The following is a 56,409-nucleotide window of genomic DNA, read 5'->3' on the forward strand; positions in this document are numbered from 1 at the left end:
TAGGCCTGCCCTTCGATTTCGGTTTCAACGCCTCAACGCCGTCTTTGCGCCATTTCCGCGCCCAGTCTTTGACGAGCAGGTCTGACGACAGTCCAAACTCGCGGGCAAGATCCATTCTTGTCTCGCCGGCAAGGTAGCGCTCGACAACTTCCTTCTTCACCTCGAAGGGGTAATGCTGCTTAGTCGGTTTCTCCACAAGACATAGCCTGCCACGCAGCACAAACCGACGGTAGAGACTCCGCACGGCGTGTCTGGAGACCCCGAGAGCATTGGCAGCTGCTTTACACCCCATGCCCTGCTCGAAACACTCCACCAACTGCTCGCGCTGATATTCGCTCAACGAACTTCGTACTCTCAAAGAAAACTACTCCCCACTAGTCGGTAACTGATTTCTCAGTCCAACTAATGGGGAGCAGTTCATATCCTCTCGGTGGGCTTTTGTGCTGTCTAGGGACACTGGGGAAGCGGCGGCTGCTGGCCTATGGTGCAGTGTGGGGAAGCGGCGGCAGTGTAGGTAAGATGGAAAAGAAATAAAATCAGCCCGCGCAAAAGGAGACGATGAAGGCGTGACTTCTGCAGACGAAAAGCGAACCGGATACAAACGAGTAATGCTGAAACTCGGCGGCGAAATGTTTGGCGGAGGCAAAGTCGGAATTGACCCGGACGTTGTCGAAAATGTAGCTCGCCAAATCGCTGAAGTAGCTGAGCAGGGGATCGAAATCGCCGTGGTGATCGGCGGCGGCAACTTCTTCCGCGGAGCAGAGCTCTCGCAGCGCGGCATGGATCGCGCCCGCTCTGACTACATGGGAATGCTGGGCACAGTCATGAACTCGTTGGCCCTGCAGGACTTCTTGAAGCAAAAGGGCGTTGATTGCCGTGTGCAAACGTCTATCAACATGGCGCAAATCGCCGAGCCGTACCTGCCGCTGCGCGCTGACCGACACCTAGAGAAGGGCCGCGTGGTTATCTTCGGTGCCGGCATGGGCATGCCGTATTTCTCCACGGACACCACGGCCGCGCAGCGCGCCTTGGAAATTGGCGCCGATGTGCTCTTCTTGGCCAAGGGCGTTGATGGCGTGTACTCCGATGACCCACGCACGAACCCGGATGCGGAGCTCTACACCCAAATTACTCCGCGCGAGGTCATTGAAAAGGGTCTCAAGGTTGCCGATGCAACCGCCTTTAGCCTGTGCATGGACAATGACATGCCGATCTTGGTCTTCAACCTCCTAGAAGAGGGAAATATCGCCCGCGCGGCCAGCGGCCAGGTTATCGGCACGCTGGTGCAGTCCTAATTCTAAAACGACACAGAACCTGCTACCTTTTATACAGCTACCCCTCAACGTTGAAGGATGATTCAGCCTCATGATCGATGACATTCAGCTCGAAGCCGAAGAGCACATGACCGCTTCCGTCGAGCACACCCGCGAGCAGCTGGTGACCATTCGTACCGGACGCGCGAACCCGGCGATGTTCAACGGGCTCATCGCGGAGTACTACGGTGCGCCGACGCCGATTACTCAGATGGCTACCATCTCTGTCCCAGAGCCGCGCATGTTGCTCATCAAGCCATACGAGCAGTCCATGATCCAAGAGATTGAAAACTCCATCCGCAACTCGGATTTGGGCGTTAACCCCACCAACGACGGTCACGTACTGCGTGTGACCGTTCCCCAGCTGACCGAGGAACGCCGTAAGGAAATGGTCAAGCTGGCTAAGAGCAAGGGCGAGGACGGCAAGATCGCAATCCGCAATATTCGCCGCAAGGCCATGGAACAGCTGAAGAAGCTCCAAAAGGATGGCGAAGAGGGCGAGGATGAGGTCCTTGCCGCAGAGAAGGAAATGGAAAAGATTACCGCTGGCTACGTCGAGCAGATTGACAAGCTAGTGGAAAACAAGGAATCCGAATTGATGGAGGTCTAGGACTTTTCCGCTGCCGCCGCGCCCAATCGGCCGGCGGCGCTTTTCTATACGTAGTATTTTTGTATAGGAAATAGACAAGCCCCGCGACGCGCATACAACGCCAAGTGAAAGGAGCCGGTCACGGTGAGTGACGCCTTGAACCGCCGATTGCCGCAGCCGAAAAATGGTCCCGGCCGTGACTTGCCGGCGGCTATTGGAGTAGGCGTGGGGCTCGGCGCCCTCGTCGTCCTCGCCGTCTGGGCTGGCCCCTTGGCTTGGTATGCGGTGGTAGCAGTCGCGGTCGGCGGGGCCATGTGGGAAGTTCTTACCCGCTTGCGGGAGAACTCGTACTATATCCCGCGCACCCTGTTAATCATTTTGGGTCAAGCCATGGTGTGGATTTCCTGGCCGCTTGGCGCGCCCGGCCTCGTGGCCGTATATGTCACAGCAGTCCTCATTTTGATGTTCGGCAGGCTTTTTCATAACGGTCGGCATCGCCCACCCATTAATTACCTGCGGGACATGTCCGTCGGTATCTTCGTGCTGACGTGGATTCCGCTTTTCGCGACCTTTGCAGCCATGCTGTCGCTGATTTCTTCCCCAGTGGCCAGCGGCGCCGCTTCCATCGTAGTCTTTATGTTGTGCGTGGTCGCCTCTGATACGGGTGGCTATATCGTTGGTGTGATGTTCGGCTCGCACCCCATGGCACCGGCCGTGAGCCCGAAGAAGTCCTGGGAGGGCTTTTGCGGCTCCATAGCCTTCGGCGTCATCGTTGGGGCGCTTTCCGTCCACTTCCTCTTGCACCACTCGGCGTGGGTAGGTGCTTTGATGGGCCTTGGCCTTGTTATTTGCGCTTCGCTGGGTGACTTGGTGGAATCGCAATTTAAACGAGAGCTGGGCATTAAGGACATGTCCCACATTCTCCCTGGGCACGGCGGCCTTATGGACCGCCTTGATGGCATGCTGCCCTCTGCCATGGTTACTTGGGTGGCCATTAGTTTTATGGCAAACCTTGCGGTCTAATCCGAGCTGAAACCACCGCGTGTCAAAGGGGGCTGAATATAAAACCGCCGCTTCCCACTGCATTGCTGGAATAACGTTCCGAGGCAGGAGAAAGCGGCGGTAGGGCTATTTAGCCTTGGGCCTGCTTGCGCAATTGGCGGCGCAATTCCAGCATGCGCCACACACCTACAAGCGCCATGATGAGCGCGCCGCCGATGGTGAACATCAAGTAGGCAATGCCCGCCGGGAACTGACCCGACCAGCCGAGGAAGTTCATTGGAACTTCTTGCTGGTTTTGCAGAATGAAGATGATTAATACGATCAGCAAGAGGAAGCCCACGATGAGCGCTGCCCAAGTGCTAGCGGCGAATGAGCCTTGGGCTTTTTGTGGGGCGGAAGCAGGCTCAGTGGTGCCGGTGTCGGTGGAGACTTCCTTGCTTCCGGTTTCGGTCAGAGCGGCATTATCTTCTGCCGCGGTGGCCTTATCATCGGAGGTAGAAAAGTCATCTTCAGGGTATTTCGGATTGGTCATATGTCCATTATTTCTGTAAACCCTTCCAAAATTCCACTTGGCTATAAAATGAGGCGTTCACAATTGGAAAAGTTCCGGTAAACCGTGGAATGATGGGCATCATTATGGCTCAACCAGTAAAACTTAACTTCTCCGCGCCGCGGCGCGGACTGCCACCGAAGCACTTTGCGGATCTCTCTGAAAGCGAGCGCATTGATAAGCTCGCAGAAATCGGTCTACCTAAATTCCGCGCTAAGCAAATAGCTAAGCACTACTACGAGCATCTCACGGACGATGTCGAAGAGATGACGGATATCCCCGCCGGCAAGCGCGAGGAGGTCAAAGACGCCTTCTTCCCTGAGCTCATGAAGCCTATTCGTACGACTTCTACGGATGATGGGGAGACCACTAAGTCCTTGTGGCGCTTGCACGATGGCACCCTTTTGGAGTCTGTCTTGATGCGGTACCCCGGCCGCGCTACCTTGTGCATTTCTTCTCAGGCTGGCTGCGGAATGGCCTGCCCGTTTTGCGCCACCGGCCAGGGCGGGCTAGACCGCAACCTTTCTACCGGCGAAATCGTCGAACAGTTCCGTCATGCAGCCGCGGCGATGGCAGCCGAAGGCGGACGCTTATCCAATGTTGTCTTCATGGGGATGGGCGAGCCGCTGGCAAATTACAAGCGTGTGGTTCAGGCGGTGCGCCAGATTACCGGCCAAGATGGGACGGGCTTTGGGCTCTCGCAGCGCAATGTGACCGTATCCACCGTGGGTTTGGCACCTGCCATTCGCAAGCTTGCGGACGAAGACCTTGCCTGCACGCTTGCAGTGTCGCTGCACACTCCGGATGATGAACTGCGCGATAACTTGGTGCCGGTCAATAATCGTTGGTCCGTTGATGAAGTCCTCGATGCCGCACGGTACTACGCCGATAAATCCGCCCGCCGTGTATCTATCGAGTACGCCCTCATCCGGGATAAGAACGATCAGGATTTCCGCGCCGATATGCTGGGCCGGAAGTTGCACCAGAAACTTGGCTCTAAGGTGCACGTCAACGTGATCCCGCTTAACCCGACTCCGGGTTCAGAGTGGGACGCAGCTCCCAAGGCACGCCTCGATGAATTCGTGCGTCGCGTCCAGGCGCAAGGAGTGCCGTGCACTGTGCGCGATACTAAGGGCGATGAAATCGCTGCAGCCTGTGGCCAGCTTGCCGCCGATGAGCGAGAAGACATGTCGGCCTAAGCCAGAACCGGCAGGTCGCCACAGCCACTTAGGCATAGTTTGAAAAGTGCCTAGGTGGCTTTGTCTTTAGTATTTGCGGGTGTTGGCGTATGCGGGGCAGCACAACTACACGCCCGGCAAACCACAAAACCGCCGGGCCTCCTCGCAATGAGGAAGACTCGGCGGTTTTCGTAGCTAGGATTACAGCGCGTGCTTGCCGGTGCTTACCTCGGCAGCATCGGAGGCAGAGTCAACACGCAGGTGGGATACGCGGGAAGGCTCGATATTCAACGCGCGCAGCTGGGAGTCGGTCAACTCGGTGTAGGCACCGGAAACGGTCTTCTGGTCATAAATCCAGTCACGTTCTTGGTGGTCGGCCGGCTTATTATTAGAGGTGATGGTGCGCACCTGGTTGAGCTTTGGCTCGAAGGTGAAGATGAGCAGGCCCACAACCAGAAGGACGGTTAGGGTGACGAGCCAGACGGTCTCCACGTGGCCCTTGTGGTTACCAAAGTTGAAACCAATCATGAAAATCACGGAGATCCAACCCGCGATTTGCACACCAGAGCGGCTGATGCGGGACCAACCGAAGCCTGCGGATGGAACATCTTCGGTAGAAACACCGTCATAAACCTGCGGTACCGGCTTGTGGGAAGACACTTGCTCTCCTTCGCTATCGCGTGTGTCCATTTATCGAGGGGCACACCAATGCCATTTGACTGCCTACTATTTTAAAACATCGTGGCTGCAAAGGCGATTAAACACCCCCGCCTTCTTGCCCGGCTCCACCCCATAGCAGGGCTACATAAATGACCGCTAGGGTAGAGGGGTGACTACTCAGCGAATACTTATTCTCGGCTCCACCGGCTCTATTGGCACGCAAGCATTAGAAGTAATTGCGGATAACCCCGATAAGTTTGAGGTCGTGGGCATTGCTGCGGGCGGTTCTCATCCGCAGCAGATCATTGAGCAGGCCCGCGCCTTCCACCTTTCGTTTGACCACATTGCCGTGGCCCAACCTGCGGCGGCTGCGGAGGTTTCTGCGGCTTTAGGCGGCACAGTACTTTCTGGCGATGGTGCGGCGGAAGAGCTGGTGCGCTCGGTTCCTGCCGATACCGTGCTCAACGCCCTAGTGGGCTCCCTCGGGCTCAAAGCCACCCTGGCAACGGTGGACATGGGCGAGTACCTCGCACTAGCGAATAAGGAGTCCTTGGTTGCCGGCGGCACTTTGGTCACGAAATCCGCGCGGCCAGGTCAAATCATCCCCGTGGATTCGGAGCACTCTGCGATGGCACAATGCCTGCGCGCGGGCGAAAAAGGCGAGCTGGCCAAGCTCGTTCTCACAGCCTCGGGCGGCCCCTTTCGCGGTCAGTCGCGTGAGCAGATGTGGGACGTTACCCCGCAGCAAGCCGCGCAGCACCCCACGTGGTCCATGGGGCAGATGAATACGCTGAATTCCGCCACCTTGATCAATAAGGGGCTCGAGCTCATCGAGGCGACTCTGCTTTTTGATATTGAGCCAGAGCGCATCGAAGTCACGGTTCACCCGCAGTCGGTCATTCACTCGATGGCCACCTTTAAAGACGGCTGCACTATCGCCCAGGCTTCTCCGCCATCGATGAAGCTGCCCATCTCCCTAGCCTTGAATTGGCCCCAGCGTGTACCGGGGGCGCAGCCGGCCCTCGATTTTTCCCAGGCGCATACGTGGCATTTTGAGCCGCTTGATGATGCCGCCTTTCCCGCCGTATCCCTCGCCCGCGAGGCTGCGGCGAAGGGGACGGGAGTGATTTATAACGCTGCCAATGAAGAGGCCGCGGCGGCCTTTTTGGCCGGGCGTATCCACCTCCCAGAGATTGTTGATGTCGTAGGCGAGATCCTCGGGGAATCTTCCCAGTTTGCTGGTGTAGTCTCTACCCTCGATGAAATCCTCGCCGTAGAAGGTGAGGCTCGCAGGCGTGCGAATGCGCGCATTGACCGTTTAGCTGACTAGAAAGCTTTCTTTAATGGCAAATTTGCTGGGCATTGTGTTGTTCGCCCTTGGCATTGGGCTGACCGTGGCACTCCATGAGGCGGGGCATATGTTTACGGCCCGCGCCTTTGGCATGCGGGTGCGGCGGTATTTTATCGGCTTTGGCCCGCGCATTTTCTCCTTCCGTAAGGGGCATACCGAATACGGTCTCGCCGCGTTTCCGGTGGGTGGATTTTGCGATATCGCCGGGATGACCGCGCAGGATGAATTCCTTACGGAGGAAGAAAAGCCCTATGCGATGTATAAAAAGCCATGGTGGCAGCGCATCATCGTCCTTGCAGGCGGTATTGGGGTCAACCTGATCCTCGGTTTTGTCATCTTGTATTTCGTGGCGATGACGGCTGGGCTACCCAATCCCGATGCCGATGTGCGCCCGCGGGTGGGGGACGTAGTCTGCACCGCAGACCAAAAAGAAAACCAGGAGCTGGAATCGTGCACTGGCAACGGGCCCGCTGGTAAGGCCGGTGTCCAGGAAGGCGATATCATTCTCGCGCTTGATGGCCAGCACCTGGATTCCTTTACGCAATTGCGCGATGAGGTAATGCAACGTCCCGGCGAGACCGTGACGCTTACCGTAGAGCGCGACGGCGCGGAAAAAGACTTCTCCATCGAATTGGAAACGGTCAAGCGCCTGAATCAACAGGGCGAATTGGTGGATGCCGGATCGATCGGGCTGAGCAATGAGGTCCTCGACATCGTCGAGAAGTATTCAGCAACACAGGCGGTTCCTGCAACGTGGCATTTCACCACCTATTCGCTCGAGGCCACGGTGGAGGGAATCAAACAATTCCCCGCTAAGGTACCGGGCGTGGTGGCCTCCATCTTTGGTCACGAGAGGGATGTGAACGGGCCGATGTCCGTAGTCGGTGCGTCGCGGGTTGGTGGCGAACTCGTGGAGCGTTCCCTGTGGGCATCGTTCTTCATGATGCTGGCGACGCTGAATTTCTTCCTCGCTATTTTTAACCTCATTCCGCTGCCGCCCTTTGACGGCGGCCACATCGCGATCATCTTGTATGAGAAGATTCGCGATGGCATTCGCAAATTGATGGGCAAGCAGCCGCTGGGTCCTGCCGATTACACCCGGCTTATGCCCATCACCTATGTCATGGCGGCCCTACTTATGGCGCTGGGCGTAGTGATCATCATCGCGGATGTGGTCAATCCGATCAGACTATTTGGCTAGGTTCGTTAGCCGTTGTGCCCGCCGCGCGGCGTGAGTAGAGTGCCCAACGCTTAGCGCACGTGTACAGCGCGAGCGGGCACTTTAGCGCTTAACCATCTAGTGCTAGAGTGGGGACGTTCAACACTTATTGTGCAATAACATTTAGCAACGAGCCACGAGCTAGAAATAAGGAGCATTCATGTCTAGTCCTATCGGTCTAGGAATTCCTGACGGGCCTCCGCCAGTATTGCACCCGCGCCGGAAAACGCGGCAATTGCACGTAGGCCCAGTGGGCGTTGGTTCTGACTACCCAATTTCGGTGCAGTCGATGACTAATACCAAGACCCACGACATCAATGGCACCCTGCAGCAGATCGCACAGCTTACTGCCTCTGGCTGCGATATCGTGCGCGTGGCCTGCCCTAAGCCGGTGGATGCGGAGGCTCTGCCGACCATCGCCAAGAAATCCCCGATCCCGGTCATTGCGGATATCCACTTCCAGCCCAAGTACATCTTCCAGGCCATCGATGCTGGCTGCGCGGCAATCCGCGTCAACCCCGGCAACATCCGTGAATTTGATGGCCGCGTTAAGGAAGTGGCGAAGGCCGCTGGCGATGCGGGAATCCCCATCCGCATTGGCGTCAATGGCGGTTCGCTGGATAAGCGCCTGTTGGAAAAGTACGGCAAAGCCACCCCAGAGGCGCTCGTGGAGTCCGCTATCTGGGAGGCGGGCCTGTTTGAGGAGCACGGCTTTGGCGATATCGCCATCTCAGTTAAGCACTCTGACCCAGTCCTGATGGTGGAGGCCTACCGCCAGCTGGCCGCGCAGACCGATTACCCACTGCACTTGGGTGTGACGGAAGCGGGCCCGAAGTTCATGGGCACCATTAAGTCTTCCGTTGCTTTCGGCGCCCTTTTGGCAGAGGGCATTGGCGATACGATTCGCGTCTCGCTATCAGCTCCGCCTGAAGAAGAGGTCAAGGTGGGCGATCAAATTCTGCAGTCTTTCAACTTGCGCCCGCGCAAGCTGGAAATCGTGTCTTGCCCGTCGTGCGGCCGCGCGCAGGTGGACGTGTACAAGCTGGCGGAAGAAGTTACCGCCGGCCTCGAGGGCATGGAATTTCCCATCCGCGTTGCCGTCATGGGTTGCGTTGTCAACGGACCTGGTGAGGCCCGTGACGCCGACCTAGGCGTGGCGTCCGGTAACGGCAAGGGCCAAATCTTCGTCAAGGGCGAAGTGGTGCGCACCGTGCCGGAAGACAAGATCGTGGAGACCCTCATTGAAGAGGCAATGCGCATTGCAGATGAGCAAGGTATCGAAGCCGTGGATGGCGCCAAGGCCGATGTTCGCGTGACGCAGTAAGCAGCTTCCTTCCACGCGGTAGTTTTTAAGGACTGCCCTGCACTTCGGTGTGGGGCAGTCCTTTTTGCTGCGTGCGCTGCTAATGTGCCAAAGCATGAAGAAGTTATTCGCACTGGTTGCTACAGTCTCGTTTGCTGCAACTGGTGTGGTTGCTTGTACCCCTAAGCCCGTATCTGCAGAGCCGGTGGCAGAAGAGTTCATTGAAGGCATGGAGAGCCGAAATAACGAGGGCTTGGAGGAGCTTACAGATTCCCCCGATGACGCCACACAGGCCCTCGATGCTACGTACTCGGGTTTGCAGGCAGAGGGTCTCGATATTGAGCTCGAGGGGATAAAGCAGAACGAAACCATGGCCACGGCGGATTATAAGGTCAAATGGGATCTGCCCAAGGAACGCAGCCTGAGCTATACCACGCAGATGACCTTGACCAAGGCCGAAGATGAATGGACGGTGCGGTGGAAGCCCAGCATAATTCACCCGGACTTGGGCGCGCACCAGCACTTGGAGCTGCGCGCCTTGGAAGCTACGCGCGCCAGCGTCGTCTCCTCCAATGGGGTGGAGCTGATGAGTCCTGGGCTGAATTACCGCGTCATCGTGGATACTAGCTCGCTTTCCGATGTCCGCCCCACGGCCTCCAAGGTCAGCAGCGCCCTAGCTGCGGCGCACCGCGAGGACGATTCGATCGCGGAGGTAGACGCCAAGGATCTCGCCGAAAAACTAGAAAAGGCAGATTCTGCCTATTCGGTGGGGCTTTATACAGAAGAACAGGAGTCTGTCATCCGCGCCAAGATGGAGGGGATGGACGGCGTTCGCATTAATGAGGAACCCGCGCTGGTGACCCGGGACCGCGGCCTTGCGCCCGATCTCTTATCTCGCGTGCGTTCGGCCGTCAATGACGAGCTCGACGGCGAGACAGGTTGGTCCATCGCCGTCGTCAATGAAAATGGTGCGGCGCTTTCCGATGTCGAAAAGCATGCGCCAGAGGCCGCTCCCTCAATCAAGGTTGGACTCGATTATGACGTCCAACGCGCGGCCCAAGAAGCGGTGGATCAGCGCTCGGACGCCCAGGCCATGCTGGTAGCAATCCGGCCTTCCAATGGCGATATCCTGGCGGTGGCGCAGACCGAAAAGGCGGACGAAGACGGCGACGTCGCCCTGCAAGGCCAATACCCGCCGGGCTCGGTTTTCAAGATCCTTACCGCCGCTGCAGGTGTGGAAAAGCAAGACCTAACCACGGATACCATCGTTCCGTGCCCCGGCACGATGAATATCTATGGCCGCGTGGTGACCAACTACAACGCGTTTTCGCTCGGCAATGTTCCGTTAAGCCAAGCCTTCGCCCAATCGTGCAACACCACCTTCGCCGATATTTCCACCAAGCTGGCACCCGGTGAATTGAAGGAAACTGGCAAAAAGTTTGGCTTCGGGGTGGATTATGAAATCCCCGGGCTGACCACCACGACCGGCTCGATTCCTGAGGGCAAGGAAGTTCTGGAGCGCACCGAGGCAGGCTACGGTCAGGGCTACGACCTTGCCAGCCCGTTCGGCATGGCTATGGTTTCGGCCTCTGTGGCAGCGGGAAAGACCCCAACGCCCACCCTTATTGAGGGCCGCGAGACCAAGGCCTCGGATAAGTCGAGGCCGATTCCAGACCACGTGCTGAATAACGTGCGCGGCATGATGCGCCAGGTGGTCACCAGCGGTACCGCCCGCGGGATGCAGGCGGGCGGAACGATTTACGGCAAGACCGGTGAGGCCGAGATCAATGAAGGCTCGCACGCGTGGTTTACCGGCTACCGGGAAGAAGACGATATCGCCTTTGCCACGCTCATCGTATTGGGCGGCGGCTCCGAATCCTCGGTAGCCATTACCGATAACTTCCTGCGGAAGCTGGATGATTACCGCTCGCGCCCCAATGATGGCCCGGCCCCCAAGGTCGAGTAAGCAGCGGACACTGACTGGCCACCCCGATACTGCGTGAGCCGGTATGAGGACTACCATGGGCAATTATGAGTACTCGTGGAAAATTGAAGCCAGGTAAACCAACCCCCATCCGGCCGGTGCCAGAAGATATCGAGCGCCCGGAATACGTGTGGAAAGACGAGGTACAAGAGGCCATCGGCGAGCCATTTGTACAGTCCCCCGAAGTGATTGAGAAGATGCGGGAGGCCTGCAAGATTGCGGCCAACGCGCTGAAGGAAGCCGGCAAGGCGGTAAAGCCTGGCGTAACGACGGATGAGGTCGACCGCGTGGCGCACGAGTATATGTGTGACCACGGTGCGTACCCGTCCACCCTGGGATACCGGGGATTTACCAAGGGCACCTGTGTATCGCTTAATGAAATCGTCTGCCACGGCATTCCGGATACCACCGTGATTGAAGAGGGCGACATCGTCAATATCGATGTCACTGCTTATAAGAATGGCGTGCACGGCGATAATAACGCTACCTTCTTGGCCGGTGACGTATCTGAGGAGCACCGACTATTAGTAGAGCGCACCAAAGAGGCCACGATGCGCGGCATTAAGGCCGCAAAGCCGGGCCGTGAGATCAACGTTATCGGCCGCGTTATCGAGTCTTATGCCAAGCGCTTTGGCTACAACGTTGTACGTGATTTCACCGGTCACGGCGTAGGGCCCACCTTCCACAATGGGCTGGTGGTCTTGCACCACGATTCCACCACGTACCGCGATATCTTGGAACCGGGCATGACCTTGACGGTAGAGCCGATGATTAACCTGGGTTCGCTGGATTACGATATTTGGGATGATGACTGGACCGTGCAGAACCGAGACGGTAAGTTCACCGCCCAGTTCGAGCACACCTTGGTCATTACAGAGGATGGCAATGAAATCCTGACCATCCCAGATGAGGATTAACCGCTGCGGCCCTTCTTAAAAGGCCCGAGGCACAGCGAAAGCCGCCTCCTTTTTCACTCGCGTGAATTACTGCGCGAGGGTCGGGGAGGCGGCTTTAGCTATGGGGCCTTTGGGGCTTTAGTCCCACTCGAGACCCAAGATGGCGTTTTCTACGACCTCAGGAAGAGCTGGGTGGATCCAGTACTGCTTGCGGGCAAAGTCGCGCAGGTCGATCTCGTAGGTCATTACGGTAATCAGCTGCTGGATCAGGGTGGAGGACTGCGGGCCCATCAAGTGGGCACCGAGGAGCTGGCCCGTCTTGCGGTCCGCAATCAGCTTGCAAATACCCGTGGTATCTTCCATGGCCCAGCCGTAGGCCACATCGCCGAAGTTCTGAATCTTCACGGTGATATCGAAGCCCTGCTCCCGAGCTTCTTCTTCCTTCAAGCCCACAGTAGCGATCTGTGGGTGGGTGAAGATGGCGGCAGGAACGTTGTCGTGCGGAAGCTCCTGCAGATCCTCTGGGTGGAGCAGGTTGTGCTGGATGGTGCGGGCTTCGGCATTGGCAACGTGCTTGAGCATGTAGGGCGAAGAGACATCGCCAAGCGCCCATACGCCCTCTGCATCCGTGAGGCCATGAGCATCGGTGGAAATGCGGCCATTGTCCAGTAGCTTGATGCCGGCGTTGTCCACATCCATGAGATCGCCGTTCGGCTTGCGGCCAGTGGCGACCAGGATCGCATCTGCCTCGAGGGTATCGCCATTATCGAGCTCGAGCTTCACACCCTTGTCGGTTTCTTCCAGCTTGGTGCCATTAGCAATCCGCACATCAAAACGCTCGCGGGCAAGCTCGTTGAAGCGCGAGGAGAGATCGGAATCGAGGTGGCGCAGCAGGGTTTCGCTGCGGTTGACCACGGTGACCTTGGTGCCGAGGCCATCGAAGACGTGGGCAAACTCCATGGCGATATAGCCGCCGCCTACGATGATCAGGCTTTCTGGTTGGCGGTCCATCCGCATGATGTCTTCGTTGGTGTAGTACTTCACGCCGGAATTGGCGTAGACCTCAGGGATTACCGGGCGGGAGCCAGTAGCGACGACGATCTGGTCGGCGCTGATGACGTGATCGCCGGTCTGGATGGTCTTAGGGCCAACGAAGCGAGCGTGCTCATCGTAGACGGTGATATTTGGGGTCTTGTCACCGCGGCGGTAGTCCTCGCCGCTTTGGGCGATCTGGTCAATGCGGTTGTGGAAGACGCGCTCCACGATGGAGCTCCACTCCACGTTGTTGACCTGGGCATCAATGCCGAGGCGCTCGCCTTCGCGGGCGGCGAGGGCGACATCGGCGGCGTAGACGTACATCTTGGTGGGGATGCAGCCGACGTTCAAGCAGGTGCCACCGAAACGGCCCTTTTCGATGATGGCAATCTTCTTATCGTGAAAGTCGCGGTTAGCAATGGAGTTGCCGGAACCGGTGCCGATGATGATGAGGTCGAAGTGTTCCTCTGTGGCAGGAGTATTTGCTGTATCAATTGTGGTCATATTTGTACCTTAATTCATGTGTCCAATTCGGGTATTTATGCTGGTGTAGGGGCTTCCACGATGGTGGGAAGCCACGCATCGCACGCTGCGAAGGCCTCTTCTAGGGGGTGGGGGAGGGATAAAAAGACATCGTGGCGCGCGCCTTCGATGGAATGCAGCGTGTAGTGCGCGTCGAGCTCTTTTGCCCACCGCCGGGTCTGGGCGACATCGATGATGCAATCCGCATGATTGACCGCATCGCAGTACGGAGTTCCCAATAGGGAGCGGGTAGATTGCAGCGTCAATACGGGGACTCCGGTGTTAATACGGCCGCTGTGAATGGCATCGAAACCGTGGAATACGGCGGCCAACCATCCGATATATTTTTTATGCCCGGCTAGGGGTTTCATGCTGAGGTCATAGTCCCACTCGCCGTAGTAATCACTGTGCACCGATTCGCCGTAGGCAGTGAGGTTGCCCCCAAACAAGGCGGTCTTGGGTGCAATTTTGGCGGTGGAATATATGACAGGCTTCAGCGCGGAGACTGCCCAACCGGGAACGCCCATCATGTCGAGCCAAGGGCTATTGAGAATCAGCCCCTTAAGGCGGGAGAACCGCTCCGGATCATGGCGGCGTAAAAAGTCCATCCATAGCGGCGCAATCAGGCCACCGGTGGAGTGGGCCATAACGATTACCTTGTCATTCGCAATGGCATCGAGGGCCACGGAAAGATCCGCGTTGTATAAGAACAAATCTGAAACGTAGTGCCAGGACTGGCCCGGGCGATGCGAGCGGCCGCATTTGCGCAGATCGACCGCATAAAAGTCATAGCCTTGCGCCGCAAAGTGTTCTGCAACGTGTGAGTGAAAGAAGTAGTCAGTCATCCCGTGCAGCCACACCAGGGCCGGGCGGGAAGGCGATGAAGAATCGGCAGAGCCCGCCGCCCCGGAGCCTTCGCTTGATCCTGGTGCGTAATGGACGAGGGTGGTGACAACGTCCCCCTCGCCATCGGGATCGGGGCCAAGGTCGAGGGTGGCTGATTGAAAATCGGGGCCGAGGATATCGGGCCCCCATGACGGAGTTGCTGTAGCCATGACACGAGTCTAGTCAACTCTAGGGGTTCGCTACGGTAGCTGCGTGACCTGCCATTACTTCCACTCAATGTGAAGTGTATTACACGGCGTCCTATAATGTGGCGGCCAGGGTGGGGGAGAAAAACCAATCGAGTGGAGAAAAGCGTAAGGTAAGGCGTTAATGCGTGACACATCGGCAGGTTGGCTGTGCAAAACAGTCGCGGTGTGGGGCGCAAAGCGCTTAAAATATATGGTGCAGAACGCGCCGATGTATATAAATTTTCAATTCGAAGAGGTTATAACACAGTGTCCTCAGCAAAGAAGACAGCACAAGTTGTAGATGAGGTCGATGTCGCACTGGTTGGTGCCGGCATCATGAGCGCCACCCTGGGCGCTATGCTCCGCGAGTTGGAGCCCAGCTGGACCCAGATGATCTTTGAGCGCCTTGATGGCCCCGCCCTGGAATCCTCCTCTCCGTGGAATAACGCTGGTACCGGTCACTCCGCCCTGTGCGAGCTCAACTACACGCCAGAGAAGAACGGCCGCATTGATATCTCTAAGGCCATTGCCACCAACGAGAAGTTCCAGAAGTCGCGCCAGTTCTGGTCCCACCAGCTCAACAACGGCATCCTGACTGAACCTAGCGAGTTCATCAACCCAGTCCCACACGTGTCCTTCGCTCAAGGTGAAATCCAGGCGGACTACCTGAAGCGCCGCTACGAGGTGCTGAGTGAAAAGCACATGTTCCCCGGCATGCAGTTCTCTGATGACGAATCCACCTTCGCGGAGAAGCTGCCGCTCATGGCTGACGGCCGCGACTTTTCCAATAAGGTCGCTATCTCTTGGACCGAAGTCGGAACCGATGTGAACTTCGGCGCCCTGGCCAAGCAATTCCTGACCGCTGCGCGCGCATCTGGTACGGAGATCCGTTACGGCCACGATGTCTTCGATATCGACCGTGATGGAAATGACTGGAAGGTCTATTCCAAAAATAAGCACACCGGCGATATCACCGTGGTGAAGGCGAAGTTCGTCTTCGTCGGTGCCGGCGGCTACGCCCTAGACTTGCTCCGCAAGGCAAAGGTGAAGGAAGTGGCAGGATACGCCGGATTCCCCATTTCCGGTCTCTGGTTGCGTGCCAAGAACCCGGAGCTCATTGAGCAGCACCAGGCCAAGGTCTACGGTAAGGCTGCAGTGGGTGCTCCTCCGATGTCCGTGCCGCACCTGGATACCCGCGTTATCGACGGCGAGAAGGGCCTGCTGTTTGGCCCGTACGGCGGTTGGAGCCCGAAGTTCTTGAAGAAGGGTTCCTACCTGGACCTTTTCAAGTCTATCCGCCCGGATAACATCACCTCCTACCTGGGTGTTGCGGTACAGGAATTCGGCCTGACCAAGTACCTCATTGATGAGGTGCGCAAGGACTTTTCTGACCGCGTCGAGTCCCTTCGCGAATACGTCCCGAATGCGAAGGAAAGCGACTGGGAGACCGTGATTGCCGGTCAGCGCGTACAGGTCATTAAGCCTGCAGGCGCACCGCGTTTCGGTTCCCTCGAGTTCGGAACCGCATTGGTCAATAACCAGGAAGGCAATATTGCCGGCCTGCTCGGCGCTTCCCCGGGTGCTTCCATTGCCCCAGCCGTCATGCTGGAGCTGCTCGAGCGTTGCTTTGGCGAGCGCATGATTGACTGGAGCGATAAGATTCGCGAGATGGTCCCGTCCTACGGCATGAAGCTGGCCAATGATGAGGACTTCTACAACGAGATGTGGGAATACACCCAGAAGACGCTGAAGCTGGAGCGCTAAACGCCTTCGGCTTGGATTAAGTCCCAGCCCGTGCCCTCCGTGCAGAACCTACTGCACGGAGGGCTTTGTGCTGCGCAACCCCGAAATCTGGGGTTGACAGCATATTAGGTACCGCAGTAGGTGAGAAAACCTGCAAGCCCATTCGGGTCGGGCTGTTCGTAGGACGGATGCGGCTCCCACGGGTGGGTCACGGCGTGGAGAAGCTCAGTAAAGGGCTGCATATCGCCTGCCTCGGCGGCGCGCAGCGCGGCTTCGACGGCCATGTTGCGGGGAATGACCCGGGGCATGGCAGCATCCACGGCATCCGGGGCGGGGTGAGTGGCTAGGTAGCTATCTAGGAAGTCTGAATCTGAGAAGAGCTCTCGGGCAGGAAGGGTGTGGCCGCGGGCGGCATCGGCAAGCGCGCGGTGCGCCAGCGTAATATCCGGGCGGGATAGCTGCATGGCGGCAAGGTAGGCCGAGGCTACCTCGGTAGAGGTATCGAGGGCTGCGGCTATATCGCTGCGGCGCTGGGTGGCGAATTTCTCCTGGAACCCATTGATGGTCTCTTGCGCGAAGTCGACCCCGGCATTGATATCGGCATCGAAAAGCGGCACCAGCGATTCCGCGAGCCGGGCGAGGTTCCAGCCCAGGATAGCTGGTTGATTGCCAAAGGCATAGCGTCCCTGCTGGTCAATGCTGGAAAATACCGTATCGGGCGAGTAGGACTCCATAAAGGCACACGGGCCGTAATCAATGGTTTCGCCGGAGATGGTGGTGTTATCCGTATTCATCACCCCGTGGATAAAGCCGAAGCGCATCCACGAAGACACGGTGGCAATCTGGCGGTCCATGACGCCTTGAAAAAACTCCCGATAATCTGCCCCAGGGTAGTGGCGCGCTATGGCATAGTCCGCGAGGTCTTGGAGGTGGCCAGACTGCGCGGCATAGTGAAAAGTTCCGACCCGGATATGGCTTGCCGCCACGCGGACCAGGACGCCAGCCGGCTGCACGTGGCCGCGCTGGATGGGACGGCCGGTAGAAATCACAGCAAGCGAGCGGGTGGTGGGTACGCCGAGGGCGTGCATGGCCTCAGAAATCAGGTATTCGCGCAGCATGGATGAAAGGGTGCCGCGGCCATCAGCACCCAGGCGGGAATAGGGGGGTAAGCCCCGTGCCCTTGGCGTGGAGATCCCACAGTTTTCCGTCTTTTTCCACCTCGCCCAAGAGCATGGCCCGGCCATCGCCCATCTGTGGGTTGAAGGAACCGAATTGGAAGCCGGAATAGGCCATGGCATGCCCGCCGTCGCGGCCTAAAAGGAAATCCAGGCCGTCTGCAGAGCGCAGCCAGTCAGTATCCAAGCCCAGCTGCACTGTCAGCTCTTCATTGAGGACTACGAGCTTAGGATCCGGTTGTTCTTCGCCGTGGGTTGCCGCCACAAATTCCGGCAGGTGATCGGCATAGTCGTGGTGTAGGTGCATTTTAGACCTCCAATTGTCCTTGCACGCGGATGTGGACGCGGCCACCGACCCAAATATCGGTGCCGTCATCGTGGATAAAGACCTCGCCGTTTCTTCCCAGCTGGCTGCCCTGGCAGGCGGTGTAGCGGGCGGGAACCAGCCCGCGCGAGCGCATGAATTGCGCGGCCCCGCCGTTGAAAGAGCCGGTGACGGGATCCTCGAATTCTGCGGTAAACGCGCGCACTTCATAGGCAGCGGAGCCCGCGTCTGCGGCGCTATCACGCATTCCCACCACGCCCACCTTGGGGCGAGTGGCGGCGGGCTGAACCGCGCGCACGGCCGCGGCATCGCGCAGCTGTATAAGCCGCCAGCCGGGCCCATTATCCACCCAGGCGGAATCGATGACATCTGCTTCTGCGATATTCAATCCCGCGCAGGCCTCTGCCAGTTCGGCACTGCTTAATGGCCCGCCCGCGCGCAGGGGCGGGGTGGCAAAAGAATTAATACCCGCGTTCTCGCGCACGGAGACTAACCCCACCCCGCATTCCTGCACTATAGTGCCTTCCTTCTGAGGTTCATTGCCGAGAGCCCGCCAGACGGCGGCGCTACCCAAGGTGGGGTGGCCGGCGAAATCAAACTCCTCGTGCGGGGTAAAAATGCGCACGCGATAGTCCGCCGCGGGTTCGGTGGGCTCGAGCAAAAACGTGGTTTCAGAAAAATTGGTCCAGTGCGCGATGGCCTGCATCTGTTGCGTCGAGAGCCCATCGGCATGGGCCACGACGGCGAGCGGGTTACCGGAAAACGCCGAGGTGGCAAAGACATCGACTTCAAAGAACTGGAGTTGCATGCCAGCCAGTCTAGTCAGCCCTGAGGATGAGGCCGGCGAGTTAGTTTCTGCGTTAGCCTTGCCCTTATGTCTAAGCTTTGGCCGGATCGTCTGCGCGACTGGATTGGCCCGCCGTGGCGAATCCTCATCCCTGTGTTCTTCGGCGTGCTTTTGCCCAACGCCGCGAACTTTTTGCACACCGATTCACCCTTTCAGGCCATCGTGGCGGTCTTGTACACCGTCGGCATTCCGCTCGCGCTGTGGCTGCATCCCAAGCTGCAAGAAAAGTCCATTTTCTTCATCGCCGGCACCATGACGTTGTGCATTTTTACGCCCTTGGCCTCCCTGGCGAACTTCCACGCCCCGATTTTCGCCTACACGGCTTTTCTCATTGGCACGCACTCGCGCAAGCGCTTGCGCTATATCTGGCTTGCATGGATTGCCCTGGGCTCCCTGGCGGGAACCACCGCAAGCCTGTTTGGTGAAAAGGTCTTCGCGGGCAGCGATATCGGCTTGGGCGATGCGACCATGAGCCCGCTGCTTGCCTATGCCGGCACGGTCTTGCTCGGCTGGCCGGTCCTCGGCTTTTTCTACTTGCTCGGCACCAATAACCGGAAGCGCCGGGAGGGCCAACAGCTGCTCATCGAGCGCGCGGAGATGGCCGGCGCCGTGGAGCGCAACCGCATCGCCCGCGAGATGCACGATATCGTCGCCCATAACCTCGCCGGGGTCATTGCGCTTGCCGATGGCGCCCGGTTCGCCGCCGCAAAAGACCCCAAGGTAGCCACGGAGGCGCTCGATACCATCGCCTCCACCTCCCGCGAATCCCTAAAACAGATGCGTAGCCTGCTATCCGTCTTGCGCGAAGAAGACGCGCGCGGGGAAACCAAAGCCCCAGGCACCTCAGACATCGCAGGCCTATTTTCAGAGGCCCGGCGCGCTGGCTTCGATATCACCGTTTACGGCATGGAAAAGCTACCCGCCGATAGCGACGAGCTTTATCAATTCACCATCTACCGCATCGTGCAGGAGATACTGACGAATATGCTGAAATACTCGAGCCAGAACAGGGGAACTCTGCGCTTTCGCAGCGATAAGTCGACGCTCACTATCGAAGGGTACAACCCCATGGCGCAGCCGGACGAGGACCACAGTCCCGGCTATGGGCTCATCGGGATGGAAGAGCGTGTGAAGGCCTATGGTGGCAGTGTGTCCACCAAGGCCGAGGATGAAACGTTTGCAATCACCGTGGAGATACCGCATGTCTAATCCGGAACAGGAACCTGAGCCCATTCGCATTGCGCTTGTCGATGACCAACCGCTCCTGCGCGCCGGGTTCGCCATGCTGATTGGCTCGCAGGAGGATATGAGCGTGGTCTGGCAGGCCTCCGACGGCGATGAGGTACTGGACCTGGCGCGGCAAGAGCCCGTCGATATCATCCTCATGGACGTGCAGATGGCGCGGGTCAATGGCATTGCGGCCACGGAGGAAGTGCTCCCTGAATTCCCAGATACCAAGGTCATCATGCTGACCACCTTCGATGATCACAACTTTGTCCACGGCGCAATCTCTGCCGGGGCATCCGGATTCTTGCTCAAAGACGTCGAACCCGAGGAGCTGCTCTCAGCCATTCGCACCGTGCACTCAGGCGAGGCCGTGCTCTCACCGCGCATTACCGCTCAGGTGCTCCAACAAGTCCGCAGCGAGGAGGGTGGGGACAGCAGGAAGGCGCACTCGGCTGCGCACACCGCTGCGGATGCACAGCCAGGCGCCACCACCGCGACGGCTCCGCCGTCCGCGGAACTTACCCCGCGCGAGATGGATATTTTAAGGCTTATGGCGCTGGGGTATTCCAATACCGAAATCTCTGAAGAGGAGTTTGTCTCTATGGCAACGGTCAAGACCCACGTGCGCCACGTGCTGACCAAGACCGGGTCGCGCGACCGCGTCCAGGCCGTGCTGTATGCCTATACCCATGGGGTGGTCACCGTGGAAGAGCTGCTTTCTCATCCCCAGGGATGAACGGCTAAATCCGCCTCGAGGATGGTTACATCGCGCCGGGAAAACGACACGATAAAACCATGCTCACAGTCACACAGCTTTCCAAGAAGTACGGTTCCTTTACAGCAGTAGACAACCTCTCCTTTGAGGTTCCCGATGGCCAAGTCACCGGGTTCCTAGGACCCAATGGCTCCGGCAAATCCACCACGATGCGCATGTGCGTGGGGCTAGAAAATCCCACCTCCGGCACCGCTACATTCGATGGCACCCCATTTCGCGAACTACCCGATCCCGCCTCCACGGTGGGCACCTTGCTTGATGCCAATTGGTTCCATCCCGGCCGCAGCGCCCGCGCGCACCTACGTTATATGGCGGCGCTGCAGGGGGTATCGATGGATCACGTCGATGACACCCTGGAGCGCGTTGGGCTCGGAAAGGTGGCGAAAAAGCGCATCGGGGGTTATTCGCTTGGCATGAAGCAGCGCCTCGGCCTTGCCTGCGCCATGATGGGAGAACCTAAGCACTTGCTTCTCGATGAACCTGTCAACGGCCTCGACCCCGAGGGCGTTCACTGGATGCGCGACCGCATCCGGGAATTCGCCGCTGGGGGATGCTCCGTGCTGGTTTCTTCCCACCTGTTGTCAGAAATGCAGCTGACGGCGGACCGCCTGGTGGTCATCGGCAAGGGCAAGCTCGTTGGCGAAGGAACAGTAGAAGAATTCGTCAATGCCTCCGGTGCCGCCACCGTGGAGGTCGTGGTGGACCAACCAGAAGAACTGGCCCGCTTGCTGCACGGTTCGCAGGCACAAACCTCCTTCGATGGGGAAGTGCTGCGCATTACCGGCCTAGACCGCGATGAGGTCGGCCAATTGTGCTTTGACCACCGCATCCGCATCAGCAGCCTTGAGGTCAAGCACCCCTCCTTAGAAGACGCCTTCCTTGGCGCTACCGCAGATCACCTGGATTACCGCTCCGCATAACTCGCTTAAGAAAGGCAGATGACGAGCCATGAGTACCATCGTTTCCGAATCCCGCAAGATATTTTCCCTGCGCTCTACGTGGGTCTACCTCGCTATCATCACCGTTGGGCTAACAGCCGCCAACGTGCTGATGGGAGCTCTCCGCACTGACGACAGCGCCCTCCAATCCTCCGATCTAGCCATCGGCGCCATCTTTGCCGTGGTCATCATGATCTTTTCCTCGGCCACGCTAGTCGGCGGAGACCTACAAAAAGGCACCGTAGCCTGGAGCTACCTATCTACCAATCGGCGCCTGCAGGTGCTTTCGAGCCAAATCCTCGTCATTACCGTGGCCAACGTCGCCGCCGCGGGCCTGGCCGGCGTCCTCGGAATGTTGTTTAACGCTGCGCTCGGCAGCTCGTATGACTTCTCCAGCTTCGTGCACTACCCGGATAACGCCGTGTTTCTGTTTACCTTTATGGAATACATCGTCTATACCCTGCTGGCCACCAGCCTGGCTTATATCCTGCGCAGCGGCACCTTTGCGGCCATGCTGCTCATTATCGAATACTTCGTCATCGAAAGCGTGCTGACCTCGATGGACATGGGCTGGGCCAAAATCATCCTGCAGATTTTTCCCGATGCCAACCTGCGCACCTTCTTTCAAGGCCAAGACACCTTCGGGCTCATGGCCCCGCAATGGGCATCCGGAGTCATCGTCTTGGCCATGGTGGTAGCGGTCCTCGGCGGGGCCGCGGCCGTCCAGCGACGCCGCGCCGTGGTCTAGGCTCCCCGCGGACACTCACACCTTATGGGGATACGACGAGGGTAAGCTCCCTTGAGCCGTGCGGTGGTTCTTCTACCGTCATGCCGGCAGCGCGCGCAATAGCGGCGACATCGGCGGCGCTGAAGGCATCGGCAGGCGAAAGCGCCAGCTCCCGGGCCAACAGGCCTTTATAGTGCTTATTAAAGTGGCTGACCACTTTGCGCGAGCCATCCGGCTGCACGCTTTCTACCCGCACCGTCACGGCCGAAGGCAGCCGGCCCAGTTGCTGGTAGGTGCCCGAGCGCAGATCCACAACCAGCTCATCGATGTTTTCTAACGCCTGCGTTACCTGCTTGCCCCAATAAGACTTCATGGTGCGACCGCCCAGCTTGGTACCGCCCGATAAGCGGTAATGGGGGATAGGGTCGTCCGCGCGCAGGAGCCCGAAGAGGGCATCGCCAATAGCAAGGCGTTGCCATGAGGGAAGGGTGGATGCAGAAAGTGCATCAAAAAGCACGCCAGTATAGCGCTCGAGTGCCGGCATGGTGGGGGTGGTAAAAAGCTGATTGTTCGATTCAGCCTCACTGCGTAGCTTCTCCGAGAGCTTAAGCACAACCATCGCCTCATCGATGGGAAGAGACTGCAGCTCAGCAGTGATTTCGCGCCGGGTATCGCTTAGTTCGGGAAAAGATAGGTTGGCAAAATCAAGCGGCTTTCCCGTGCCGCCATGAGCCTTGGTTTCTGAAGGAGGGAGGACAATGAGCATATAGATAGGGTAGCGATGTATATTTTGACCATGATTACCCGCCTTTCTGAACTATTTCTCCGCACCCTTCGTGAGGACCCAGCCGATGCCGAGGTCCCCAGCCACAAGCTGCTGGTGCGTGCCGGTTATGTGCGCCGCGTCGCGCCGGGCATTTATACCTGGCTGCCGTTGGGGCTGCGCACCCTGCGCAAGATTGAAGACGTAGTACGCCAAGAAATGGACGCCATAGGCGGGCAAGAGATGCTGTTCCCGGCGCTGCTACCGCGCGAGCCCTATGAAAAGACCAACCGTTGGGTGGAATACGGTCCCAACCTATTCCGGCTGCAGGACCGCAAGAACGCGGACTTGCTGCTGGGCCCCACGCACGAGGAAATGTTTGCCAATGCCGTTAAGGACATGTACTCCTCGTACAAGGATTTCCCAGTCACGCTGTATCAAATTCAAACCAAGTACCGCGATGAGGAACGTCCCCGCGCCGGGGTGCTGCGCGGGCGCGAGTTCGTGATGAAGGATTCCTACTCCTTCGATATGAACGATGAGGGCCTCGATTCCTCCTACGCCCGCCACCGCAAGGCGTATCAAAATGTTTTTGACCGCTTGGAAATCGATTACGCCATTTGTAAGGCCACTTCTGGGGCGATGGGCGGATCCGCCTCCGAGGAGTTCTTGGCAGTTTCTGAGGTGGGCGAAGACCTTTTTGTTCGCTCTACTGAGGGCGATTATGCAGCCAATGTAGAGGCGGTCGTGACCCAAGCGCCCCCAGAAAAGGACATCGCGGGCCAGCCGGCGGCAAAGGAATACCGGACCCCGGATGCCGCCACCATTGAAGCGCTTGTGCACTGGGCGAAGACCGAGGACATTGCGGTCGACGGTCATGAGGTTCGGGCCACAGATATCCTCAAGTGCGTCATGGTGGAGGTAACCCACCCGGCGCTAGAGGATTATGAAGAGAAGAAGGAATTGGCGGCCGTGCTGATTCCGGGCGACCGCGAACTAGATCCCAAGCGCCTTGAAGCGGCCTTGGAACCGGCAGAGTTCAGCCTGGCAAGCGATAAGATTTACGCGCAATACGATTTCTTGGAGCAGGGCTTTGTGGGCCCTCGCGTGCTGAATTCCAATGGCGTGAAGGTCTTTGCCGATCCCCGCGTGGTCAAGGGATCTTCCTGGATCACCGGCGCCGATGCACAAAGCTGCTACGTCGTGGGCTGCGTGGCAGGCCGCGATTTCCACGTCGATGAGTTTGTGGAAGCGGCCGAGGTTAAAGAGGGCGATCCCGCACCAGATAACCAGGGCACCTTGGCTTTGCAGCGCGGCATCGAGCTGGGCCACATCTTCCAGTTGGGCCGGAAGTACACCGAGGCTTTTGACGTGCAGATTCTTGATGAAAACGGGAAGCGCGCTATTCCCACAATGGGCTCTTATGGTATCGGCATCTCCCGCATGCTGGCCGTGCTGGCAGAGCAGCGCCACGATGATAAGGGCCTGAATTGGCCGGTTGCGGTGGCGCCGTACCAGGTGCACGTGGCGGTGGCGAATAAGGATGCAGCGGCCATGGAGGCCGGCGATAAGTTGGTAGAAGAGCTGTCCCAGGCGGGCCTTGAGGTGCTTTTCGATGACCGCCCTAAGGTCTCTCCAGGCGTGAAGTTCAAGGATGCAGAGCTGCTCGGCATGCCGTTTGTGGCCATCTTGGGACGCGCCTTCAAAGATGGCATCATCGAGCTGCGCATCCGCGGGCAGGAAACGCTGGAGGTCCCAGCGGAGAAAATCGTGGATAAACTCCTCGAGTTGGTGCGGGCTTAGCTCAAAGCACCGCGCCAAGGCCCAGCGCTCATAAGCAGCGGCAAGGTATCGTGGGGAAGCATGAGACTTAATAAGAAGGTGCTTCCCACGGCTCTTATCGCCATGGGAGCGTTGCATTTCCTACGCGCGAAGAATTTCGAATCCATTGTGCCGCCGCAGCTGCCGGGCTCGCCGCGGTTGTATAACTTTGCCTCCGGCGCCTGGGAAATAGCTACGGGCTGTTTGCTTACCGATCGCGCCACCCGCGAATCCGGCGGCGCGTCAGCCGCGGCGCTATTTCTTGCCGTGTGGCCGGCGAATATGTACCACGCCTGGATCGAGCGCGACGCAGGATGGCCGAAGAAGCTTTATCACATCATTCGGCTGCCGCTGCAGATTCCGTTGATTCGCTACGCATGGAAGATTGCGCAGGGTAGGGCATAAAACCAAAAAGAACCGACTCCCCTGTTTTCCCGGGCAATAGGGTCCGAGAAGAATACCGGGGGGGAGTCGGTTGTCTGCGTGATGCCGCGCTGGCGGCGGCATCACGCTACCGCTGTGGGAGGAAGCCGATTAGCCAGCCACGGGGCCGCCGCAATTAGGCCATGCGCCAGCACCCTGGGTGGCAAGAACGTTTTCAGCGATTTCGATCTGCTGTTGCTTGGTGGCTTGATCAGCGGTAGGCGCGTACTGGGTGCCGCCGCTACCGGCCCAGGTTTGCTGCGAGAACTGCAGACCGCCGTGGTAGCCATTGCCGGTGTTGATGTGCCAGTCACCGCCGGACTCGCACGCGGCGACCTGGTCCCACGCGCTTTCCGGGGCGGCGTTGGCGGCAGGGGCGGCAATGCCCGCGATGCCCAACGTAGCTGCGGCCATAGTGAGCAAAGTCTTCTTCGTACGCATTGAGAAAGCACTCCTTCTCATTGTGTTTTTGGGGCTTGTGGTATCTCCACCAAGCACGTAATCCACCAAATTACGTAAGGGCCGAACGAATTATCAATGAATATCGGCCTATAACTCGCTGACTTTTCTCTGCCCGCCGAACAGTGAATATTCAGGTAGACACGGTGGGTCAATACTCGAAGCTATGCGGCCTTGGCTTCGGCGGCGATGCCGATTAACCAGTTCAGCCACTCCTGGTTTGGGCTTTCTTGTTGTGCGGCAGCCACCGCAGCCGCGTGCCACTTGTCTGCGTCTAGTTCAACCAAGGTATCGAGGAAGGCTGCAGCGGAGTCCGCATCGCTGGGAAGCGTGGCTGCGCCGGAAGAATAGGCAGGCTCCGGCTGGGGAGCCTCGCCATTCTGGCTAAGCGCCTCTTGCAGTTGGTCGATGCGGCGGTGATGGAGGCTTAAGAGCTTATCGATGCGCCCCTCGGCAGCAGGATCGCTATAAGCCCGAGCGAAATCCAGGCCAAAGATCTGCTCGTATTCCCACTGCAACAAAGCAGCCGCGCTCTCGCGGTGTGGCTGGGAGAGCGTGGGAATATCGGGGGCATCGCCAGGCAGCCAGGCATTAAGCGTGATGGCCTGTTGCGTGACTATGGGCCGCGACTCAGAACTGACCTCATCGGCGGCTTCCGTTGTGGCAGAGGCGGCTTCTTCTAGCAGCTGGGAGGAATCTGTGGCAGGTGGTGCCTGCGTCGGGCGTTCCACCTCACAGCTGTGTGGGACGTTTCCTTGGTCATCGGTGCCGCAGAGGCGCGCAATCTCCTCATACAGCGCATCGGCCTGCGAGCTGCGCATATCCGCGGCCGCATCATCGACGCCCTGGAGGGCGAGGCTATCGCTCGCGGCGGCCACGGCGAGGCGCTCGAGCGCGTCTTCTGGGCGCGGGCCAAAATAGTCGACGACGGAATCGACTGCGGAACAGCCCGCGAGGGCGGGCAGCGCGGCAGTCGAGGCTACACAGGTTAAAGCAATACGTCGGCGGTTCACCCAAAAGACTGTACCTCGAAGGACGTAGGCTAGTGGGCATGGCTTTCCCAGATGCACAACAATTAACTGATTTGCTCCAACCTCGCCTAGAAGCCCGCGGGCTGGACGTGGAGGATATTAAAACCACCAAGGCGGGAAAGAAATCACAGGTCATCATCCGCATCGATGGCGATAGGCGGCCCAGCTCTGACGTATTGGAGGAAGTCTCCGACGATATTTCAGCCTTCTTCGATGAAAAAGAGGCGGCGGGCGAGCTGAATTTTGGCGCCGGATATACATTGGAGGTCTCTACCCCCGGTGTGGATTTGCCGCTGACCGCACCGCGTCACTGGCGCCGCAACAAGGGGCGGAAGGTGACTTTTAACCGCGGCGACGACACGAGCCACACCGCGCGCATCGGCGCGCTCAACGCGGACGAAGATGCCGTTGTCCTTATCACCTCTGAAAAAAACGAGGTGCATACAGAAGTGGAGCGATTGGAAAACATTGCCCACGCAGTGGTAGAAATTGAATTTGCACAGCCATCACAGCGTGAGTTAGACGCCGTGCACCAGCCATTTGCAGAAGCCGAGAGTTAACCGGCAATCGAGAGGATAGACAAGTGAATATTGATCTTGAGGCACTTCGTACCATCGAATCCGAACGGCAGGTCCCCGTCAATGACCTGTTGGAGTCGATTGCAAGTGCCTTGTTGTATTCCTACCTGGATTACCGCGAATCCACCGCGGAGAGCAAGGCCGAAGGCACCAAGTCCCGAGTAGACATCGACACCACCACCGGTGCCGTCAGTGTCATCGTTACCGAGCGCGACTCCGAAACCGGGGAGGTAACCAGCGAGTACGATGACACCCCGGATAACTTTGGCCGCGTGGGTGCACGCGCCGTGCGCGAAGCCATCTTGCGCAAGCTGCGCGAGGCCGAAGCCGAGCGCACTTTTGATTCCTATTCGGAGCTTAGCGGGCGTGTAGTCAGTGGCATCGTCCAGCGCGATGCGCGTGCCAATGCCCGCGGCATCGTTGTGGTCCAGCTCGGTTCCGAGTTGGAATCGCAGGACGGAATCTTGCTTCCCGCAGAACAAATCCCCGGAGAGAAGCTGCAGCACGGTGACCGCATCAAGGCTTATGTGGTGGGGGTAAACCGCAATGGCGCCAATGTGCAAATCAACTTGTCCCGGACCCATCCGGAGCTAGTGCGCGGGCTTTTTGAACTGGAAGTTCCGGAAGTTGCGGATGGCAGCGTGGAAATGATCGCCATCGCCCGCGAAGCTGGGCACCGCTCCAAGGTCGCTGTTATTGGCCACGCTAAAGGCCTCAACGCCAAGGGCGCGTGCATTGGCCCGCGCGGTCAGCGCGTGAATAACATCATGCGCCAGCTCGGTGGGGAAAAGATCGACATCATTGATTACAGCGAGGATCCCACCGTATATGTGGGCAATGCTTTGGCCCCCTCTAAGGTGATCAAGGTGACCGTGCTCGATAGCGAAGAGCAGGTGGCGAGAGTTATCGTCCCTGACTACCAGCTGTCCCTTGCCATTGGTAAGGAAGGCCAGAACGCGCGCCTAGCCGCCCGTTTGACCGGCTGGAAGATCGATATTCATTCAGACGCGGACGCGAATTAAGGAAATGCGGATAAATAGCGTAGGCTAGTAAACGGCCCAGATGCAGAAAGGGACATGCAGACGCAGCGAAAGTTAAGGAGTTCGATGTCGCAGACTCAACGGCTTCGTACTTGCATCGCTACGCGTCGCCGCATGCCCGATACGGAGCTGCTGCGGGTGGTCATTGATGCCAATGATCCTCAAGGCAGCCGCGCGGTGGTGGATCCATTCCGGCGGCTTCCCGGCCGCGGCGCATGGATTAGCCCCACGCTTTCTGCACTCGAGCTAGCTGAGCGCAAACATGCTTTCAAGCGCGCGCTCCGCACGTCCGCATCCGTGGACACAGGTCAGGTACGTAGATACTTGGAAGCACAGTACGAAAATGTACAGGGCGAAAAAGTACCGTGTGCGGAACAAGCTGCACAAGATTCGTACACACCAGAGTTAAAAAGGAAGACCGAACACTGATGAGCGCACAACGATGAAGCATCAGCGATGAAAGTCCAGAACGTTTAACTAGGAGTCAGGCCAGTTTTTCGCGGCCTTGGCTCCTAGGCGATACCAAGAGGAGACAAGTGCCCGGAAAGCTACGTGTTCACGAGTTGGCAAAACAGCTCGGAGTAACCAGCAAGGAACTGCTCGCCACCCTGAAAGAACAAGGCGAGTTCGTGAAAACCGCATCCTCGACCATCGAACCACCGGTGGTCAAGAAGATGCGTGCTCACTATGAAGCACAGTCCGGTGGCGATGCCACCGAAGCTAAGGCAGACAAGGCTGAGAAAACTGCCAAGCCCGCTAAGCCCGGTCAAGGCAGCGCCAAGAAGCAGGCATCGCCTGCGCCAAAGCCAGGCGCTGGCGCACAGGGCGGAGCGAAATCCGCTGCGCCTAAGCCCGGCGCACCGAAGCCAGGGGCACAGGCACCGAAGCCATCCGACGCTGCGCCGAAGCCAGGCGCAGGGTCCGCTAAGGCTGCCCCCAAGCCTGGTAAGGCAGCACCAAAGCCGGGCGCTGCCGCTGGCAAGCCAGCACCGAAGCCCGGCCAAGGTGCACCGAAGCCAGGTCAAAACGCAGGCCAAGGCGATGCCAAGAAGTCGGGCGAGCGTCCGACCCCAGGCAACGCCATGCCGCGACCGATGCCTAAGCCCGGTGGATCCCGCCGCGTTGCCAATAACCCATTTTCCACGGGTGGCGGCGATAACCGACCAGGCCCACGTCCCGGTGGCTCCAAGGGCCAGCGCGGCGGCAACCGGCCTGGCGATAACCGCGGTGGAAAGCGCGGCGGCCGCAACGAGGGCGGCACTAACCGTCAGGGCCAGGATCAGAATCAAGGCCAGGGTGGCGGCGGTGGACGTCGTCCGTCGCCAGCCATGATGCCTTCGCATCCGAACCCTGCCTCGATGCCCTCCAAGGCACCGAGCGGTGGTGGACGCGGCGGCCGCGGTCGAGGTGGTCACGGCGGACCTGGTGGTCCAGGCGGCCCAGGCGGCGGTCGTCCCGGCGGTTTCCGCGGTGGACGCGGTGGGCGTCGCGGCGGCACCGCTGGTGCATTCGGCCGTCCAGGTGGCGCACCACGCAAGGGCAAGAAGTCGAAGCGGCAAAAGCGCCATGAGTTTGAAGAGCAGCAGAAGCACGTCGTAGGCGGCGTCCGCTTGCCAGATGGCAAGGGACAGACCGTCCGCCTGCGCCGCGGCGCTTCGCTGTCTGACTTCGCGGAGAAGATCGGTGCCGATCCAGCAGCATTGGTACAGGCACTGTTCAACCTTGGTGAAATGGTCACCGCAACCGCATCCGTATCGGAAGATACGCTGCAGCTGCTCGGTGACGAGATCAACTACAAGGTAGAAGTCGTCTCCCCAGAAGACGAGGACCGCGAGCTGCTCGAGTCCTTCGACCTGCAATTCGGCGAGGATGAAGGCGGCGAAGAGGCCCTCGAACACCGCCCTCCAGTCGTCTCCGTCATGGGTCACGTTGACCACGGTAAGACCCGCCTGTTGGATACCATCCGTAAGACCAATGAGGCAGCCGGTGAGGCCGGCGGTATTACCCAGGGAATCGGTGCTTACCAGACCACGGTTGACGTGGATGGCGAGCGCACCATCACATTCCTGGATACCCCTGGTCACGAGGCCTTTACCGCCATGCGTGCCCGCGGTGCGAAGTCTACTGACTTGGCCATCTTGGTAGTCGCCGCCGATGACGGCGTCATGCCACAGACGGTTGAGGCCATCAACCACGCCAAGGCTGCCGATATCCCGGTGGTCGTGGCCGTGAACAAGGTGGATAAGCCGGAGGCGCAGCCGGAAAAGATCCGTGGCCAGCTCACGGAGTACGGCCTGGTGCCTGAAGAGTACGGCGGCGATACGATGTTCGTGGACATCTCTGCTAAGCAGGGCCAGAACATCGACCAGCTGCTGGAATCTGTCATCCTGACTGCCGATGCCGCCCTCGAGCTCACGGCTAACCCAGAGATGGATGCCCAGGGTGTGGCCATCGAAGCTCACTTGGACCGCGGTCGCGGCCCGGTGGCTACGGTCATCGTCCAGCGCGGTACGCTGCACGTCGGCGATTCCATCGTGGTAGGCGATGCACACGGTCGCGTGCGCCGCATGCTCGATGAGTTTGGTGAGGACGTCAAGGAAGCCGGTCCTTCCCGCCCGGTACAGGTGCAAGGCCTGTCCGGCGTTCCAGGTGCTGGCGATAACCTGCTCGTGGTTGATGATGACCGCGTGGCCCGCCAGATTGCTAACCAGCGCGATGCTCGTAAGCGTTCTGCCTTGCAGGCAAAGCAGCGCAAGCGCGTGTCCCTGGAGGATCTGGACAAGGTATTGCAGGAGACTTCGACCCTCAACCTCATTCTCAAGGGCGACAACGCCGGCTCCGTCGAGGCGCTGGAAGATGCCCTGTTGGACATCAAGACCGAGGACGAAGTCGAGCTCAACATCATCGACCGCGGTGTTGGTGCCGTAACGGAGACCAATATTTCGTTGGCCGCCGCTTCCGATGCCGTCATCATTGCGTTCAATGTTCGCTCGGAGGGCAAGGCCACGGAGATCGCTACCCAAGAGGGCGTGGATATCCGCTACTACACGGTTATCTACAAGGCCATCGAGGAAGTCGAGGCCGCTCTCAAGGGCATGCTCAAGCCGATCTACGAGGAGCGCGACACCGGTGCGGCCGAAATCCGCGCCCTGTTCAAGTCCTCCTCGGTGGGTACCATCGCCGGTTGTATGGTCACCGAAGGCAAGGTTGTCCGCAACGGCAAGGTTCGCCTGCTCCGCGATAACAACGTGGTTACTGCCGATGCCAAGATCGAGTCCCTGCGTCACGAAAAGGACGACGCTACTGAGATCAAGGCCGGCTATGAGTGCGGTATGGTGCTGTCCTACCCGGATATCCAGGTAGGAGATATCATCCAGGCTTATGAAGAAGTCGAGGTACCGCGCGACTAGTCGCTGCTAGTTTCGGCCCGCTGTGCGTGCCCACCTCAAGATTCTTTCTCTACGGAGGGAGATCGCGAGGTGCGGCAGGTAGAGCGGGCCGTTTCGCGTTTTCGCATGTGAGGTTTTCAAGCGGTTTCCATTGGGTGCGGTGAGTAACTAAACTGGTGGTTTCTGATACCGCGACACGGTAATTTAGGAATAAATTTTTCCCCTTTAGCTTGGAGGTTCTCATGGTCGATCACGCACGCGCGGCGCGGCTAGCAAAACGAATTCAGGAAATCGTGGCTAGTGCGATTGAGCTGCAGATTAAGGATCGCCGCTTGGAGATGGTCACCGTGACCGATACACGCGTCACCGGTGATTTGCACGACGCTACCGTCTTTTACACGGTGCGTGGCCACGATATCGATGCGGAACCCGATTATGACCAGGCTGAGGAAGCACTCAAGCGCGCGAAGGGACAGTTGCGCAAGATCGTTGGCGATCAGTTGTCCGTTCGCTTTACCCCAACCCTTGCTTTTGAGCTCGATACCGTCCCGGAAGCCTCCGCGCACATGGAAGAGCTCTTGGCGCGCGCTCGGGCTCGCGATGAGGAGCTAGCAAAATTGAAGGAAAACGCTAAGCCCGCGGGCGAGGCCAATCCGTATAAAACCTCCGATGAAGACGAGGCTTAAGTGACCCGCAAGGAATATCAGGACGCAGTCGATGCCATTTCTGGCGCGCAAAGCATCTGTATTATCACTCACTTGCGCCCGGATGCCGATGCCATTGGTTCAGCCACGGCGTTGCTCTTAGCCGTGCAACAAAGTGGGAAAGAAGCCTGTGCGGTCATTGGCCAGGACAAGGACTTTGCGCCTAATCTTTACTCCATTCCCGGCGCAGATCACGTTAAGGTCATGCGGGAGCTCCCGCAGGGATATGACCTTTATGTCACCGTGGATTGTGGGTCGATCGATCGCACTGGTTTGTTTTCTGCAGATATCGCCGAGCTGACAGAGGCAGGGCGCGTGCTGTGCATCGACCACCACTCGTCCAACCTCGGGTTTGGCTCAGTGAACTTGGTTGATTCAGAGTGCGAGTCCACCACGGTGGCCATATTGACCATCCTGGATATGCTGTCGGTGCAAATCGAAAGCAGCATCGCACACTGCCTGTATGCGGGTCTTTTGACCGATACGGGTAGCTTCCGGTGGGGCAGGCCCGCCATGCACGATGTGGCCACGCGCTTGATGCGCTATGGCCTGGATACCAAGCAGATTGCCACGGATCTGCTCGATGCCACGACTCCAGATGATCTGCAGATGGTCGGCCGCGTGCTTGCAGGACTGCGCATTGAACATGCTGGTGAAATGGGTGTGGGCATCCTCGTTGCAGGCTTGGCCGATATCGAAGGTCATTCGGATTCCGCAGTCGAGTCCCTAGTAGATTTCGTGCGTGCCCTTGAAGGCACCGAATTGGGTGTGGTCTTTAAGGAACAGTCGCCTGGGATATGGGCGGTATCGCTGCGTTCGACTACGATCAATTGCGCCGCCTTGGCAACCCAATTTGGTGGCGGCGGGCATATTCCCGCTGCTGGGTACATGACATCGGGAAGCGAAGAACGAATCGTCGCGGAGCTGGTGAGTGCCATCGATGAGCACTAGGCAGTCAACCCCCACGACAGTAAGCGCACGCGAGGTCTTCGGCCTCGCGTTTCCTGCGCTTGGAGTCCTGGCCGCGATGCCGCTCTACCTCTTGCTCGATACCGCAGTGGTGGGGCGCCTGGGTGCCCAGGAATTGGCTTCGCTCGCCGCGGCAACCACGATCCATACCGTGGTGACCACGCAGCTGACCTTCCTGTCCTATGGCACGACGGCTCGCTCGTCTCGCCTTTTTGGCGCTGGTAAGCGCGCCGAGGCAGTGGCAGAAGGTGTGCAAGCAACCTACGTGGCCCTGGGCGTTGGTGGGCTTTTAGCCCTCATCATGTGGATCTTCGGCGGTGTTTTTGCCCAGTGGCTTACCGGGGATCCTACGACTGCGGCCGGAACTGCACTGTGGCTGCGGATCGCTGCACTGGCGATTCCCGTAACGTTGGTGGAAATGGCCGGAAATGGCTGGATGCGCGGTGTGCAAAATACCAAGAAGCCGCTCTATTTCACCCTTGCCGGAATGATTCCCGGAGCCATTGCCGTACCCGCATTCGTGTATTGGTGGGGCCTTGCCGGGTCTGCCATTGCCACCGTATTGGGGATGAGCATTATCGCGAGCCTCTTCGTGCGCGAGCTGTATAAACAGCACGAAGGTTCGTGGAAATTTCGGTGGCACATCGTGCGTAAACAGTTGATCTTGGGCCGCGACCTTATCTTGCGCTCCGCTAGCTTTCAGGTGGCCTTTCTAACTGCAACGGCCGTGGTATCCCGCGTGGGCACGGCCGCGTTGGGCGGCCACCAAATCATGATGCAGCTGTGGAATTTCATGTCGCTGATTTTGGATTCCTTGGCCATTGCCGCTCAGGCCTTGACTGGAGCTGCCTTGGGCGCTGGTTCGGCGCGCCACGCGCGCAGCGTGGGAAGCAAGGTAGTGATGTATTCTACGATTTTCTCAGCCTTCCTCGCCTTGGTTTTCGCCGCTGGGGCCGGGTTCATTCCGCGCGTCTTTACATCCTCTCAGGAGGTCATCGATGCCATGAGCCAACCATGGTGGATCCTGGTCGGCATGGTCATCGCCGGTGGCGTGGTCTTTGCCCTGGACGGCGTTCTATTGGGGGCAGGGGATGCGGCATTCTTGCGCAGCCTGACTATTGCCTCGGTTCTTCTGGGATTTTTGCCCGGGGTGCTCCTCGCACATGCCATGGGCACGGGCCTTACCGGCGTGTGGTGCGGCTTGGCTGCATTCATTACTTTCCGCCTCATTGGCGTGGTCTACCGCTTCTATTCCATGAAATGGGCTGTAGTAGCAGAGTAGTACCTGCGCTACAGTGACTGTAACGAGTAGCAACAGCACTACAGATTTAACTACAGCGAGAGACTCCGTAACGATGATGAGCAAGGCGGGTGGGAGCGGTAATGCCAACGCTATGGGCAGTAGCAGACTTGCACGGCGCGATCCGTGAAAATTTAGCGCGCATTGCAGAACTTAACCCACCCGATCCGGCCGATTGGCTCATTGTGGCAGGCGATGTTGCAGAGCGCAGCGAGCTTATCCTGCGCATCTTGCGGGACTTGGCCGCGCGCTATGACACCGTCATTTGGGCACCAGGCAATCACGATTTATTTTCTCGTTCCCAAGACCAGTACAAGGGGCGCGAAAAATACGATTACCTGGTGGCCGCCTGCCGGGAAATCGGCGTTATCACCCCAGAGGACCCCTATCCGGCTTTTAATGGGATAACGATTGTGCCGCTTTTTACCCTGTATGACTACAGTTTCCGCCCACCGGGTACCTCGGTGGAAGAAGCGGTGCAGCAGGCACACTCTAAAAAGCTTGTCATGACCGATGAGGTAGCAATCGCTCCCTTCGTAGACGTGCGCGCATGGTGTTGGGACCGCTTGGCGTATTCCATTAAGCGTTTATCCCGAGTACAGGGCCCAACTATCTTGGTTAACCACTGGCCACTGGTGCAAGAACCTACGATGGTTCTGCGCTTTCCAGAGATTGCCCTGTGGAGCGGCTCGCGGCATACGCGTTCGTGGCCGCGACGGTACAAGGCAGAAGCTGTCATTTACGGCCACTTGCACATGCCTTCAAAGATGAATGTGGATGGGGTAGACCATATCGAAGTCTCATTAGGCTACCCGCGCGAATGGCGTAACCAGCCGCACCGTATCCCGTGGCCATACCCAGTTACTTCGACGTTTGGGGAGGTGAATTGATGTTATACCCCGACCTGTTCCCAGAAACTACCCGGTATTGCTATGTGCGTACGGATGCCCGCGAGTCCGACCTACTCAACTATGATCAGCTCGACCCTAAGGAACAGTCCATAGTCTCGCAGGCGGTCGATATCCGGAAGTCCGAATTTGGCGATGCCCGGTGGTGTGCGCACCAGGCCCTGCGCGAGCTGGGCTTTACAGGTACTAACCCGATTATGCGCGGAGAGCGGGGCATGCCGCTGTGGCCCGAAGGATTTATCGGATCCATGACGCATACGGAGGGCCTGCGCGCAGCGGTGGTGGCCTCCACTACGGATTTTCGCTCCATTGGCCTTGATGCGGAGCCGGCGCAGCGGCTGCCCGAACATGTGTTGACCATGATCGCCCGATCCGGGGAAATGCCGCAGCTGCCGCGCCTAGAAAAGGCGGGGGTGCACTGCCCAGACCGCCTGCTATTTTGCGCCAAGGAGGCCACCTATAAGGCGTGGTTTCCCATGACGCATCGGTGGCTCGATTTCGATCAGGCAGAAATCGATATCCGCGAAGATGGAACCTTTATTTCTTATATCCTGGCCCGCCCCACGCCAGTGCCGTTTATCACTGGCAAGTGGATCCTAAAGGGCGGTTATGTCGTGGTTTCCACGCTGGTTCCGGCCCTTGATTTCTCCGCCTAAACCGAACGTTCGCACTGGTCCCCTTGGTCTTCCCTCTAAGGCTCTGGTTTAGAGGGTAGACGGCCGCGCCACAAAGACCGTGGCCAACCTTTTTCCCTTCTCCTTAATGAGCGCGATGGCCTGGCCATTGGGGGCTACCGCCGCATGCACCCCGGATAGCCCGCGCGGCTCGAGCCATTTGCCCATCGCTAAAGCCGCGGCCTCGTCCTCGGTGACGGGCAGCACGGGGAAACTGCGCTTGAGTGCTTCGTCGAGGCTCAAGGACAGGCGGGGGTTTTCTGCGAGATCGTCGAGGAGGTGGGCATCGGCAAGCGCAAAGGGCCCCACCGTCGTGCGGCGCAGGGCGGTTAAATGCCCACCGACGCCAAGTGCCTCGCCCATATCGCGCGCCAAGGAGCGGATATAGGTGCCGGAGGAACACTCCACGGATACATCGATGTCTAGAAAATCGCCCTCGGTGCGCATGTCATGAATATCAAAACTGTGGACGGTGACCGGGCGGGCGGGGATATCTACCTCTTTTCCCTCGCGCACCAATTCATGCGCCCTTTTACCTTTGATCTTGATGGCGGAAACCGCGGCGGGCTTTTGCATAATCTCACCGGTCAATGTGGCAACCTCGGCCTCGATGGCGGATCGATCAAGCGCTGCTGCGGGCTTTTCCCAGCGAAATTCGCCCTCGGCATCATCGGTGGTGGTAGAAGCGCCGAGGCGAATGGTGGCCGAATAAGACTTGGTGGAAGCAACCATGTGCGCGAGGAATTTGGTACCGCGTTCGATGCCAAGGACCAGCACCCCAGTTGCCATGGGATCTAAGGTGCCGGCATGGCCGACCTTTTTGGTGTGAAAATACCTGCGTAGGCGGCTAACAACATCGTGAGAGGTCATGCCGGCAGGCTTATCAACAATGACAAGTCCGGAATGTGCGAGCGCATCAGTCATAGGGTACAAGTCTATGCTCTACGATGGATTCCGTGGATATTTGTTACGGAATCGATGACATCCCCGCGGATGTGGGGCCGACCTCGGTAACCATTGGCGTCTTCGATGGCTTGCACCGCGGCCACCAACAGCTCGTTTCTGCTTGCGTGGAGCATGCGCGGGCGAATAGTCAGGTCCCCGTCATGGTGACCTTTGACCCGCACCCGGTCTCCGTTTTCTTGCCGGAGCGCGCCCCGTTATCCGTGGTGAGCTTCGAGCGCAGGCTGGAGCTCGCGGAAGAAATGGGCATCGAGATGGTGCTTGTCATTGACTTCACCAAGGAGCTTGAGGGGGTGGAGCCGCGCCCCTATGTGCGCGACCTCTTGGTGGGCAAACTTCATGCGCACCACGTGGTGGTGGGGGAGAACTTCACCTTTGGCGCTGGGGCCAGCGGTACTGCGGAAGCCATGCGGCAGCTGGGGGAGGAGTTTGGATTTAGCGTCGATATCATCCCGCTCTTGGACGAGGACGGTGTGCAGATTTGTTCCACCTATATTCGCCATAGCCTGTCCCGGGGCGCAATAGAATCGGCGAATTGGGCGCTTGGTCGGCACTTTACGGTCACTGGTCCCGTGGTGCGCGGTGCGGGGCGCGGTGGCAAGGAACTGGGATTTCCCACGGCTAATCAGTATTTCCCGGATACCGTAGCCATTCCCGCGGACGGGGTTTATGCCGGTTGGTTTATTGTGCATTCTGACTCGCCCCTCGATGGGGATATGCAGCCCGAAGTAGCCTATGCCGCGGCGATTTCCGTCGGTACGAATCCCACCTTTGGTGATGAAGAGCGGTCCGTGGAGTCTTTTGTCTTGGACCGCGATGCCGATCTTTATGGCTATGAGGCAACCGTGAAATTCGTGGGCCACCTGCGGGATATGGTGAAGTTTCATTCCGTCGATGAGCTTTTGGAAGCCATGGCCCAGGACGTCGCAGCCGCCCGCAAGGTGCTGGCTGCCGATGCTCGCGCGCAGGGCTGCAATAGCGAAGACTATTTCTTAAAGGAGAAGTAAATGAAGGCCATCCTCGATCTTGATACCGGCATTGATGATGCTTTGGCCTTGGCTTATGCCCTGGCCCACCCCGATCTTGAGCTCATCGGTGTGACGTGTACTTATGGCAACGTCACGGTGCCGCTGGCGGTGCGCAATACCCTGGCGCTGCTGGATTTGCTGGATAGGTCTGATATCCCGGTCTTTGCGGGCCGCAGCCCGGACGGTTTCCAGCCCAGCGAGATTTCCTCCTTCATCCACGGCCAGAATGGCGTGGGCGAGGTCGCGCTTAGCCCGTCCGGTAAGACCGAGGACACGCAGCCGGCCACGGATTTCCTCTTGCAGGCCGTGCGCGATTACGGTGATGACCTGGTCATTATTCCTACAGGTCCGTCGACGACCATCGCCCAGGCTATGCTTGCCGATACCACCTTTGCCGCCAACGCCCACATCGTCATGATGGGCGGAGCGCTGACCGTTCCTGGCAACGTCTCCGCGTGGGCAGAGGCCAATATTTCCCAAGACCCGGATGCCACCGATTATCTCTTCCGACACAGCCAAGATGTCACCATGGTCGGCCTTGATGTCACCTTGCGCACCCTCTTGACGGAAAAAGAAACCGCGCGCTGGCGGGAGACCGGAACGACCGCGGGCGAGGTTTTCGCCAATATGGTGGATTACTACATTCGCGCTTATGCCACCACGGCTCCCCACTTGGGAGGTTGCGGTCTGCACGATCCGCTGGCCGTGGCGGTAGCCGCAGATCCGTCGTTGGTAGAGGTCATCGAAACCAATATGAAAACGGATACGCAAGGCCCCACCCGCGGGCGCACCATTGCCGATGAAACCCGGCTGAGCCAGGAACCTACCGCGAAGGTGGCCGTGGGCGTGGACAACGAACGCTTCGTCCATGAATTCGTGGACTACCTCGAAGAACTTTTCCGGACGGTGGGCGCCAAGTAGTGCAGCGTTTTGATTTGCCGCGCTAATTGGCTGTAAGATGACGATTTGGCTTAGCGACTGTGGTTCACGACAGTTGCGGCACGCGGAGCTCGCCACGGCGGCGCTGCGCGTTGAAGAATAGTGTGGACTGAAATAAAGGAGAAATACTCATGGCATTGACCACTGAGAAGAAGGCCGAAATCCTCAAGGAGTACGGCCTGCACGAGACCGACACCGGTTCCCCCGAGGCACAGGTTGCCCTGCTGACCTCCCGCATCAATACTTTGACCGAGCACCTGAAGTTCCACAAGCACGATCACCACTCCCGTCGTGGTCTGCTGCTGATGGTTGGTCGTCGTCGTGGCCTGCTGAAGTACTTGGCAGAAAACAACGTGGATCGCTACCGTGATCTGATTTCCCGCCTGGGCCTGCGCCGCTAATTGCGACGCGGCTGCGGCCGAATTATTCCCCTTGCCTTGCGGCAAGGGGAATTAGTGGTTTTATTACCCACTTTATCCTTGTGAGGAGAGGGGCGTTTGTAATTGCCGTAGCTCAAAAGTACGGAATCTCTGTTAGAATTTTCACCGTTGTCAAAAACAATGTGGAAAAGGCGGCACCGACGATCGCCTAAAACATTCAAGGAGATTTACTAGATGAGCGTTCAGAACTCCGTAGAGTTCAATATCGATGAAGAATTCGGTATTACCGAAGCTATCGCTGTCCTCGACAATGGGGACTTTGGTACCCGCACCGTTCGTTTCGAAACCGGCCAGCTGGCCCGCCAAGCAGATGGTTCCGTAACCACGTACCTCGACGATGACACGATGCTGCTGGCCACCACGACTGCCTCGAACCAGCCGCGCGAGAACTTTGACTTCTTCCCACTTACCGTGGACGTGGAAGAGCGCATGTACGCAGCCGGCAAGATCCCCGGCTCCTTCTTCCGCCGCGAGGGGCGTCCCTCCACCGAGGCCATCTTGGCGTGCCGCCTCATCGACCGCCCGCTGCGCCCCACCTTTGTCAAGGGCCTGCGCAACGAAGTGCAGGTGGTCATCACCGTCCTGTCGCAGGACCCAGAAGAGTACTATGACGTCGTAGCCATTAACGGCGCGTCCGCAGCAACCCAGCTTTCCGGCCTGCCGGTCTCCGGCGCCGTCGGCGGCGTGCGCATGGCGCTCATCGCTGATGACAAGCACCCAGAAGGCCAGTGGGTGGCGTTCCCGAACCACGAGCAGCACGAGCGCGCGCTCTTTGAAATGGTGGTTGCAGGCCGCATCGTTACTAAGGGCCGTAAAGAAGACGTCGCCATCATGATGGTGGAAGCTGGCGCCGGCACCAACGTTGCTGAGCGCATTGCCGATGGCGCCCCGGCACCGCAAGAAGCCGCCGTCGCCGAGGGCCTCGAGGCAGCCAAGCCGTTCATTAAGACCCTGTGTGAGGCCCAGAACGGCCTTGCAGAGCGTACTGCCAAGGAGACCCAGGAGTTCCCGCTCTTCCCGGCTTATGAGGACGATGTCTTCGACGCCGTGGAAAAGGCTGCTTCCAAGAAGCTGGAGAACCTGCTGACCATCCCAGGCAAGCAGGAGCGCGACGAGGCTACGAATGCACACATGGAACAGGTAGAACAAGACCTGTTGCCGCAATTCGCGGACTTGGAAGAAGCAGTGGCCTCCAAGCAGATTCGTGCTGCTTATAACGAGGTCATGAAGAAGATCGTGCGTCGCAAGATCTTGACCGATGGCTTCCGCATCGATGGCCGCGGGCTTACCGATATCCGCGACCTGTCCGTCGAAGTTGACTTGGTACCACGCGCACACGGTTCTTCCTTGTTCGAGCGCGGTGAAACGCAGATCCTCGGTGTAACCACCCTGGATATGCTGAAGATGGAGCAGCAGATCGACTCGCTTACTCCTATCGAATCCAAGCGATACATGCACCACTACAACTTCCCGCCATTTTCTACCGGTGAGACCGGCCGCGTCGGCTCGCCCAAGCGCCGCGAAATCGGCCACGGTGCACTAGCCGAGCGCGCCCTGCTTCCGGTCATTCCGTCGCGCGAGGATTTCCCGTATGCCATCCGCCAGGTCTCTGAGGCGCTCGGTTCCAACGGTTCCACCTCCATGGGGTCTGTGTGCGCATCCACCCTGTCCCTCTACAATGCGGGTGTTCCGCTCAAGGCGCCGGTAGCCGGCATCGCCATGGGCTTGGTTTCCGGTGAGGTTAAGGGCAAGGAAAAGTTCGTCGCACTGACCGATATCCTCGGTGCCGAGGATGCCTTCGGTGACATGGACTTCAAGGTTGCAGGTACCTCTGAATTCATCACTGCGCTGCAGTTGGACACGAAGCTCGATGGCATTCCGTCTAAGGTCTTGGCTCAAGCACTCGAGCAGGCCCGCGATGCCCGTGCCACCATCCTGGAAACCATGGCTGAGGTCATTGATTCCCCAGATGAGATGTCTGGCCTGGCCCCGAAGATCACCTCGGTGAAGATTCCGGTTAATAAGATCGGTGAGCTCATCGGGCCTAAGGGCAAGACCATCAACCAGATCACCGAAGATACCGGTGCTGAAGTCTCGATTGAAGACGATGGCACGGTCTACATCTCTGCGGTAACCGGCGAAGCAGCGGATGCTGCGATTGAAAAGGTTAACTCCATTGCCAATCCGCAGTTGCCCAAGGTAGGCGAGCGCTTCCTCGGCACGGTAGTCAAGACCGTTCCATTCGGCGCCTTCGTATCCTTGACCCCAGGCCGCGATGGATTGATCCACATCTCCAACCTGGGTGGCGACGAGCGCATCGAGAAGGTCGAAGATGTCGTCAACGTGGGCGACAAGGTACAGGTAGAAATCGCGGATATTGATAACCGCGGCAAGATTTCCCTAGTGCCCGTTGAGGACTAATTCCTCGCGCGCTCGTTAGAGCAATGGCCCTGTTTCCCGCACATGCTGGGAAACAGGGCCATTGCTATGCCTTCGCTATGATTACCTAATTTTGGAAATCAAGCACGAGGCGCTTGGGGTTCTGCAGGAAGGTCACGGAATACGGCGTTTGCTTCTTTAGACCGATGATCAACTGCGTTTGCGCCTCGAAGGTGGTGGTGTAGTTGATCTCTTGCACCACGCCGGCACCTGGGGTGATGCCAGTATCCATGAACTTTTGCTCCAACTCTGGCGTCGATGGCCACGGGGTGCCCTCGATGCCAAGGTTGAGGAATGTAGCGCCTTTTACCTCGACAGGAAGTCCCGAGGCCTGGTGGGCGGGCTGATCCGTATAGGTGGTAAACCACCCGGCTTCGCCGTCTCCTTCAAGGTCGACCACGACGCGGGTGAAAGAATCGTGCGCGGCTACCCGGATCTCTGTGGGAACGAGGCCACCCAATCCAGGAGGAAGGTGGTGTTGATCCTCGAGGGAGGGCGTGCCCATGCCACCAAAAGTCGGCTTTGGATTATTGCCTTGCGCCTTTTGTTGATTGTGGCTTAACGGGGCGGTGTCTTCTACCGTCTTGGTTGGGTCATCGTCAGTGGTCGTGGTAGAAGGCTCTGACTTCTTTGCCGATGACGTCGTCGACTCTGCAGTGGAACTGGTTGATTCCTCCTGCGTGGCAAATGAGGCATCGGCGGCCTTGTCATCGCTGGGGCTAGCGCAAGCAGCCAATGAGAGCATGCAGCTTATACCGGCGCCAGCAGCGATAACGCGGGTGAGAGTAGATCGAGACATTGTGACCACTTCCTAGGTTGTCTACCTTGTTGTCTCTTTCAATTCTACCGGTACACAAGTGGCTCAACTGGGGAAGTGATGCAATTGTTGTACAAAGAAAACTAGCGAAGGTGTGGACTAACGCTTCAACTGGACGAGCTGGATGAGGTTGCCCACGGTATCGTCAAAGACCGCGATGATGGAGGGGCCAACGTCGGTGGGCTCCATGGTAAAGTCCACGCCCTTGTCCTTTAGTTCGGCGTATTCTTTCTCCACATCCTGCGACAAGAATTGGGTGACCGGGATATTATCCGCCTTCAGCGCTTCGGTGTACGTCTTGGCGGCTGGGTGGCCCTTGGGCTCAAGCAGCAATTCAACGCTGCCATCGCCGTCGGCGTTGGTGACCGTCAGCCACCGGAAATCGCCGTGTGTGACGTCATCTTTTACGCGGAAGCCAAGGACATCGACATAGAAATCGTGGGCACGAGCAACGTCATCTACTGGAACGGAAGCAATATAAATCTGCATGGCAGCCAGTCTAGCAGTGGTATTTCTGGTGTCCGGAGGGCTGCCCGCCGCGCATGAGCGAGCGCGATAGGATAGTTAAACAAGTAGAATTTTAACGCAAAGTTGTTAAGAAAGTGAGGCCCACAATGGCGATCAAAGTAGGAATCTTGGGAGCGCAAGGGCGCGTCGGCAAGGCGATTGTTGAAGGCGCTAACGCCGAAGATGATCTAGAGCTCGTAGCGGAAATTAGCCGCGGGGATGACCTGCAGCACTTGGTTGATAATCACGCAGAGGTCATCGTGGACTTCACCCAGCCTGATTCGGTGATGGGGAACCTGGAGTTTTGCATCGCGAACGGCATTCACTGCGTGGTGGGCACCACTGGCTTTGATAAAGAGCGCTTGGAGCAGGTGGAGCAGTGGACCCGCCAAGAAGGTGCTGGCAACGTGCTGATCGCACCGAATTTCGCCATCTCTGCCGTGATGACCATGGTGCTTGCCAAGCAGGCGGCGAAGTTCTTCGAGACCGCAGAGGTCATTGAATTCCACCACCCCACCAAGCTGGATGCGCCTTCCGGCACCGCCATCCACACCGCAGAGGCCATTGCCCAGGCGCGCCGCGACGCCGACCTGGGGGAGATGCCGGATGCAACGGAAAAGTCCCTCGATGGGGCACGTGGGGCGAATGTAGACGGAATCCCGGTGCATGCCGTGCGTACCCGCGGCATGGTGGCCCACGAAGAGGTCATTTTCGGTGCGCAGGGACAGTCTCTGACCATCCGCCAGGATTCTTACGATCGTTCCTCCTTTACTCCAGGCGTACTGGTCGGCGTGCGGGAGATTGCGCAGCACCCAGGATTGGTCGTCGGGCTAGACAAGTACCTGGGGCTGTAGCGGTATGGCCACTGCGAGTGAGCTAAAAATCCAGCTCATTGCCGCTACCGAGTTTCATCCGCCGCAGGGAACGCAGTGGAGCGCTGATGACACGGCGACTGACGGCGAGGCCCTCGTCGAATTCGCCGGACGGGCGTGTTATGAGTCTTTTGACAAGCCCAACCCGCGCACCGCTACGAATTCCGCCTACCTACATCACATCATGGAAGTAGGCCATACGGCGCTATTGGAACACGCCACGGCCACGATGTACATCACGGGGCTCTCGCGCTCTGCCAGCCACGAATTGGTTCGACACCGGCATTTTTCCTTCTCGCAGCTATCCCAGCGCTTTGTGCATCCAAAGGAGACGCAAGTAGCGCTGCCCAAGCTGGTGGAAGAAGATGAGCAATTGCGCCGGTTGGTCATGCAGGCGGTCGATGAAACCCGTTTTGTCTACGATGAGCTGCTAGAAGCCTTGGAAGAAAAGCTCGATGAGCCGAATGCGCTGCTGCGAAAGAAGCAGGCGCGCCAGGCAGCGCGCGCAGTATTGCCCAACGCTACGGAAACTAGGCTCGTCGTTACCGGTAATTACCGCGCGTGGCGCCACTTCATTGGAGCTCGGGCGGCCGAGCACGCGGATACGGAATTGCGCCACGTGGCGGTGGAGTGTTTGAAGCATTTGCAGGGGCAAGCACCCGCGCTTTTCGATGACTTCCATATCACCACGTTGGCCGATGGAACACAGATGGCCGCAAGCCCTTACGCTTAACACGCGCCACCCCGATGCGGCCAAAAGGTGCCCTAGCGGGTAACCTTGACGGCTATGAGCACAGGTATGACAGCAAAGACTGGCGTTGACACCTTCGGTCGCATTGGCGTCGCCATGGTCACTCCGTTTGATCGTGACGGTGCGCTGGATGTAGAAGCGGGTCGCCGCCTGGCAGCTCATCTCGTAGACAACGGCGTGGATTCACTCATCTTGGGTGGAACGACGGGCGAGTCTCCTACCACGTCCTTGGACGAAAAGTTGGAGCTGCTCAAGGCCGTAAAAGAGGAAGTAGGAGACCGCGTCCGGATCTGTGCGGGCGCTGGAACCAATAACACCGCAACCTCGATTGAGGTTGCCCAAGCTTCCGCCGCCGCAGGAGCCGATAGCTTGCTCGTGGTGACTCCGTATTACTCCAAGCCCTCCCAAAAGGGCGTCTACGAGCATTTTGCCGCAGTTGCTGATTCTACGGATCTGCCGATTTGCGTCTATGACATCCCTGGCCGCTCGGGCATCCCAGTGGCGTCGGATACGCTCCGCCGCCTTGCGGAATTGCCGACTATCCAAGCCGTGAAAGACGCCAAGGGCGATCTTTCCGCGGCCGCAGAACTCATCCAAGAAACCGACTTGGCGTGGTACTCCGGTGATGATCCGATTAACCTGCCGTGGCTATCCCTCGGCGCTTCGGGTTTCATCTCCGTCATCGGCCACGCCGCACCGCGTGCCTTGGTAGAACTCTATGAAGCTTTCGATGCGGGCGATTTGGCCCGCGCGCAAGAAATAAACTACTCAACGCTTCTTCCACTGACCCGCGCTCAGGCGCGGTTGGGCGGAGCGACATTTGCAAAGGAAGCTCTGCGCCTGCAGGGCTTTGAAGTTGGCGATCCCCGCCTTCCTGTTACCGCCGCAAGCGAGGAGGAACGCGAGGTACTTCGCCGTGATTTGGAACAATCTGGAGTCCTTTAAGAATGACTGAACCCCGTAACCGTTCCCGCAAGGTCACCCGCAAGGCGGGTCCACCTTCGGAAACTGAGACCGCCTCCAATGAGGCGGCTTCGCCCGTATTTCAGACCCCTGCCAATAACGCCGGCAATGCCGGAAATGAGGACCAGGGCAACTCTGGCAAGAATAACTCTGCCGATAACAAGAACGACGGCGATAACAACGGCCGCCGCTCGCGTTCCCGTGGCGGCCGCGGTCGTGGTCGTGGCGGAAACGGCAATAATGGCAATGGCCAAGGAAATAACCACGGTGGTAATGGCCACGGCGGCAATAACCACGGCGGCAATAACAAGAACAACAACGGTGGCAACGGAAAGAACGACAAGGGCCGTGGCCGCAATAACAATAACCGCGGCCGCCGCAACGTGCCGAAGTCCATGCAGGGCGCTGATTTAACCAAGCGCCTGCCAGAACCGCCAAAGCAGGCGAAGGATACCCTGCGCATCTACGCCTTGGGCGGTATCTCCGAAATCGGCCGCAACATGACCGTTTTTGAGTACGGCGATGAGCTGCTCATCATTGACTGCGGTGTGCTCTTCCCATCGTCTGGCGAGCCTGGCGTGGACCTCATCCTGCCGGACTTCGGGCCGATTGAAAAGAAGATCGACAAGGTCAAGGCCCTCGTGGTCACCCACGCCCACGAAGACCACATCGGTGCCATCCCGTGGCTGCTGAAGCTGCGCCCGGATATCCCCATCGTGGCCTCCCGTTTCACCATCGCGCTCATTGCGGCGAAGTGTAAGGAACACCGCCAGAAGCCGAAGTTCGTCGAGGTCAACGAGAAGTCTGACGTGACCTACGGTTGCTTCCGCGTTCGCTTCTGGGCGGTCAACCACTCCGTGCCAGATGCGCTCGGCATCATGCTGGGAACCCCGGCAGGCAATATCATCCATACCGGTGATATCAAGCTGGACCAAACCCCGTTGGACAATCGCCCGACCGACCTTCCGGCGCTGTCTCGTTACGGCGACGAGGGCGTCGACCTCATGCTGTGCGATTCCACCAACGCCACTGTGCCGGGTGTATCCGCCTCCGAGGGCGATATCCCGGCCAACTTCAAGCGCTTGGTGGCTAATGCGAAGCAGCGCGTCATCTTGGCTTCCTTCGCCTCGAACGTCTACCGCGTGCAGGCCGCCATCGACGCTGCCGTGGCCAATGGCCGCAAGGTGGCCTTCAATGGCCGCTCGATGATGCGCAATATGGAGATCGCGGAAAAGATGGGCTTTTTGAAGGTCCCGCGCGGCACGATTATCCCCATCGACGAGGCCGCGAAGATGGCCCCGCACAAGACCATGCTCATCACCACCGGTACGCAGGGTGAGCCGATGGCTGCGCTCTCACGTATGGCGCGCCGCGAACACCGCCAGATTACGGTGCGCGATGGCGATACCATCATCTTCTCTTCCTCGCTCATCCCGGGCAACGAAGAGGCCGTCTTCGGCGTTATCAATATGCTGTCCCAGATTGGTGCCAACGTCATCACCAACCAGGACGTCAAGGTCCACGCATCTGGCCACGGCTACTCCGGCGAGCTGCTCTTCCTGTACAACGCGGCGCGCCCGCGCAATGCCATGCCGGTCCACGGCGAGTGGCGCCACCTGCGCGCCAATAAGGAATTGGCGATTTCCACCGGCGTGGCCCGCGACCGGACGGTCTTGGCGCAAAACGGCGTCGTGGTGGATCTGCGCAAGGGCCGCGCGGAGGTCGTCGGCCAGCTGCAGGTTGGCCACCTCTACGTCGATGGCGTGTCCATGGGCGATGTCGATGCCGATACCTTGGCAGACCGCACCAACCTGGGCGCCGGCGGCGTGGTATCCATTACCTGTGTGATTGATAACCGCACCTCCCGCCTGCTCGAGCACCCAACCGTGGCAACCACCGGTTTCTCCGATGATGACCGCGGTGTTGTGCCCGAGGTTGCGGAGATGGTGGAAAATACCATGAACGATCTCGCCGCAGAGGGTGAGAATGACACCTACCGGATGGTGCAAAAGCTGCGCCGCAAGGTCTCCAAGCTCATGGATTCCAAGTACAAGCGTGAGCCGGTTATTTTGCCCACTATCGTGCCGACGAATTCAGGCACGCTGCTTGCCGATGACGCCGATGTCGACGCCAGCCGCGAGTCCCTGTAGGCTCTCCTACAAAAGGATTTAATTCCGGCATAGTTTCTGTGCCCCAGCATTTCGATGACCTCGGTATGCTGGGGCACATGTCGTTTTCATCTTCCGAACGCGCCAAGATGGTCGCGCTTTTGCATCAACTAGGTCCAGACGCCCCCACGCTGTGTGAGGGCTGGACCACGCGCGACTTAGTTGCCCACCTGTGGGTGCGCGAAAACCGTCCCGATGCCGCCGCGGGCATGTTCCTTTCGGTCCTGCAGCCCCACCTGGAAAAGGAATCCGCCAAGGTTGCCCGCCGTGATTTCGATGAGCTTGTCGATGCCTGGGGGAGGGGACCAGCAAAGTTCAACCCCGCACGCTTTCTCGATGCCCAGCAGAATTTGGCCGAGCATTTTATCCATCACGAGGATATCCGCCGCGCCAATGGCGAGACCGAACCGCGCGACTTTTCAGTGGCCGTGCAGAAGAAGCTGCACCGTTTTTTGAATATCTGGGCCAAATTGAGCCTGCGCAAGTCCACCCAGCCGGTGATTCTGCAACCGGACGGGATGCCGCGCATCGTCGTGGCAGACAAACACGGGGTAGCCGATCGCGGGGATCGCGTGGTCCGCGTAAGCGGGGAGGTCGGGGAACTACTGCGGTGGGCGTACGGGCGCGACGTTGTCCAAGTCACCATCAATGGCGATGAGTCCGCCATTGAAATGTCAACCCTCTAGCCTAGAAATAGGCACTTTTTCTGGCCAGGCGGCAACATTTTGACGCAGACACTGCATAATTTCCAGTTTGCTGACCGTGCCACGCGTGTGGCGTATGTGATTTGTGGGGTTTTCCGGTTAAGGTAAATGACATGTCTGTCAAAAATGCCTCCTCGCGCGGATCGCGCCGCAACCAGACGCGAGCATCGAAAAGCGCGCCTGCCCGGAAAGCCAACCGGTCGCGCCCGTCTGGCCGCAGCCAGTCCAGCGCCGGTGTGCCAGAGACCCTGGAGATGACCTCGTCTGGGCGCGCGGCAGGAACGACGCAGGAGCGTACGGGGAGCGCATTTCGGGCCGTCGGCAAGGGGCTTGGCTCTGCATTTGGTGCCACCGCGCGCGGAATGGGCAATGTCGCCCGCGGCCTAGGAAATGGCCTTGCGGGCTTAAAGCCGAGCCAGGATGCACCTGCAGACGGCACGGAGGATTTCGAGAGAACAAGGGAGCCACAGGAAATTTCTGACAGCGCCGGGAAAAAGAAGAAAAGCAAGGTAACTCGCGCGCGTGATATCGCGGCCGAGGAGGAAGCACAGGCTGCCGAGGAGGCCGCGCCATCTTCCCAGGGTGGGTTCCGCGTCAATAATCCGGATGCGGTTGCCTTAGTACTGATTGGCGTATCCATCGTCCTCGCCGCCACCGTGTGGTTTGGCGTCGCCGGCCAGGTGGGTGCCTGGGTGGGTAATCTGGTGCGCTACGTCATTGGCGCCGGTGCGTGGGTGCTTCCCATTGCGCTCGTCGCGCTGGCCATCTCGTTCATGATGGAAATGGACGGTCCATCCGGTCGCATCAATCCGCGTATTGCCGGTGGCACGTCGATCATCGTGCTGGCGATGCTGAGCCTCATCCACATCTTTGCCGGTAATCCGCCGCTTGGTTTTACCACCGATACCGCGGGCGGGGCCGGTGGTGTTGTGGGCTTTGCCATTGGCGGGATTCTGGATGCTGCGTTTACCTCGTATGTCGCAGTACCCCTGCTCTTCCTCGTCATCATTTACGGCGCGCTGCTGGTTACGGGTATTACCATCCGCGAGGCCTATGAGCTCGTTGCGGATTCGCTGCGCTCGGCCTTTTCCCGCTTTGGTGGCAGCGAGGCGGACTACGACGATGCTGGCGAAGACGATCTTTACGGCCACGTATCTGGCGATATTGACGATATTGCGCATGGCCGCGAGCGTTCCGAGCGCTCCGCCCCGAAGCGCCGCAGCACGTCCACTCCGCGCAAGACTGGCAGCTCCTATCCGGTGCAGTCGCTTGCCGAAGTCCCCGAGGACGACCACACCGTCGCCTTCAACACCCCAGTCCGCGCGGGCTATGAGCCGGTGGACCGCAGCGACGAAGAGCTGGGCTACGGCGCGGACTCCCAGGTTGGGGATACCGATGCCTTCCCAGCAGTAGACGACGCTGACTACACTGACGACGCGGAATCCACCCAACCGGCGTTGCCAGAAAGCGAGCCCACCCGCGTTTTGGGTGCTGCCACTGGCGGGTCATCCGCCGGCCGCAAGAAGGGCGATGCAGCTTCGCGCGCTGGTCGAGCCGCGGGTGCCGCTGGTGCTGCTGCTTCTGGGGTGGCTGGTGTTGCTGGTGCCGCTGGCAAAGCCAAAGGTGTTGCTGGAGCCGCCGCGGGCGCGGCTGCCGCAGGTGCTGCCAAGGCCGGATCTGATGCCGTGTCTTCGGCGCACGAGGAGGCTCGGCGCCTGTTCCGTGAGCGCTCTGGTCGCGATGCCGCCACCGGCGCACAGGTAGAATCCGCTGCGGCGGAGCAGCCTGCCGCGCAACCCCAAGCGCCCGCCCCAGCGCAGTTTGGCAACGACAACTATGCGGTGCCCTCTACAGATCTCCTTACCCCTGGTACGCCTGCGAAGGAACGCACCGAGATCAATGACCGCATCATTGAGGCCATTACTGATGTCTTCGAAGAGTTCAACGTCAATGCTCAGGTAACGGGCTTTAGCCGTGGCCCCACGGTGACCCGCTATGAGATTGAACTTGGACCAGGCGTGAAGGTCTCAAAGATTACGAACCTGCAATCCAACCTGGCCTATGCCGTAGCGACCGATAACCTGCGTTTGCTTACGCCGATTCCAGGCAAGTCCGCGGTGGGCATTGAGGTGCCTAACCCGGACCGCGAAATGGTCCACCTGCGCGAGGTCTTGGACGCGCCCAGCATGACGTCTTCCCCGGACCCAATGTTGATTGGCCTGGGCAAGGATATCGAGGGCGAATATACATCCTTTTCCGTGCAGAAGATGCCGCACCTGCTGGTTGCCGGCGCTACCGGTTCCGGTAAGTCCGCGTTCGTGAACTCCATGCTGGTCTCGCTGCTGACCCGCGCCACCCCGGAGCAGGTACGCCTGATCCTCGTCGATCCAAAGATGGTCGAGCTCACGCCGTATGAGGGCATCCCGCACCTGATTACGCCCATTATTACCCAGCCGAAGAAGGCCGCCGCGGCCCTCCAATGGCTGGTGGAGGAGATGGAGCAGCGCTACATGGATATGAAGGCCGCGCGCGTGCGCAAGATCGAGGACTATAACCGCAAGGTAGTCTCCGGCGAATACCAGGCCCCGGCAGGTTCCGAGCGCGAGGTTCGGCCGTACCCTTATATCGTCTGCGTCGTCGACGAGCTGGCGGACTTGATGATGACCGCCCCGAAGGAAATCGAGGACTCCATCGTCCGCATCACCCAGAAGGCCCGCGCCGCCGGCATTCACTTGGTGCTTGCTACTCAGCGCCCGTCCGTCGATGTGGTCACCGGCCTTATCAAGACCAACGTGCCTTCCCGCTTGGCCTTTGCCACCTCGTCCTTGACCGACTCCCGTGTCATCTTGGACCAAGGCGGTGCGGAAAAGCTCATCGGCATGGGCGATGGTCTATTTATCCCGCAGGGCAAGCGCCCAGTGCGCATGCAGGGTGCATTCGTCTCCGATGACGAGGTTATGGATGTCGTCGAGGCCGCTAAATCTCAGGCCGCCCCGAACTACACCGAGGGCGTGACCGAGGAAAAGCAGTCTGAGGCGAAGAAGGAGATCGACGATGACATTGGCAAGGACATGGATGACCTCCTCGAGGCCGTCGAGCTGGTGGTCACCGCCCAGCTGGGTTCCACCTCGATGCTGCAGCGCAAGCTGCGCATCGGCTTTGCCAAGGCGGGTCGCCTGATGGATCTGATGGAATCGCGCGGTGTCGTGGGGCCATCGGAAGGCTCCAAGGCCCGCGAGGTTCTGGTCAAGCCCGAAGAGCTCGACACCATCCTGTGGATGATTAAGGGCGCCGATCCTGCCGAGGCTCCCAAGGAAATCCAGGACGAGATGAACCAAGAAGAGGCAGACGATGATGCGGGCGATTCTGCAGAGTCTGCTACTTCCGATGCCCCCGATGCGCCCAATTCCGATACGCGGACGGTGCAAGCAACCTATAACCCATCGTCCGGAGCATTCTAAGTAGTGTAAGATAGTCACGGTCTTGGAGGGGAGTACCCCACATACGGCATAGATCGTCAACACGGTAGCCTGGCGCTCCCGGTCGTGTCGGCCCAGCAAGGAATAGTCGCTGGGCGGGGGAGACCTCCGGTCACTTTCTTAAAGTAAATTCGACCGGAGGGATCTCGCGATGAACGTCCCATTGTGGGTGTGGCTGGTCACCGGTGCGGTGATTCTAGCCTTTTTTATATTCGACTTTTATTCTCACGTGCGCAGCCCACATGAGCCCACCTTGAAAGAGTCGGGTCTGTGGACCCTTTTCTATATTGCCGTCGCCGTAGTTTTTGGCGGCGTCGTCTGGGCCGTTTGGGGCCATGAGCACGGCATCCAGTTCTTTACCGGTTATGTCACCGAGCAAGCGCTCTCTGTGGATAACCTCTTCGTATTCGCGCTTATCATGGGATCGTTTAAAATCCCGCGCAAATATCAACAAAAGGTGCTGCTCATCGGTATCATCATCGCCCTGGTCTTTCGCTTGGTATTTATCTTGCTGGGCGCGGCGGTTATCGCGGCGTGGTCCGATATCTTCTACCTCTTCGCCATCTTCTTGCTGTATACCGCCATCAAGTTGGTCATCGATGAGATTCGGGACGCGCCGGAGACCAACCCGAACGATATGGCCATCATCAAGCTCGTGCGCAAGGCGGTAGATGTTACCCCGCAGTACCACGGGGACAAGCTCACCCACCGTGCGTACGATGGCTCAAAGAAGGGTAAATTTGCTTTCACGCCGCTGTTTGTGGCGCTGGTGTCCATTGGGCTTATCGATGTCATGTTTGCCTTCGATTCCATTCCGGCAATCTACGGCATCACCTCGGAGGCGTTTTTGGTCTTTACCACCAACGCATTCGCACTGATGGGCTTGCGCCAAATGTACTTTCTTATCGATGGCCTCTTGGACCGCCTCGTCTACCTGCCCTACGGCCTGGGCATCATCCTTGGCTTTATCGGCGTCAAGCTGCTTTTCCACGCATTGCATGAGAATAACCTGCCGTTTATCAATGGCGGCGACAATATCGAATCCGTGCCGGAAATTTCCACCATCGGCTCGCTAGTGGTCATCGTTGGAGTTCTGGTCATCACCGTTCTTGCATCGGTTATTAAGAACATGCGCGATAAGACCCAAGGCGTAGTGGCTGTCTCCCACAACCGCTACGACTGGGATGAGGAAGGAAATAAGATCGTGCGCAATACCCGCGGGGATTACTTGGGCAAGGCCGAGGAGCTGCCCAAAGAAGATCTACCCAACTAGGGGGCTAAAAGCGGGCTTTGACCGGGTTCCACTCGCGGAAGCTTCGGCCCTGGAGGCATCCTTCTTGATAGAAGGGGTCACCGTTCATCAGCTGGATGACATCGGCAACCTGGGTGTCATCATCGTCAAAGCACACAATGATGAGTGCGCCTCCCTGGGAATCCGTGAACGGTCCCGAGGCCACGATGGTGCCCCCATCAAATAACTTCCCAGTAAACTCGCGGTGGGCAGGGCGCACCTTCGCTATCTCTGGATTGGCTGGGTTGTATTCATAATTGACTGCAAAATATTTCATACCTCCCAGTATAAATTCTCGGGGGAGTGTGCCGCGAGACCAGAACCCAAGCGGGTAGTATGTATAGGGTGAATCAACCCGGAGCACAGTCAGCGCAGTCCTCGGATGTGAATCCGCAGGTCTCTAATTGGAATCTGCCAAATGTCCTTACCTGCCTGCGTATCGTTTTCATTCCGGTCTTTGCATGGCTGGTCATCGGCGGCCACCAGTGGTGGTCTTTCGGCGTCTTCGCCGCATTAATGCTCACGGATAAGCTCGATGGCGATATTGCCCGCGCCCGCGGGTTGATTACTGATTTTGGCAAGATTGCCGATCCCATTGCTGATAAAGCGCTCATGACCACAGCGCTGGTCTGCCTTAATATCGTCGATCAGCTTTCGGTCTGGATCACCATCATTATCTTGATCCGAGAATTCGGCATCACCATCTGGCGCATGGCCCTGCTGCGCCGCGGAAAGGTCGTCCCGGCCTCTAAAGGCGGCAAGTTGAAGACCGTCCTGCAGTCCTTCGCCGTGGGTCTATACTTGTGGCCGCTTCCCTCGTGGATGGATATTCCTACCTCCTTCATCATGTGGATGGCCGTTGTGGTAACTGTCGTTACCGGTGTGCAGTATCTCATCGACGGCCAGAAGCAAAATAGCTAAACGCAATGACCTTCACAGAATCTGACCTCGTTGCCTTATTGACAGCGCGCCACGAGTCCGTGGCCTTTTGTGAATCACTGACCGCCGGCTTAGCCAGCGCTACCATCGCTTCGGTGCCTGGGGCGTCTGCCGTCTTGCGTGGCGGCCTTATCACCTATGCCACCGAGGTAAAATCTCACTTCTTGCATAAACCAGTCTCAGAGATCGAACGCGTAGGCGTCGTCTCTGGTGAAACCGCAGTCGATATGGCCCGCGCCGCCACCGCGGAAACTGGGGCCGATTGGGGGATAGGGCTTACCGGTGTTGCTGGGCCGGACAAACAAGAAGGAAAAGATCCCGGCACGGTATTTTTAGGAATCTATTCTGCCGACCGCATAGCGCAGTCTTATTGCCTGCGCGACTTGGGTACTGCACGCAACGAAATTAGAAACGCCACGGTAGGAGCAGCGATCGCCCAACTTGGTGCGGTCATCAAAAATTTTCCTACCAGTGGGGAACAAATTTCATCGAAGGAGCGTTAAAACTTACGATGAACATTTCTACAGCAGTCCTCGACCACTCGGCGCAGACTGCCGCGGAACCTGCGGCAGCGGCACCATCGGCGCCACAACCTGCCCGCGCACCCGAGCCACTATTGCGTGAAGCATTGGGCTTGACCCTGCGTGCATTCCGCGCGGATAAGTCAGTTACTCTACGCGAATTGGCTAGCGTTGCCCGCGTGTCACCGGGCTACTTGTCGGAGCTCGAGCGAGGCCGCAAGGAAGTTTCTTCTGAGCTATTGGCCTCCGTGTGCCATGCGCTCGACGCGTCTGTATCGGATGTCCTGATCGAGGCTGCTGGTTATATGGCGCTGCCCTCGATGGATGAAGAGCTCGCGCATACTGCGCCGGCTGCTTCTGAGCTTTAACGCGTGCGCGACTCTAAAGAGAGTAGCCGCGGTGGATACCTGCGATTAGTGGCGGCAGAGCCCTAGGCGTTGGGTTACTATAAACACGACAACGCGACGCATTCCCACATTCCTTAGAAAGGTCTAGAGCATAATGGCGAATCCATTTGTTAAGGGTTGGAAGTACCTCATGGCACTGTTCGATAATAAAATCGAGGAGAATGCCGATCCGAAAATTCAGATTGAGCAGGCCATCGAAGATGCCCAACGTCAGCATCAAGAGCTATCGCAGCAAGCCGCGGCGGTCATTGGCAATCAACGCCAGCTGGAGATGCAACTTAACCGACGCCTCGCCGAGGTTGAAAAGCTGCAGGGCAATACCCGCCAGGCGCTCGAACTTGCCGATAAGGCACGCGCTAATGGCGATGAGAGCAAGGCCGTGGAGTACGAGAACGCCGCTGAGGCCTTTGCCGCTCAGCTGGTTACCGCAGAGGAGTCTGTCGAGGACACGAAGAAGCTCCATGACCAGGCATTGCAACAAGCTGAGCAGGCAAAGCGCGCTGTAGAACGCAATAATGCCGCACTGCGTCAGAAGGTTGATGAGCGTTCGAAGCTGCTATCGCAGCTGGAACAGGCAAAGATGCAGGAAAAGGTTACTGAGTCTTTGAACTCCATGAACGAGCTCTCGGCCGGCGGCAACACGCCTTCGCTCGATGCCGTGCGCGATAAGATTGAGCGCCGTTACTCCAA

At 58.6% G+C, this 56,409-nt stretch carries 53 protein-coding genes and 1 pseudogene (1 of these 54 only partly in view); 40 read left to right on the forward strand and 14 right to left on the reverse strand.

The features are described 5' to 3' along the window. The coding region (locus tag ABRP95_RS12070; protein WP_502880348.1) for a helix-turn-helix domain-containing protein at positions 1 to 340 on the reverse strand (340 nt) is incomplete at its 3' end. A 268-nt stretch (positions 341 to 608) separates the two neighbouring features. Here ABRP95_RS12070 and pyrH point away from each other — a divergent pair. The 3 genes from pyrH (at position 609) to ABRP95_RS03120 (ending at position 2,925) form a co-directional block, all read left to right on the forward strand. Next, entirely contained in the window at positions 609 to 1,295 is a 687-nt protein-coding gene (gene pyrH / locus ABRP95_RS03110) for a UMP kinase (protein ID WP_284769800.1), read from the forward strand. 70 nt (positions 1,296 to 1,365) lie between these two features. After that, a complete protein-coding gene (gene frr / locus ABRP95_RS03115; RefSeq protein WP_284769595.1) occupies positions 1,366 to 1,923 on the forward strand; it encodes a ribosome recycling factor in 558 nt (185 codons plus the stop codon). Positions 1,924 to 2,046: 123 nt separating this feature from the next. After that, positions 2,047 to 2,925, forward strand: coding sequence for a phosphatidate cytidylyltransferase (locus tag ABRP95_RS03120; RefSeq protein ID WP_284769596.1), 879 nt, complete (start codon positions 2,047 to 2,049; stop codon positions 2,923 to 2,925). Between the two features lie 109 nt (positions 2,926 to 3,034). On the opposite strand, the gene ABRP95_RS03125 is transcribed toward ABRP95_RS03120, so the two are convergent. Then, positions 3,035 to 3,436, reverse strand: a complete 402-nt coding sequence (locus ABRP95_RS03125) for a LapA family protein (protein WP_284769597.1) — start codon at positions 3,434 to 3,436, stop codon at positions 3,035 to 3,037. 104 nt (positions 3,437 to 3,540) lie between these two features. Here ABRP95_RS03125 and rlmN point away from each other — a divergent pair, with 104 nt between their 5' ends. Further along, positions 3,541 to 4,653 (forward strand): dual-specificity RNA methyltransferase RlmN, encoded by a 1,113-nt coding sequence (gene rlmN / locus ABRP95_RS03130; RefSeq protein ID WP_284769598.1) that lies wholly within the window; start codon positions 3,541 to 3,543, stop codon positions 4,651 to 4,653. Positions 4,654 to 4,833: 180 nt separating this feature from the next. Here the strand turns inward: rlmN and ABRP95_RS03135 are convergent, their stop codons facing one another. Further along, positions 4,834 to 5,322: a DUF2631 domain-containing protein gene (locus tag ABRP95_RS03135; protein ID WP_284769599.1), complete on the reverse strand. Its 489-nt coding sequence runs from the start codon at positions 5,320 to 5,322 to the stop codon at positions 4,834 to 4,836. 139 nt (positions 5,323 to 5,461) lie between these two features. Between ABRP95_RS03135 and dxr the strand changes: the two genes are divergently transcribed. From dxr to map, 5 genes are all read left to right on the forward strand, one after another. Next, positions 5,462 to 6,622, forward strand: a complete 1,161-nt coding sequence (gene dxr / locus ABRP95_RS03140; protein ID WP_284769600.1) for a 1-deoxy-D-xylulose-5-phosphate reductoisomerase — start codon at positions 5,462 to 5,464, stop codon at positions 6,620 to 6,622. A 13-nt stretch (positions 6,623 to 6,635) separates the two neighbouring features. After that, the gene (locus tag ABRP95_RS03145; protein ID WP_284769601.1) at positions 6,636 to 7,844 is read left to right on the forward strand and encodes a M50 family metallopeptidase; all 1,209 of its coding nucleotides are present in this window, start codon (positions 6,636 to 6,638) and stop codon (positions 7,842 to 7,844) included. A gap of 178 nt (positions 7,845 to 8,022) precedes the next feature. Continuing rightward, complete coding sequence (gene ispG, locus ABRP95_RS03150) at positions 8,023 to 9,186, forward strand: flavodoxin-dependent (E)-4-hydroxy-3-methylbut-2-enyl-diphosphate synthase (protein ID WP_284851985.1); 1,164 nt, start codon at positions 8,023 to 8,025, stop codon at positions 9,184 to 9,186. Positions 9,187 to 9,280: 94 nt separating this feature from the next. Continuing rightward, entirely contained in the window at positions 9,281 to 11,131 is a 1,851-nt protein-coding gene (locus ABRP95_RS03155) for a penicillin-binding transpeptidase domain-containing protein (protein WP_349838937.1), read from the forward strand. A gap of 65 nt (positions 11,132 to 11,196) precedes the next feature. Then, complete coding sequence (gene map, locus ABRP95_RS03160; RefSeq protein WP_349838938.1) at positions 11,197 to 12,066, forward strand: type I methionyl aminopeptidase; 870 nt, start codon at positions 11,197 to 11,199, stop codon at positions 12,064 to 12,066. Between the two features lie 117 nt (positions 12,067 to 12,183). Here the strand turns inward: map and mtr are convergent, their stop codons facing one another. Both mtr and ABRP95_RS03170 read right to left on the reverse strand, forming a co-directional pair. Next, a complete protein-coding gene (mtr, locus tag ABRP95_RS03165; protein WP_349838939.1) occupies positions 12,184 to 13,584 on the reverse strand; it encodes a mycothione reductase in 1,401 nt (466 codons plus the stop codon). Positions 13,585 to 13,619: 35 nt separating this feature from the next. Further along, positions 13,620 to 14,657 carry an alpha/beta hydrolase gene (locus tag ABRP95_RS03170; protein WP_284853281.1) on the reverse strand — a complete coding sequence of 346 codons (1,038 nt, stop codon included), beginning with the start codon at positions 14,655 to 14,657 and terminating at the stop codon, positions 13,620 to 13,622. Between the two features lie 285 nt (positions 14,658 to 14,942). On the opposite strand from ABRP95_RS03170, the gene mqo reads away from it, so the two are divergent. Next, a complete protein-coding gene (mqo, locus tag ABRP95_RS03175) occupies positions 14,943 to 16,439 on the forward strand; it encodes a malate dehydrogenase (quinone) (protein WP_284782151.1) in 1,497 nt (498 codons plus the stop codon). 104 nt (positions 16,440 to 16,543) lie between these two features. Here the strand turns inward: mqo and ABRP95_RS03180 are convergent. Both ABRP95_RS03180 and ABRP95_RS03185 read right to left on the reverse strand, forming a co-directional pair. After that, positions 16,544 to 17,900 (reverse strand): annotated as a pseudogene (locus ABRP95_RS03180) (protein adenylyltransferase SelO). 1 nt (position 17,901) lies between these two features. Further along, positions 17,902 to 18,726, reverse strand: a complete 825-nt coding sequence (locus ABRP95_RS03185; RefSeq protein ID WP_284769607.1) for a PhzF family phenazine biosynthesis protein — start codon at positions 18,724 to 18,726, stop codon at positions 17,902 to 17,904. Between the two features lie 66 nt (positions 18,727 to 18,792). Between ABRP95_RS03185 and ABRP95_RS03190 the strand changes: the two genes are divergently transcribed. The 4 genes from ABRP95_RS03190 to ABRP95_RS03205 are packed head-to-tail and all read left to right on the forward strand — an operon-like array spanning position 18,793 to position 22,453. Beyond that, a complete protein-coding gene (locus ABRP95_RS03190) occupies positions 18,793 to 19,974 on the forward strand; it encodes a sensor histidine kinase (RefSeq protein WP_349838373.1) in 1,182 nt (393 codons plus the stop codon). Further along, positions 19,967 to 20,728: a response regulator gene (locus ABRP95_RS03195; RefSeq protein ID WP_284769609.1), complete on the forward strand. Its 762-nt coding sequence runs from the start codon at positions 19,967 to 19,969 to the stop codon at positions 20,726 to 20,728. Before ABRP95_RS03190 ends, ABRP95_RS03195 begins: the two co-directional genes overlap by 8 nt. A 59-nt stretch (positions 20,729 to 20,787) precedes the next feature. Next, complete coding sequence (locus tag ABRP95_RS03200; protein WP_284782146.1) at positions 20,788 to 21,687, forward strand: ABC transporter ATP-binding protein; 900 nt, start codon at positions 20,788 to 20,790, stop codon at positions 21,685 to 21,687. Positions 21,688 to 21,715: 28 nt separating this feature from the next. Beyond that, on the forward strand, positions 21,716 to 22,453 hold the full coding sequence (locus ABRP95_RS03205) for an ABC transporter permease (protein ID WP_284769611.1): 738 nt from the start codon (positions 21,716 to 21,718) through the stop codon (positions 22,451 to 22,453). 22 nt (positions 22,454 to 22,475) lie between these two features. Here the strand turns inward: ABRP95_RS03205 and yaaA are convergent, their stop codons facing one another. Continuing rightward, positions 22,476 to 23,198: a peroxide stress protein YaaA gene (gene yaaA / locus ABRP95_RS03210; protein ID WP_349838940.1), complete on the reverse strand. Its 723-nt coding sequence runs from the start codon at positions 23,196 to 23,198 to the stop codon at positions 22,476 to 22,478. Between the two features lie 30 nt (positions 23,199 to 23,228). Here yaaA and ABRP95_RS03215 point away from each other — a divergent pair, with 30 nt between their 5' ends. Then, positions 23,229 to 24,998, forward strand: a complete 1,770-nt coding sequence (locus ABRP95_RS03215; protein WP_349838377.1) for a proline--tRNA ligase — start codon at positions 23,229 to 23,231, stop codon at positions 24,996 to 24,998. A gap of 60 nt (positions 24,999 to 25,058) precedes the next feature. Continuing rightward, complete coding sequence (locus tag ABRP95_RS03220; RefSeq protein WP_284782145.1) at positions 25,059 to 25,421, forward strand: DoxX family protein; 363 nt, start codon at positions 25,059 to 25,061, stop codon at positions 25,419 to 25,421. A gap of 129 nt (positions 25,422 to 25,550) precedes the next feature. On the opposite strand, the gene ABRP95_RS03225 is transcribed toward ABRP95_RS03220, so the two are convergent. Both ABRP95_RS03225 and ABRP95_RS03230 read right to left on the reverse strand, forming a co-directional pair. After that, positions 25,551 to 25,880, reverse strand: a complete 330-nt coding sequence (locus ABRP95_RS03225; RefSeq protein WP_410755737.1) for a transglycosylase family protein — start codon at positions 25,878 to 25,880, stop codon at positions 25,551 to 25,553. Positions 25,881 to 26,062: 182 nt separating this feature from the next. Further along, positions 26,063 to 26,911, reverse strand: a complete 849-nt coding sequence (locus tag ABRP95_RS03230) for a DUF4439 domain-containing protein (protein WP_284769615.1) — start codon at positions 26,909 to 26,911, stop codon at positions 26,063 to 26,065. 38 nt (positions 26,912 to 26,949) lie between these two features. Between ABRP95_RS03230 and rimP the strand changes: the two genes are divergently transcribed. The 9 genes from rimP (at position 26,950) to ABRP95_RS03275 (ending at position 36,473) form a co-directional block, all read left to right on the forward strand. Next, entirely contained in the window at positions 26,950 to 27,489 is a 540-nt protein-coding gene (rimP, locus tag ABRP95_RS03235) for a ribosome maturation factor RimP (protein WP_284769616.1), read from the forward strand. 23 nt (positions 27,490 to 27,512) lie between these two features. Continuing rightward, positions 27,513 to 28,529 (forward strand): transcription termination factor NusA, encoded by a 1,017-nt coding sequence (nusA, locus tag ABRP95_RS03240; RefSeq protein WP_284769617.1) that lies wholly within the window; start codon positions 27,513 to 27,515, stop codon positions 28,527 to 28,529. Positions 28,530 to 28,613: 84 nt separating this feature from the next. Further along, positions 28,614 to 28,976, forward strand: a complete 363-nt coding sequence (locus tag ABRP95_RS03245) for a YlxR family protein (protein WP_284769618.1) — start codon at positions 28,614 to 28,616, stop codon at positions 28,974 to 28,976. A 107-nt stretch (positions 28,977 to 29,083) separates the two neighbouring features. Continuing rightward, positions 29,084 to 31,957 carry a translation initiation factor IF-2 gene (gene infB / locus ABRP95_RS03250; RefSeq protein WP_284769619.1) on the forward strand — a complete coding sequence of 958 codons (2,874 nt, stop codon included), beginning with the start codon at positions 29,084 to 29,086 and terminating at the stop codon, positions 31,955 to 31,957. 221 nt (positions 31,958 to 32,178) lie between these two features. Then, positions 32,179 to 32,622, forward strand: coding sequence for a 30S ribosome-binding factor RbfA (rbfA, locus tag ABRP95_RS03255; RefSeq protein WP_284769620.1), 444 nt, complete (start codon positions 32,179 to 32,181; stop codon positions 32,620 to 32,622). Beyond that, positions 32,623 to 33,591 carry a DHH family phosphoesterase gene (locus ABRP95_RS03260; protein WP_284769621.1) on the forward strand — a complete coding sequence of 323 codons (969 nt, stop codon included), beginning with the start codon at positions 32,623 to 32,625 and terminating at the stop codon, positions 33,589 to 33,591. Then, a complete protein-coding gene (locus ABRP95_RS03265; protein ID WP_284769622.1) occupies positions 33,581 to 34,891 on the forward strand; it encodes an MATE family efflux transporter in 1,311 nt (436 codons plus the stop codon). Before ABRP95_RS03260 ends, ABRP95_RS03265 begins: the two co-directional genes overlap by 11 nt. Before the next feature lie 101 nt (positions 34,892 to 34,992). After that, on the forward strand, positions 34,993 to 35,799 hold the full coding sequence (locus tag ABRP95_RS03270) for a metallophosphoesterase family protein (protein WP_284769623.1): 807 nt from the start codon (positions 34,993 to 34,995) through the stop codon (positions 35,797 to 35,799). Continuing rightward, entirely contained in the window at positions 35,799 to 36,473 is a 675-nt protein-coding gene (locus tag ABRP95_RS03275) for a 4'-phosphopantetheinyl transferase family protein (RefSeq protein ID WP_284769624.1), read from the forward strand. The genes ABRP95_RS03270 and ABRP95_RS03275 overlap by 1 nt, the downstream gene beginning before the upstream one ends. 48 nt (positions 36,474 to 36,521) lie before the next feature. Here the strand turns inward: ABRP95_RS03275 and truB are convergent, their stop codons facing one another. After that, on the reverse strand, positions 36,522 to 37,415 hold the full coding sequence (truB, locus tag ABRP95_RS03280) for a tRNA pseudouridine(55) synthase TruB (RefSeq protein ID WP_284769625.1): 894 nt from the start codon (positions 37,413 to 37,415) through the stop codon (positions 36,522 to 36,524). Positions 37,416 to 37,438: 23 nt separating this feature from the next. On the opposite strand from truB, the gene ABRP95_RS03285 reads away from it, so the two are divergent. From ABRP95_RS03285 to ABRP95_RS03300, 4 genes are all read left to right on the forward strand, one after another. Further along, positions 37,439 to 38,461: a bifunctional riboflavin kinase/FAD synthetase gene (locus ABRP95_RS03285; protein WP_284769626.1), complete on the forward strand. Its 1,023-nt coding sequence runs from the start codon at positions 37,439 to 37,441 to the stop codon at positions 38,459 to 38,461. Then, positions 38,462 to 39,403 carry a nucleoside hydrolase gene (locus tag ABRP95_RS03290; RefSeq protein ID WP_349838941.1) on the forward strand — a complete coding sequence of 314 codons (942 nt, stop codon included), beginning with the start codon at positions 38,462 to 38,464 and terminating at the stop codon, positions 39,401 to 39,403. A gap of 149 nt (positions 39,404 to 39,552) precedes the next feature. Then, positions 39,553 to 39,822 (forward strand): 30S ribosomal protein S15, encoded by a 270-nt coding sequence (gene rpsO / locus ABRP95_RS03295; protein ID WP_005278802.1) that lies wholly within the window; start codon positions 39,553 to 39,555, stop codon positions 39,820 to 39,822. 213 nt (positions 39,823 to 40,035) lie between these two features. Next, positions 40,036 to 42,282, forward strand: coding sequence for a polyribonucleotide nucleotidyltransferase (locus ABRP95_RS03300; RefSeq protein ID WP_284769628.1), 2,247 nt, complete (start codon positions 40,036 to 40,038; stop codon positions 42,280 to 42,282). An 85-nt stretch (positions 42,283 to 42,367) separates the two neighbouring features. Here the strand turns inward: ABRP95_RS03300 and ABRP95_RS03305 are convergent, their stop codons facing one another. Together ABRP95_RS03305 and ABRP95_RS03310 are read right to left on the reverse strand one after the other, a co-directional pair. After that, complete coding sequence (locus ABRP95_RS03305) at positions 42,368 to 43,099, reverse strand: AMIN-like domain-containing (lipo)protein (protein ID WP_284769629.1); 732 nt, start codon at positions 43,097 to 43,099, stop codon at positions 42,368 to 42,370. A 117-nt stretch (positions 43,100 to 43,216) separates the two neighbouring features. Beyond that, complete coding sequence (locus tag ABRP95_RS03310; RefSeq protein ID WP_005278808.1) at positions 43,217 to 43,606, reverse strand: VOC family protein; 390 nt, start codon at positions 43,604 to 43,606, stop codon at positions 43,217 to 43,219. A 125-nt stretch (positions 43,607 to 43,731) separates the two neighbouring features. Here ABRP95_RS03310 and dapB point away from each other — a divergent pair, with 125 nt between their 5' ends. From dapB to ABRP95_RS03345, 7 genes are all read left to right on the forward strand, one after another. Beyond that, positions 43,732 to 44,478: a 4-hydroxy-tetrahydrodipicolinate reductase gene (gene dapB / locus ABRP95_RS03315; protein WP_349838942.1), complete on the forward strand. Its 747-nt coding sequence runs from the start codon at positions 43,732 to 43,734 to the stop codon at positions 44,476 to 44,478. 4 nt (positions 44,479 to 44,482) lie between these two features. After that, on the forward strand, positions 44,483 to 45,229 hold the full coding sequence (thyX, locus tag ABRP95_RS03320) for an FAD-dependent thymidylate synthase (RefSeq protein ID WP_349838943.1): 747 nt from the start codon (positions 44,483 to 44,485) through the stop codon (positions 45,227 to 45,229). A 54-nt stretch (positions 45,230 to 45,283) separates the two neighbouring features. Further along, complete coding sequence (gene dapA / locus ABRP95_RS03325; protein ID WP_034654087.1) at positions 45,284 to 46,192, forward strand: 4-hydroxy-tetrahydrodipicolinate synthase; 909 nt, start codon at positions 45,284 to 45,286, stop codon at positions 46,190 to 46,192. A gap of 2 nt (positions 46,193 to 46,194) precedes the next feature. Then, positions 46,195 to 48,360 (forward strand): ribonuclease J, encoded by a 2,166-nt coding sequence (locus ABRP95_RS03330; RefSeq protein ID WP_284864382.1) that lies wholly within the window; start codon positions 46,195 to 46,197, stop codon positions 48,358 to 48,360. Positions 48,361 to 48,425: 65 nt separating this feature from the next. Next, on the forward strand, positions 48,426 to 49,064 hold the full coding sequence (locus ABRP95_RS03335) for a TIGR03085 family metal-binding protein (RefSeq protein WP_349838968.1): 639 nt from the start codon (positions 48,426 to 48,428) through the stop codon (positions 49,062 to 49,064). Between the two features lie 272 nt (positions 49,065 to 49,336). Next, on the forward strand, positions 49,337 to 52,543 hold the full coding sequence (locus ABRP95_RS03340) for an FtsK/SpoIIIE family DNA translocase (RefSeq protein ID WP_502880349.1): 3,207 nt from the start codon (positions 49,337 to 49,339) through the stop codon (positions 52,541 to 52,543). Between the two features lie 169 nt (positions 52,544 to 52,712). Beyond that, positions 52,713 to 53,834 carry a TerC/Alx family metal homeostasis membrane protein gene (locus ABRP95_RS03345; protein WP_284769636.1) on the forward strand — a complete coding sequence of 374 codons (1,122 nt, stop codon included), beginning with the start codon at positions 52,713 to 52,715 and terminating at the stop codon, positions 53,832 to 53,834. Between the two features lie 4 nt (positions 53,835 to 53,838). On the opposite strand, the gene ABRP95_RS03350 is transcribed toward ABRP95_RS03345, so the two are convergent. Then, a complete protein-coding gene (locus tag ABRP95_RS03350; protein WP_284769637.1) occupies positions 53,839 to 54,129 on the reverse strand; it encodes a YciI family protein in 291 nt (96 codons plus the stop codon). Between the two features lie 59 nt (positions 54,130 to 54,188). Here ABRP95_RS03350 and pgsA point away from each other — a divergent pair, with 59 nt between their 5' ends. The 4 genes from pgsA to ABRP95_RS03370 all read left to right on the forward strand — a co-directional run. Continuing rightward, positions 54,189 to 54,773: a CDP-diacylglycerol--glycerol-3-phosphate 3-phosphatidyltransferase gene (gene pgsA, locus ABRP95_RS03355; protein ID WP_349838945.1), complete on the forward strand. Its 585-nt coding sequence runs from the start codon at positions 54,189 to 54,191 to the stop codon at positions 54,771 to 54,773. Positions 54,774 to 54,778: 5 nt separating this feature from the next. After that, on the forward strand, positions 54,779 to 55,294 hold the full coding sequence (locus ABRP95_RS03360; RefSeq protein WP_284796038.1) for a CinA family protein: 516 nt from the start codon (positions 54,779 to 54,781) through the stop codon (positions 55,292 to 55,294). An 8-nt stretch (positions 55,295 to 55,302) separates the two neighbouring features. Then, the gene (locus ABRP95_RS03365; protein ID WP_005278839.1) at positions 55,303 to 55,680 is read left to right on the forward strand and encodes a helix-turn-helix domain-containing protein; all 378 of its coding nucleotides are present in this window, start codon (positions 55,303 to 55,305) and stop codon (positions 55,678 to 55,680) included. A 133-nt stretch (positions 55,681 to 55,813) separates the two neighbouring features. After that, on the forward strand, positions 55,814 to 56,409 hold the 5' portion of the coding sequence (locus ABRP95_RS03370; protein ID WP_349838946.1) for a PspA/IM30 family protein. 262 nt of this gene lie beyond the right edge of the window; the window shows 596 of its 858 coding nt (coding positions 1–596); its start codon is at positions 55,814 to 55,816; its stop codon lies off the right edge, out of view.

The organism is Corynebacterium sp. KPL2895 (assembly GCF_040225815.1).
Classification (GTDB): domain Bacteria; phylum Actinomycetota; class Actinomycetes; order Mycobacteriales; family Mycobacteriaceae; genus Corynebacterium; species Corynebacterium rhinophilum.

What these genes read in the sequence shown, in the direction of transcription:
- dapA (WP_034654087.1), top strand. Translation starts at nt 45,284, where the DNA reads ATGAGCACAGGTATGACAGCAAAGACTGGCGTTGACACCTTCGGTCGC.
- rbfA (WP_284769620.1), top strand. Translation starts at nt 32,179, where the DNA reads ATGGTCGATCACGCACGCGCGGCGCGGCTAGCAAAACGAATTCAGGAA.
- ABRP95_RS03170 (WP_284853281.1), bottom strand. Translation starts at nt 14,657, where the DNA reads ATGGCTACAGCAACTCCGTCATGGGGGCCCGATATCCTCGGCCCCGAT.
- yaaA (WP_349838940.1), bottom strand. Translation starts at nt 23,198, where the DNA reads ATGCTCATTGTCCTCCCTCCTTCAGAAACCAAGGCTCATGGCGGCACG.
- ABRP95_RS03215 (WP_349838377.1), top strand. Translation starts at nt 23,229, where the DNA reads ATGATTACCCGCCTTTCTGAACTATTTCTCCGCACCCTTCGTGAGGAC.
- ABRP95_RS03330 (WP_284864382.1), top strand. Translation starts at nt 46,195, where the DNA reads ATGACTGAACCCCGTAACCGTTCCCGCAAGGTCACCCGCAAGGCGGGT.
- frr (WP_284769595.1), top strand. Translation starts at nt 1,366, where the DNA reads ATGATCGATGACATTCAGCTCGAAGCCGAAGAGCACATGACCGCTTCC.
- ABRP95_RS03360 (WP_284796038.1), top strand. Translation starts at nt 54,779, where the DNA reads ATGACCTTCACAGAATCTGACCTCGTTGCCTTATTGACAGCGCGCCAC.
- ABRP95_RS03300 (WP_284769628.1), top strand. Translation starts at nt 40,036, where the DNA reads ATGAGCGTTCAGAACTCCGTAGAGTTCAATATCGATGAAGAATTCGGT.
- pgsA (WP_349838945.1), top strand. Translation starts at nt 54,189, where the DNA reads ATGTATAGGGTGAATCAACCCGGAGCACAGTCAGCGCAGTCCTCGGAT.
- ABRP95_RS03290 (WP_349838941.1), top strand. Translation starts at nt 38,462, where the DNA reads ATGAAGGCCATCCTCGATCTTGATACCGGCATTGATGATGCTTTGGCC.
- ABRP95_RS03310 (WP_005278808.1), bottom strand. Translation starts at nt 43,606, where the DNA reads ATGCAGATTTATATTGCTTCCGTTCCAGTAGATGACGTTGCTCGTGCC.
- rpsO (WP_005278802.1), top strand. Translation starts at nt 39,553, where the DNA reads ATGGCATTGACCACTGAGAAGAAGGCCGAAATCCTCAAGGAGTACGGC.
- ABRP95_RS03345 (WP_284769636.1), top strand. Translation starts at nt 52,713, where the DNA reads ATGAACGTCCCATTGTGGGTGTGGCTGGTCACCGGTGCGGTGATTCTA.
- ABRP95_RS03340 (WP_502880349.1), top strand. Translation starts at nt 49,337, where the DNA reads ATGACCTCGTCTGGGCGCGCGGCAGGAACGACGCAGGAGCGTACGGGG.
- ABRP95_RS03145 (WP_284769601.1), top strand. Translation starts at nt 6,636, where the DNA reads ATGGCAAATTTGCTGGGCATTGTGTTGTTCGCCCTTGGCATTGGGCTG.
- ABRP95_RS03205 (WP_284769611.1), top strand. Translation starts at nt 21,716, where the DNA reads ATGAGTACCATCGTTTCCGAATCCCGCAAGATATTTTCCCTGCGCTCT.
- thyX (WP_349838943.1), top strand. Translation starts at nt 44,483, where the DNA reads ATGGCCACTGCGAGTGAGCTAAAAATCCAGCTCATTGCCGCTACCGAG.
- ABRP95_RS03220 (WP_284782145.1), top strand. Translation starts at nt 25,059, where the DNA reads ATGAGACTTAATAAGAAGGTGCTTCCCACGGCTCTTATCGCCATGGGA.
- ABRP95_RS03185 (WP_284769607.1), bottom strand. Translation starts at nt 18,726, where the DNA reads ATGCAACTCCAGTTCTTTGAAGTCGATGTCTTTGCCACCTCGGCGTTT.
- dapB (WP_349838942.1), top strand. Translation starts at nt 43,732, where the DNA reads ATGGCGATCAAAGTAGGAATCTTGGGAGCGCAAGGGCGCGTCGGCAAG.
- ABRP95_RS03190 (WP_349838373.1), top strand. Translation starts at nt 18,793, where the DNA reads ATGTCTAAGCTTTGGCCGGATCGTCTGCGCGACTGGATTGGCCCGCCG.
- ispG (WP_284851985.1), top strand. Translation starts at nt 8,023, where the DNA reads ATGTCTAGTCCTATCGGTCTAGGAATTCCTGACGGGCCTCCGCCAGTA.
- ABRP95_RS03265 (WP_284769622.1), top strand. Translation starts at nt 33,581, where the DNA reads ATGAGCACTAGGCAGTCAACCCCCACGACAGTAAGCGCACGCGAGGTC.
- ABRP95_RS03135 (WP_284769599.1), bottom strand. Translation starts at nt 5,322, where the DNA reads ATGGACACACGCGATAGCGAAGGAGAGCAAGTGTCTTCCCACAAGCCG.
- ABRP95_RS03225 (WP_410755737.1), bottom strand. Translation starts at nt 25,880, where the DNA reads ATGCGTACGAAGAAGACTTTGCTCACTATGGCCGCAGCTACGTTGGGC.
- mtr (WP_349838939.1), bottom strand. Translation starts at nt 13,584, where the DNA reads ATGACCACAATTGATACAGCAAATACTCCTGCCACAGAGGAACACTTC.
- ABRP95_RS03350 (WP_284769637.1), bottom strand. Translation starts at nt 54,129, where the DNA reads ATGAAATATTTTGCAGTCAATTATGAATACAACCCAGCCAATCCAGAG.
- ABRP95_RS03200 (WP_284782146.1), top strand. Translation starts at nt 20,788, where the DNA reads ATGCTCACAGTCACACAGCTTTCCAAGAAGTACGGTTCCTTTACAGCA.
- map (WP_349838938.1), top strand. Translation starts at nt 11,197, where the DNA reads ATGAGTACTCGTGGAAAATTGAAGCCAGGTAAACCAACCCCCATCCGG.
- rimP (WP_284769616.1), top strand. Translation starts at nt 26,950, where the DNA reads ATGGCTTTCCCAGATGCACAACAATTAACTGATTTGCTCCAACCTCGC.
- ABRP95_RS03335 (WP_349838968.1), top strand. Translation starts at nt 48,426, where the DNA reads ATGCTGGGGCACATGTCGTTTTCATCTTCCGAACGCGCCAAGATGGTC.
- rlmN (WP_284769598.1), top strand. Translation starts at nt 3,541, where the DNA reads ATGGCTCAACCAGTAAAACTTAACTTCTCCGCGCCGCGGCGCGGACTG.
- ABRP95_RS03365 (WP_005278839.1), top strand. Translation starts at nt 55,303, where the DNA reads ATGAACATTTCTACAGCAGTCCTCGACCACTCGGCGCAGACTGCCGCG.
- ABRP95_RS03305 (WP_284769629.1), bottom strand. Translation starts at nt 43,099, where the DNA reads ATGTCTCGATCTACTCTCACCCGCGTTATCGCTGCTGGCGCCGGTATA.
- ABRP95_RS03245 (WP_284769618.1), top strand. Translation starts at nt 28,614, where the DNA reads ATGTCGCAGACTCAACGGCTTCGTACTTGCATCGCTACGCGTCGCCGC.
- pyrH (WP_284769800.1), top strand. Translation starts at nt 609, where the DNA reads ATGCTGAAACTCGGCGGCGAAATGTTTGGCGGAGGCAAAGTCGGAATT.
- ABRP95_RS03195 (WP_284769609.1), top strand. Translation starts at nt 19,967, where the DNA reads ATGTCTAATCCGGAACAGGAACCTGAGCCCATTCGCATTGCGCTTGTC.
- ABRP95_RS03155 (WP_349838937.1), top strand. Translation starts at nt 9,281, where the DNA reads ATGAAGAAGTTATTCGCACTGGTTGCTACAGTCTCGTTTGCTGCAACT.
- ABRP95_RS03275 (WP_284769624.1), top strand. Translation starts at nt 35,799, where the DNA reads ATGTTATACCCCGACCTGTTCCCAGAAACTACCCGGTATTGCTATGTG.
- ABRP95_RS03125 (WP_284769597.1), bottom strand. Translation starts at nt 3,436, where the DNA reads ATGACCAATCCGAAATACCCTGAAGATGACTTTTCTACCTCCGATGAT.
- ABRP95_RS03270 (WP_284769623.1), top strand. Translation starts at nt 34,993, where the DNA reads ATGCCAACGCTATGGGCAGTAGCAGACTTGCACGGCGCGATCCGTGAA.
- truB (WP_284769625.1), bottom strand. Translation starts at nt 37,415, where the DNA reads ATGACTGATGCGCTCGCACATTCCGGACTTGTCATTGTTGATAAGCCT.
- ABRP95_RS03285 (WP_284769626.1), top strand. Translation starts at nt 37,439, where the DNA reads ATGGATTCCGTGGATATTTGTTACGGAATCGATGACATCCCCGCGGAT.